General features: G+C 37.8%; 51 protein-coding genes, 3 tRNA genes and 1 riboswitch (2 of these 55 cut by a window edge). Of the genes, 42 read left to right on the forward strand and 12 right to left on the reverse strand.

Annotation, left to right across the window (positions count from 1 at the left end; translation table 11 throughout):
- From IGJ46_RS05195 to IGJ46_RS05255, 13 genes are all read left to right on the forward strand, one after another.
- A protein-coding gene (locus IGJ46_RS05195) for a distal tail protein Dit (protein WP_002365553.1) crosses the window boundary here: on the forward strand, nt 1-512 show its 3' portion. It extends 415 nt beyond the left edge of the window; only the last 512 of its 927 coding nucleotides appear in the window; its start codon lies beyond the left edge, outside the window; it ends in the stop codon at nt 510-512.
- 12 nt (nt 513-524) lie between these two features.
- Entirely contained in the window at nt 525-1982 is a 1458-nt protein-coding gene (locus IGJ46_RS05200) for a phage tail protein (protein WP_218391523.1), read from the forward strand.
- 32 nt (nt 1983-2014) lie between these two features.
- Nucleotides 2015-3784: a hypothetical protein gene (locus tag IGJ46_RS05205; RefSeq protein ID WP_218391524.1), complete on the forward strand. Its 1770-nt coding sequence runs from the start codon at nt 2015-2017 to the stop codon at nt 3782-3784.
- A 23-nt stretch (nt 3785-3807) separates the two neighbouring features.
- Entirely contained in the window at nt 3808-4203 is a 396-nt protein-coding gene (locus IGJ46_RS05210; RefSeq protein ID WP_002357842.1) for a phage holin family protein, read from the forward strand.
- A 118-nt stretch (nt 4204-4321) separates the two neighbouring features.
- Nucleotides 4322-5446: an SH3 domain-containing protein gene (locus tag IGJ46_RS05215; RefSeq protein WP_173961694.1), complete on the forward strand. Its 1125-nt coding sequence runs from the start codon at nt 4322-4324 to the stop codon at nt 5444-5446.
- A gap of 153 nt (nt 5447-5599) precedes the next feature.
- Complete coding sequence (truB, locus tag IGJ46_RS05220; protein WP_002360476.1) at nt 5600-6520, forward strand: tRNA pseudouridine(55) synthase TruB; 921 nt, start codon at nt 5600-5602, stop codon at nt 6518-6520.
- A 25-nt stretch (nt 6521-6545) separates the two neighbouring features.
- Nucleotides 6546-7496 (forward strand): riboflavin biosynthesis protein RibF, encoded by a 951-nt coding sequence (gene ribF, locus IGJ46_RS05225; RefSeq protein WP_002363808.1) that lies wholly within the window; start codon nt 6546-6548, stop codon nt 7494-7496.
- Entirely contained in the window at nt 7496-8092 is a 597-nt protein-coding gene (locus IGJ46_RS05230; RefSeq protein ID WP_002361699.1) for a GNAT family N-acetyltransferase, read from the forward strand. The genes ribF and IGJ46_RS05230 overlap by 1 nt, the downstream gene beginning before the upstream one ends.
- A gap of 149 nt (nt 8093-8241) precedes the next feature.
- Nucleotides 8242-8565: a PadR family transcriptional regulator gene (locus tag IGJ46_RS05235; RefSeq protein ID WP_002357837.1), complete on the forward strand. Its 324-nt coding sequence runs from the start codon at nt 8242-8244 to the stop codon at nt 8563-8565.
- 3 nt (nt 8566-8568) lie between these two features.
- Complete coding sequence (locus IGJ46_RS05240) at nt 8569-8910, forward strand: DUF1048 domain-containing protein (protein ID WP_002361700.1); 342 nt, start codon at nt 8569-8571, stop codon at nt 8908-8910.
- A gap of 24 nt (nt 8911-8934) precedes the next feature.
- Nucleotides 8935-9195, forward strand: coding sequence for a DUF2087 domain-containing protein (locus IGJ46_RS05245; protein ID WP_002360471.1), 261 nt, complete (start codon nt 8935-8937; stop codon nt 9193-9195).
- A 158-nt stretch (nt 9196-9353) separates the two neighbouring features.
- Complete coding sequence (locus IGJ46_RS05250; protein WP_002377695.1) at nt 9354-10529, forward strand: FtsW/RodA/SpoVE family cell cycle protein; 1176 nt, start codon at nt 9354-9356, stop codon at nt 10527-10529.
- On the forward strand, nt 10495-11643 hold the full coding sequence (locus IGJ46_RS05255) for an FtsW/RodA/SpoVE family cell cycle protein (RefSeq protein WP_002357833.1): 1149 nt from the start codon (nt 10495-10497) through the stop codon (nt 11641-11643). The genes IGJ46_RS05250 and IGJ46_RS05255 overlap by 35 nt, the downstream gene beginning before the upstream one ends.
- Nucleotides 11644-11704: 61 nt before the next feature.
- Here the strand turns inward: IGJ46_RS05255 and IGJ46_RS05260 are convergent, their stop codons facing one another.
- On the reverse strand, nt 11705-12592 hold the full coding sequence (locus tag IGJ46_RS05260) for a LysR family transcriptional regulator (RefSeq protein ID WP_002357832.1): 888 nt from the start codon (nt 12590-12592) through the stop codon (nt 11705-11707).
- Between the two features lie 23 nt (nt 12593-12615).
- Nucleotides 12616-13491: a LysR family transcriptional regulator gene (locus IGJ46_RS05265; protein ID WP_002382245.1), complete on the reverse strand. Its 876-nt coding sequence runs from the start codon at nt 13489-13491 to the stop codon at nt 12616-12618.
- A gap of 252 nt (nt 13492-13743) precedes the next feature.
- Nucleotides 13744-13914: riboswitch (M-box (ykoK) riboswitch) on the forward strand.
- A gap of 113 nt (nt 13915-14027) precedes the next feature.
- Here IGJ46_RS05265 and mgtA point away from each other — a divergent pair.
- The 12 genes from mgtA (at nt 14028) to IGJ46_RS05325 (ending at nt 28660) form a co-directional block, all read left to right on the forward strand.
- Nucleotides 14028-16688 (forward strand): magnesium-translocating P-type ATPase, encoded by a 2661-nt coding sequence (gene mgtA, locus IGJ46_RS05270; RefSeq protein WP_002397224.1) that lies wholly within the window; start codon nt 14028-14030, stop codon nt 16686-16688.
- Nucleotides 16689-16931: 243 nt separating this feature from the next.
- Nucleotides 16932-18080 carry a radical SAM family heme chaperone HemW gene (gene hemW / locus IGJ46_RS05275; protein ID WP_002360468.1) on the forward strand — a complete coding sequence of 383 codons (1149 nt, stop codon included), beginning with the start codon at nt 16932-16934 and terminating at the stop codon, nt 18078-18080.
- A gap of 225 nt (nt 18081-18305) precedes the next feature.
- Nucleotides 18306-19349, forward strand: a complete 1044-nt coding sequence (hrcA, locus tag IGJ46_RS05280; RefSeq protein WP_002357828.1) for a heat-inducible transcriptional repressor HrcA — start codon at nt 18306-18308, stop codon at nt 19347-19349.
- A 54-nt stretch (nt 19350-19403) separates the two neighbouring features.
- Nucleotides 19404-19943: a nucleotide exchange factor GrpE gene (gene grpE, locus IGJ46_RS05285; protein ID WP_002357827.1), complete on the forward strand. Its 540-nt coding sequence runs from the start codon at nt 19404-19406 to the stop codon at nt 19941-19943.
- Between the two features lie 59 nt (nt 19944-20002).
- Entirely contained in the window at nt 20003-21832 is a 1830-nt protein-coding gene (gene dnaK, locus IGJ46_RS05290) for a molecular chaperone DnaK (RefSeq protein ID WP_218391526.1), read from the forward strand.
- Nucleotides 21833-21946: 114 nt separating this feature from the next.
- Entirely contained in the window at nt 21947-22069 is a 123-nt protein-coding gene (locus IGJ46_RS05295) for a hypothetical protein (RefSeq protein ID WP_002357824.1), read from the forward strand.
- A gap of 54 nt (nt 22070-22123) precedes the next feature.
- Nucleotides 22124-23293: a molecular chaperone DnaJ gene (dnaJ, locus tag IGJ46_RS05300; RefSeq protein ID WP_002357822.1), complete on the forward strand. Its 1170-nt coding sequence runs from the start codon at nt 22124-22126 to the stop codon at nt 23291-23293.
- A gap of 238 nt (nt 23294-23531) precedes the next feature.
- Nucleotides 23532-24266, forward strand: a complete 735-nt coding sequence (locus IGJ46_RS05305; RefSeq protein ID WP_096397706.1) for a metallophosphoesterase family protein — start codon at nt 23532-23534, stop codon at nt 24264-24266.
- Nucleotides 24267-24363: 97 nt separating this feature from the next.
- Entirely contained in the window at nt 24364-26556 is a 2193-nt protein-coding gene (locus IGJ46_RS05310; RefSeq protein ID WP_002381943.1) for a Tex family protein, read from the forward strand.
- 26 nt (nt 26557-26582) lie between these two features.
- Entirely contained in the window at nt 26583-27044 is a 462-nt protein-coding gene (locus IGJ46_RS05315; RefSeq protein ID WP_002365561.1) for a SprT family protein, read from the forward strand.
- A gap of 68 nt (nt 27045-27112) precedes the next feature.
- Nucleotides 27113-27196: transfer RNA gene (locus IGJ46_RS05320), tRNA-Leu, on the forward strand.
- 246 nt (nt 27197-27442) lie between these two features.
- Nucleotides 27443-28660, forward strand: coding sequence for a pyridoxal phosphate-dependent aminotransferase (locus IGJ46_RS05325; RefSeq protein WP_002357817.1), 1218 nt, complete (start codon nt 27443-27445; stop codon nt 28658-28660).
- A 65-nt stretch (nt 28661-28725) separates the two neighbouring features.
- Here the strand turns inward: IGJ46_RS05325 and IGJ46_RS05330 are convergent, their stop codons facing one another.
- Nucleotides 28726-28902, reverse strand: a complete 177-nt coding sequence (locus tag IGJ46_RS05330) for a hypothetical protein (protein ID WP_002357816.1) — start codon at nt 28900-28902, stop codon at nt 28726-28728.
- Nucleotides 28903-29079: 177 nt separating this feature from the next.
- On the opposite strand from IGJ46_RS05330, the gene IGJ46_RS05335 reads away from it, so the two are divergent.
- Both IGJ46_RS05335 and nagA read left to right on the forward strand, forming a co-directional pair.
- On the forward strand, nt 29080-29907 hold the full coding sequence (locus IGJ46_RS05335) for a helix-turn-helix domain-containing protein (protein WP_002381942.1): 828 nt from the start codon (nt 29080-29082) through the stop codon (nt 29905-29907).
- A gap of 100 nt (nt 29908-30007) precedes the next feature.
- Nucleotides 30008-31156, forward strand: a complete 1149-nt coding sequence (gene nagA / locus IGJ46_RS05340; RefSeq protein ID WP_002357814.1) for an N-acetylglucosamine-6-phosphate deacetylase — start codon at nt 30008-30010, stop codon at nt 31154-31156.
- A gap of 42 nt (nt 31157-31198) precedes the next feature.
- Here the strand turns inward: nagA and IGJ46_RS05345 are convergent, their stop codons facing one another.
- Both IGJ46_RS05345 and IGJ46_RS05350 read right to left on the reverse strand, forming a co-directional pair.
- Nucleotides 31199-31585 (reverse strand): hypothetical protein, encoded by a 387-nt coding sequence (locus IGJ46_RS05345; RefSeq protein ID WP_002357813.1) that lies wholly within the window; start codon nt 31583-31585, stop codon nt 31199-31201.
- A 13-nt stretch (nt 31586-31598) separates the two neighbouring features.
- Nucleotides 31599-32258, reverse strand: a complete 660-nt coding sequence (locus IGJ46_RS05350; RefSeq protein ID WP_002357812.1) for a DNA/RNA non-specific endonuclease — start codon at nt 32256-32258, stop codon at nt 31599-31601.
- 160 nt (nt 32259-32418) lie between these two features.
- Between IGJ46_RS05350 and IGJ46_RS05355 the strand changes: the two genes are divergently transcribed.
- The 8 genes from IGJ46_RS05355 to IGJ46_RS05390 all read left to right on the forward strand — a co-directional run bounded on the left by IGJ46_RS05355 (nt 32419) and on the right by IGJ46_RS05390 (nt 38942).
- The gene (locus IGJ46_RS05355) at nt 32419-33120 is read left to right on the forward strand and encodes an ABC transporter ATP-binding protein (RefSeq protein ID WP_002360463.1); all 702 of its coding nucleotides are present in this window, start codon (nt 32419-32421) and stop codon (nt 33118-33120) included.
- A 9-nt stretch (nt 33121-33129) separates the two neighbouring features.
- The gene (locus IGJ46_RS05360; RefSeq protein WP_305733589.1) at nt 33130-35766 is read left to right on the forward strand and encodes an FtsX-like permease family protein; all 2637 of its coding nucleotides are present in this window, start codon (nt 33130-33132) and stop codon (nt 35764-35766) included.
- A gap of 183 nt (nt 35767-35949) precedes the next feature.
- Nucleotides 35950-36483, forward strand: a complete 534-nt coding sequence (locus tag IGJ46_RS05365) for a hypothetical protein (protein WP_002357809.1) — start codon at nt 35950-35952, stop codon at nt 36481-36483.
- 16 nt (nt 36484-36499) lie between these two features.
- On the forward strand, nt 36500-37969 hold the full coding sequence (locus tag IGJ46_RS05370) for a flotillin family protein (protein ID WP_002357808.1): 1470 nt from the start codon (nt 36500-36502) through the stop codon (nt 37967-37969).
- Nucleotides 37970-38115: 146 nt separating this feature from the next.
- A complete protein-coding gene (locus tag IGJ46_RS05375; RefSeq protein WP_002357806.1) occupies nt 38116-38349 on the forward strand; it encodes a DUF2969 domain-containing protein in 234 nt (77 codons plus the stop codon).
- Between the two features lie 96 nt (nt 38350-38445).
- A tRNA-Tyr gene (locus tag IGJ46_RS05380) sits at nt 38446-38526 on the forward strand.
- A gap of 10 nt (nt 38527-38536) precedes the next feature.
- Nucleotides 38537-38608, forward strand: a tRNA-Gln gene (locus IGJ46_RS05385).
- A 154-nt stretch (nt 38609-38762) separates the two neighbouring features.
- Nucleotides 38763-38942 carry a hypothetical protein gene (locus IGJ46_RS05390; protein WP_002357804.1) on the forward strand — a complete coding sequence of 60 codons (180 nt, stop codon included), beginning with the start codon at nt 38763-38765 and terminating at the stop codon, nt 38940-38942.
- 55 nt (nt 38943-38997) lie between these two features.
- Here IGJ46_RS05390 and IGJ46_RS05395 read toward each other — a convergent pair whose 3' ends face one another.
- The gene (locus IGJ46_RS05395) at nt 38998-39609 is read right to left on the reverse strand and encodes a TetR/AcrR family transcriptional regulator (RefSeq protein WP_002357803.1); all 612 of its coding nucleotides are present in this window, start codon (nt 39607-39609) and stop codon (nt 38998-39000) included.
- A 175-nt stretch (nt 39610-39784) separates the two neighbouring features.
- On the opposite strand from IGJ46_RS05395, the gene IGJ46_RS05400 reads away from it, so the two are divergent.
- The 4 genes from IGJ46_RS05400 to trxB all read left to right on the forward strand — a co-directional run bounded on the left by IGJ46_RS05400 (nt 39785) and on the right by trxB (nt 47281).
- Complete coding sequence (locus IGJ46_RS05400; protein WP_202579008.1) at nt 39785-44032, forward strand: 2-hydroxyacyl-CoA dehydratase; 4248 nt, start codon at nt 39785-39787, stop codon at nt 44030-44032.
- A gap of 206 nt (nt 44033-44238) precedes the next feature.
- On the forward strand, nt 44239-44946 hold the full coding sequence (locus IGJ46_RS05405) for a GntR family transcriptional regulator (protein WP_002357800.1): 708 nt from the start codon (nt 44239-44241) through the stop codon (nt 44944-44946).
- A gap of 820 nt (nt 44947-45766) precedes the next feature.
- Nucleotides 45767-46198 (forward strand): cupin domain-containing protein, encoded by a 432-nt coding sequence (locus tag IGJ46_RS05410; protein WP_218391533.1) that lies wholly within the window; start codon nt 45767-45769, stop codon nt 46196-46198.
- A 168-nt stretch (nt 46199-46366) separates the two neighbouring features.
- Nucleotides 46367-47281: a thioredoxin-disulfide reductase gene (gene trxB / locus IGJ46_RS05415; protein ID WP_002357780.1), complete on the forward strand. Its 915-nt coding sequence runs from the start codon at nt 46367-46369 to the stop codon at nt 47279-47281.
- A 42-nt stretch (nt 47282-47323) separates the two neighbouring features.
- On the opposite strand, the gene IGJ46_RS05420 is transcribed toward trxB, so the two are convergent.
- The 3 genes from IGJ46_RS05420 to IGJ46_RS05430 form a co-directional block, all read right to left on the reverse strand.
- Entirely contained in the window at nt 47324-47785 is a 462-nt protein-coding gene (locus IGJ46_RS05420) for a hypothetical protein (protein ID WP_002355960.1), read from the reverse strand.
- A gap of 196 nt (nt 47786-47981) precedes the next feature.
- The gene (camE, locus tag IGJ46_RS05425; RefSeq protein WP_002358931.1) at nt 47982-48482 is read right to left on the reverse strand and encodes a plasmid sex pheromone cAM373 precursor; all 501 of its coding nucleotides are present in this window, start codon (nt 48480-48482) and stop codon (nt 47982-47984) included.
- Between the two features lie 118 nt (nt 48483-48600).
- Nucleotides 48601-50940: an ATP-binding cassette domain-containing protein gene (locus IGJ46_RS05430; protein ID WP_010712386.1), complete on the reverse strand. Its 2340-nt coding sequence runs from the start codon at nt 50938-50940 to the stop codon at nt 48601-48603.
- A gap of 124 nt (nt 50941-51064) precedes the next feature.
- Here IGJ46_RS05430 and IGJ46_RS05435 point away from each other — a divergent pair, with 124 nt between their 5' ends.
- Nucleotides 51065-51574: a MarR family winged helix-turn-helix transcriptional regulator gene (locus IGJ46_RS05435; RefSeq protein ID WP_002365578.1), complete on the forward strand. Its 510-nt coding sequence runs from the start codon at nt 51065-51067 to the stop codon at nt 51572-51574.
- Nucleotides 51575-51611: 37 nt separating this feature from the next.
- Here the strand turns inward: IGJ46_RS05435 and IGJ46_RS05440 are convergent, their stop codons facing one another.
- The 3 genes from IGJ46_RS05440 to IGJ46_RS05450 all read right to left on the reverse strand — a co-directional run bounded on the left by IGJ46_RS05440 (nt 51612) and on the right by IGJ46_RS05450 (nt 55158).
- Nucleotides 51612-52475 (reverse strand): sugar ABC transporter permease, encoded by an 864-nt coding sequence (locus IGJ46_RS05440; protein ID WP_002360454.1) that lies wholly within the window; start codon nt 52473-52475, stop codon nt 51612-51614.
- Nucleotides 52476-52478: 3 nt separating this feature from the next.
- Nucleotides 52479-53822, reverse strand: coding sequence for a carbohydrate ABC transporter permease (locus IGJ46_RS05445; protein ID WP_218391534.1), 1344 nt, complete (start codon nt 53820-53822; stop codon nt 52479-52481).
- Nucleotides 53823-53907: 85 nt separating this feature from the next.
- The gene (locus IGJ46_RS05450; protein ID WP_218391535.1) at nt 53908-55158 is read right to left on the reverse strand and encodes an extracellular solute-binding protein; all 1251 of its coding nucleotides are present in this window, start codon (nt 55156-55158) and stop codon (nt 53908-53910) included.
- 259 nt (nt 55159-55417) lie between these two features.
- Here IGJ46_RS05450 and IGJ46_RS05455 point away from each other — a divergent pair, with 259 nt between their 5' ends.
- Complete coding sequence (locus IGJ46_RS05455; protein WP_010710421.1) at nt 55418-57184, forward strand: glycoside hydrolase family 13 protein; 1767 nt, start codon at nt 55418-55420, stop codon at nt 57182-57184.
- A gap of 27 nt (nt 57185-57211) precedes the next feature.
- Nucleotides 57212-57671, forward strand: the start of a protein-coding gene (locus tag IGJ46_RS05460; protein ID WP_218391537.1) for a glycoside hydrolase family 13 protein. The gene runs 1166 nt beyond the window's last position; 460 of the gene's 1626 nt are visible here — the first part of the coding sequence; the start codon lies at nt 57212-57214; its stop codon lies off the right edge, out of view.

The raw sequence follows: 57671 nt of genomic DNA on the forward strand, positions 1-57671 counted from the left end.
TATTGCTTTCTGATCCGTATAAATACACACGGAGTGATGCGACTAGTGTGATGTGGGGTTCGCCAACCATTACATTTCAAGCAAATTACTTAATGGGGAATACAGGTTCAGGTGCAGTTGATTTTCCAATTTTAATTGAAGGCGGGGCTTATTGGGGATCAACCATGATTACCTTTCAAAATCGGGCTTACACGATGGGGGATTTAGGCAAAGAAGTTCGGCCAATTGAAATTTATCCTACGGTTGAAGGATTAAAAGTCAAACCGACCATTATTTTAACAGGAACCGGACGTGGTGTTTGGATTAAAACACGGAACGATACAATTAACTTAGGAGATTTTGATCGTTCGGAAATTATCATTGATACTGAAAATTTTTATCTGACAAAAAATGGTGCACCGATGATTCGACCAATGAACGATTTTTATCTATATCCTAATGAACCGCTGTATATTCAAGCCAAAGATAGCGACTTCCGCTTGACGATTCGCTATCCTAACCGATTTGTGTAGGAGGGTGATTAAATGTTAATGGCATTGGATTTGAAAAGAACATATACGGCAATTTTGGACAATGCCTATCAAGTCAGTTATGAAAAAATAGAGAATAAAATTGGCAGTTTAGATTTTACCATGCCACTAGATGATCCTAAAAATGAATTTATTGCAGAAATGCAATGGGTGGAACTGACCGATAATGAGAATGAATATATTGGTTTATATCGCGTGATGCCAACCACAATTAAGAAAGATGCGAACAATAATCAAATTCACTACTCTGCTACAGAAGCATTATGTACCTTAGGCGATACTGTCCTATTTGGTTGTCACGAAATTAAAAACAAAACAACGAAAGAGGCCATTCAATTTCTATTGAATAAACAAAAAACAAAGCATTGGGTCCTAAAAAAATGTGATTTTTCAAGGAAATTAACCTATAAATGGGAGAATGAAAACGGGCTAGTCGAGCCTTTATTTAGCATCCCAGCCGATTTCGAAGAGGAATATCTTTGGCAATGGAATACAGAGATCTATCCTTTTGAAATTTCATTAGTCAAACCGCCAACAGAACCAGTTGCGCGAATTCAAGAAGGTTACAACATGCAAGGATTTGAAATAGAAAGTAATCCCAAGATGCTAATCAATCGGATTTATCCATTAGGTTCAGGCGAAGGTGTTAACAAAGTCAATATTCGCTCGGTCAATCAAGGGGTTCCGTATTTAGAGAACAAGGCCGCAATTGACCGCTATGGTTTATTAGAGTCAATTTGGGTGGAACAGCGTTTTTCTGATCCCAAGGCATTAAAGGAAAATGCTTTGCGAATGTTAGAAGAATGGACCAAGCCACAAGTTTCTTGGGTAGTGACTGCAGCTGATTTAATTAAATTAACAGATCAACCTTTAGCAATCGATCGTTTGCGGTTGGGCACGGTTATCATGATTAATACGAATGAGTTTGGGAGTGTCAACCTTCGTATCAAAAAAGAAAGTAAAAAAGATGTCTTTGGTGCCCCCCAAGACATTCAGCTAGAGTTGGGAAATCTGCAAGAAACAATTCATAGTACCATGACAGCTTTCAGTCGGAAACAAGAGATTAGCGAAACTTACGCACAAGGGGCGACGACACTTTTAAATCGTTCAATACAAGGAGAACTTAGCAAGACACAGCCAGTGGAGCTGAATTTATACTTTGACGAGGACATTCTTTATATAAACACCGCAGAATTAACGTTCAAGGCAACTGCTAAAGGACCTTCGCATTCTGTAACGAACATTGATTTGGTAGTGGATGGCAAAAAATTACCCCAACTATCATTGCAACAACAACGGCTAAACATTTTGAGTTATTTACGAAAAACAACAGATGGAAAAATCGAACGCGGCAATCACACGCTTCAATTTTTCTCTCATCAGCCACTATGGTTGGATGCTTCGGTCATCTGTCGTGTGTATATTCAATCCCAATTGGGTGGCCAGTTTTAATAAAATAATGAAAACTAGAGGAGTGTGACGAAATGTCAGTAGAACATATTGAAGAATTAGATACCCTGAATCAAGGTCGCCTTAAAATCAATGCAATCTTGGATCAGTCGAATGCATCAGCTGAGAAAGTAGATGCTTACCAAGTCCAGTTAACGAATGGAATTTCTGAAGCGAAAAACATCGCAGATGAAGCTGGCAAAGAAGCCGTACAAATTGCCACCGATGCAGGCAATCAAGCAAATGAAACAGCCAACCAAGCGATGAACAATGCTAAAACAGCAATCACGATTGCAGGAAATGCAGTTTCAACGGCAAATAATAATAAACAAGAATTTGATACTTTACGAAATGATTTCGATCAATTAGTAGCAGAAGCGGGTGATAGTAATCCAGAAATTGTCCAAGCACGCACAGATACACAAGGCATCAAACAAGCTACCTTAGCGAATCGTCTTCAAATTGATTTGAATGACCGTATGACAAAAGCAGACAGTATTTCTTTATTGGCTAAGCCAACTACTGTCAAAATGAAGTTAGACTTTAACGGTAAAACGGCCGGCAATACAGCCACCAATGCAAACAGTTATTCCACTGATTTTACGGCAAAAATTCTTAAGAAGCCAACAGACGTTTGGGAGGAAGTTTCCCAAGCGGACTACAATAAAATGGCCAGCCGTGATGATGAGGGTGTGAAAACAGGTTCCACCCAAAGCGGTGTGATTCCGCAACAATTAGCGGCCTTCAATCTCGTTGAAGCCGCAAAAAAATTAATTCCACAAATGTTTGAAACATTCACAACTGACGAGGCGGTGGCATTTATTCGCCAGAACGTTCAATTTTTTACGATTAATCAACGTGTGAAAGCCGCTGCGCCCAATAATCAAACGATTAAAATCGCTACGTATTTACCAACTACGGATAATTGGGTAACTCAAATCCAAGAATCAGCAAAAGAGTTCGGCGATTTTTCAATTCAAATCAATGATCAGAATTTTATCACAGATGAAGGTTTCATTTATTTAATGAGCTATACAGATTCATCGAATGGGGTGACGCCAGCCAGCGTAGAAGTTGATTACGTGGGGCTTCATATTGGTCTGTCTGTTGATGCCCAAGCGGTTTTAGCGAAGAGTGGTTTTGTTCAAGCAGAGCAACTCAAGACCCATGTGGAAAATCAGGATAATCCGCATCAAGTAACCGCTGAACAAGTGGGGCTGGGCAATGTAGAAAATTATGGCTTCGCATCAGACAGCGAAGCAGTCGCGGGAACTTTAACGAGTAAATATATGCACCCGAAAAACGTTGCGGAAGCGATTAAAGGTCAAGCTGTGACACAAACAGGTGATCAAGAGATTGCTGGGGTGAAGAATTTTGTAACTATGCCAACCGTCAATGGTTTGCCTTTGGAATCCTCTAGAATGGCCATTTATGAAGCTAGTGGAGTCGGTGAAGTCGAGGCAAAATATCAGGCGGCCTTTAATAAGGATAATATGAAATTTGTATTAATTAGGGTAGGAAATCGTGTCGATGCATTTGTAAGATGTAATTTGAGTGATCCAACGAAATTGAATAATAATTTGGTTAAAGTGTTTACTGTTCCAACAGGATATACATTATCGACGAAGATTACAAAGGGAATATGGAATTTGGCGTTAACTGCTATGCAATATACATTCCCTCAACCGAATTGTGCTGGTTTATATGAGATGGGAAATCAAGGAATTCTTTTTGGTGCTAACCGTGCTGGAAATATTTACCTACAAGGAAGTTGGTACACGGACGATCCGTTTCCGACAAAATAACAAGCTAGTTTAGGAGACTTTTTATGGAACGTTATCTCAACACAATAACAATGCTTTTAAGCATTTTCGGTGGGATTGTCGTACGTTTATTAGGTGGATTAGATCAATTGTTGGATGTCTTCCTCTTTTTAATTATTGTCGATTTCATCACAGGTTGGATTAAGGCAATCGCCACAAAAGAATTGTCCAGTCGGATTGGTATGCTCGGAATTGCGAAAAAAGTGACGATGTTATTTGTGGTTGCTGTAGCGGTTCGTGTTGAAAAAGTTGTGGGGAACAATTTGCCAATTCGGGAAATGGTTCTGATTTTTTACATTGCGAACGAAGGACTTTCTTTTTTTGAAAACATTGCGACCTTTATTCCTATGCCGAAAAAGTTAAAAGAGTTATTTATTCAGTTAAAAAATAAAGATGATTAAGTAGAAGTGGTCGGGACAAACGTAGAACTTTCGGCTGATTGCCGAAGAAATTACTTCTGTCCCGCCATTTATCTGCAGGTTTAAGCCGTGGAAGGGAAGTTATTTTGACTTTCCTTTCATGGCTTTTTTAAGAAAGGAGCATGCTATGTTTAAAAAATTAATGATTCAACTTGCTTTAGTGATTGGCTTAAGTTTAACGATTCCGATGACGGCTTGCGCTTACACCATCGAAGCGGATCCAATCAACTTTACTTATTTTCCCGGCTCTGCAAGCAATGAATTAATTGTTTTACATGAATCTGGAAACGAGCGGAACCTAGGACCACACAGTTTAGACAATGAAGTGGCCTATATGAAACGAAATTGGTCAAATGCTTATGTCTCATATTTTGTCGGATCTGGTGGACGAGTGAAACAATTAGCTCCTGCTGGCCAAATTCAATATGGCGCAGGTTCTTTAGCTAATCAAAAAGCCTATGCGCAAATCGAATTGGCTCGAACGAATAATGCGGCGACGTTTAAAAAAGATTATGCTGCCTATGTTAATTTGGCCCGTGATTTGGCTCAGAACATTGGTGCTGATTTTTCGCTGGACGATGGAACAGGTTATGGCATAGTCACTCATGATTGGATTACAAAAAATTGGTGGGGAGATCATACAGATCCTTATGGTTATTTAGCGCGTTGGGGGATTAGTAAAGCGCAGTTGGCACAAGATTTACAAACGGGCGTTTCTGAAACAGGTGAGACTGTCATTATTCAGCCAGGTAAACCTAATGCGCCAAAATATCAAGTAGGACAAGCAATTCGTTTCACTTCAATCTATCCAACACCAGATGCTTTAATCAATGAACATCTATCAGCAGAGGCACTTTGGACACAAGTAGGAACAATTACAGCGAAATTACCCGACCGACAAAACCTTTACCGTATTGAAAATAGCGGACATTTGTTAGGCTATGTGAACGATGGCGACATTGCTGAACTTTGGCGCCCGCAAACGAAGAAATCATTTCTAATTGGTGTGGACGAAGGCATTGTTTTAAGAGCGGGCCAACCTAGTCTGTCAGCACCCATTTATGGTATCTGGCCCAAAAATACTCGCTTTTATTACGATGCGTTTTATATTGCAGATGGGTATGTTTTTATTGGTGGAACAGATACAACAGGCGCGAGAATTTATTTGCCAATCGGACCAAACGATGGCAACGCACAGAATACATGGGGATCATTTACTAGCTAAAAAAAGCCACAAACTCTGATAAAAGCAGAGTTTGTGGCTTTTTTTGCATTTAACAGAGATTTTGCCAAAGGGAATAAGCAACGGAGACTGCGAAGCTAGGTACTTTTATGCTATAATGACAAAGTTAGTATTATCGGAACTGGAGGAACTATAATGGACGGCATTTTACCGTTATGGAAAGAACGTGGCATGACAAGTCATGACTGCGTATTTAAATTGAGAAAAATTTTACATACCAAAAAAATTGGTCATGGTGGTACGCTAGATCCAGATGTCGAAGGGGTCTTACCCATCTGCGTTGGCAAAGGAACGAAAGTGATCGAATACATGGTAGATTCTGGCAAAACCTATGAAGGTGAAATTACACTTGGATTTGCTACGACAACCGAAGATGTTAGTGGCGAAATTGTTGAAAAAAAACCAGTTACAACACCTCTATCAACTGAACAAATTGATCAAGCAATGGCCGAAATGACAGGTGAAATCACACAAATCCCACCGATGTTTTCTGCGGTGAAAGTCAATGGTAAACGTTTATATGAATATGCCCGGAACGGGGAAGAAGTTGAACGGCCCCAACGAAAAGCTACGATTTATTCATTTGAACGTACTAGTGAACCAATTTTTAATGAATCTGCTCAAACACAAAGTTGGCGGTTTAAAGTGGTCTGTGGCAAAGGAACCTATGTGCGGACACTATCCGTGGATACTGGCAAAAAATTAGGCTATCCTGCCCATATGTCGGATTTAACGAGAACGGCAAGTGGCGGTTTGCAAGCTGCGCAATGCTTAACGTTAGAAGAAGTAGCCAAACAAATGGCTGCTGAAACAATCGATCAATGCCTGTTGCCCATTGAGACAGCAGTAGAACAATTCCCACGAATTGATTTATCAGATGAATTGTATCAAAAAGTAAAAAATGGCATGCGTTTGCACAAAAAAGAATTAGGAATAAAGGCAATGCCAGAATCCTTAGTTGCCTTATTTTACCAAAATCAAGTGGTTAGTTTATACATGCCACACCCAACGCATGATAAATTATTGAAACCAAGTAAAGTTCTACGGAATAATTAAATAAAAAAGAAGGAAGTTTTTGCACATGCAAGTTATTCAACTACATCATCCCTATGAACCCAATCAAATTCCTAATGAAGAAGTCGTGATGGTCCTAGGCTTCTTTGACGGTGTTCACAAAGGCCACCAAAAAGTAATTGAAACAGGTAAAAAGATTGCTGAGGAAAAAGGCTTGAAGTTAGCTGTGATGACCTTCAACCAACACCCATCAATCGTTTTTCAAAAAGTTTTACCAGAAAATATGAAATATTTAACTAGCTTGGAACAAAAAGAACGCCTAATGGCCAACTTGGGCGTTGATATTTTATATATTGTCGAATTTACTTCAGCGTTTGCTCAATTAAAACCGCAAGATTTTGTCGATCAGTATATCGTTAATTTAAATAGTGCAGTGGCAGTCTCTGGGTTTGATTATACGTATGGTCCTAAAGAAATCGCTGGAGTCAAACAGTTACCAACTTATGCGCAAGGCCGTTTTGAAGTGGTGACAGTACCAAAAGAAGAAATGACTGGTGCCAAAATTAGCTCAACAAGAATTCGCGAAAAAATGGAAGCCGGCGAAATGGAGGAGGTCACGGAGTTGTTAGGATATATTTATGAAACAGAAGGAACAGTTGTCCATGGCGATGCTCGTGGCCGTTTATTGGGTTTCCCGACCGCTAATGTCAAAGTAAAAAGCACCGTGCGCTTACCAAGAATTGGCGTCTATGCTGTGCAAATCGAAGTCGGTGGCAAATGGTATGTCGGCATGGGCTCAATTGGTCATAATGACACCTTTGGAGAAGGACGCGATTTAACCGTGGAAGTCTATATTTTGGACTTCCATCAAGACATCTATGGTGAGCAAGTGGTGGTTCGTTGGAATCATTATTTACGTGACCAAGTGAAATTCAATGGGGCTGAAGCCTTGATCGACCAATTAAAACAAGATGAACGAGATACGGCTGACTATTTCCAACAATCTGAGGACAAATAATGAAGATTCGTCAAGAAAAACCTGCAGAGTATCAAGCTGTAGAGCGTTTAACGTATCAAGCGTTCAAGGAATTAAACTTGACCGAAAACTGGCGTCCCACAGAGCATTTTATCGTGCATTTATTAAGAGAAAGTGCCGACTTTATTCCGGAGTTGTCCTTAGTTTCAGAAACTGATCAAGGAAAATTAACGGGTCATATTATGTCTTCAAAAGCCAAACTACGATTACCTGATCATACAGAAAAGGCTGTTTTGACCGTTGGGCCGCTAAGTGTCCATCCAGAAGCACAGAACACGGGCGTAGGCTCAGCGTTAATTAAGCATTCTGTTCAGAAGGCCAAAGAATTAGGCATCGGCGGATTGATTATCCTGGGCCATCCAACTTACTATACGAAGTTCGGTTTTGTTCCAGCGACTACTTTTCAGATTACGTTACCGGAAAAAGAAACATCAGAAGCATTATTGGCTTTGGAATTACTGCCAGGTTATTTTGGCACAAGTGGTGGGGAGTGGCATTTTTCAACATGCTTTGCTTATCCAGAAACACACCCTGCAGAATTAGAAGCCTTTGAAGCAGAACTCGGAATAAATGAATAAAGAATAATAAGACGCGACAACTACTAGTTAAGTACTGGTGGTTGTCGCGTCTTTACTACTTTTTATTACAAAGTAGTTGACAGAACCGGTACTCAGTATTATTATGTAGTGGTACATAGTACTAAAGAGTAGTTTAGGGAGGAAAAGCAGTGAAGCAGACAGAGTTGCTAAAAGGCATTTTAGAAGGTTTAGTTTTAGCCATCATCCAAAGGAAAGAAACATATGGTTATGAAATTACAAAAATTTTAAATGACCAAGGGTTTACTGAAATTGTTGAAGGAACCGTTTATACGATTTTACTGCGTTTAGAAAAAAATCAATGGGTTATAGCTGAAAAAAAGCCTTCAGAAAAAGGACCAATGCGGAAGTTCTATCGCTTAACCTCATCAGGAGAAGCAGAACTCGCTGATTTTTGGCAGCGGTGGACGTTGCTTTCAAAACAAGTAAACAAGATGAAAAAAATGGAGGGATAGAGCATGTCAGATTTTAAAGCGTTGATCAAAAAAGTTGTGGGGGATAAAAAAGAGTACAAAGAATATAAACGACGGATTGCAGCATTACCAGCAGAGTATCGACAAGTATTTCAAGAAATTGAAAAATATGCATGGCATTTTTCAGATCATAGCGGAGCCAATATGTTCAATGCGTTGACTGATTTACTTGATTTGTTTGAAGAAGGAGCTGCTAACGGAACACCTATCAAAAATATTACGGGAGAAAAAGTAGGCGATTTTGCTGAAACAATTGTCAATGAAGTCGCTGGCAAATGGACTGATAAACAGAAAGAAAAACTGAATCATCAATTTTCTAAACAATAGTCAAAACAAAAAAGGAGAATGAACATGGTTGAAAATTTTTTTAAAGAAGGAAAGTTGCTGGTTATTCCCAAGAAAAATGCGAAAAAAGTCCAAGTGTTTCAACGTGTGGCCAACCAATTTGAATTTGGGAAAGAATATACGGAAAAAGAAGTCAATCAGCGACTTAGAGAAATCTATGAAGATTATGCACTTTTGAGACGGTATTTAGTAGATTATCAGTATTTAGAAAGAGATAAGTTTGGAAAAATTTATCAGAAATGTGAGCAACACACAAAAATTATATAAATGGCTTTTTTTAAAAGTAGCGAAACTAGGTGAAATGAACCAAGTCTAGCTACTTTTTGTTATGTAAGCTTAGTAATAGTTCTATAAAAAACTCTCTATTTGTTTTCTAACTCAGACTGGTAAGATTGATTTAATTAGAAAAAGATAGAGGTGAGAGAATGAATCTACGTACTTTAGGTCTAACAAAAATTCTTTTGACCTTTATTATATTAAGTATTATTGGCGCGTTAATGATTTATAGCGCCAGTAGCTATGACTTGCTGATGCAAGGCGTGAAGCCCACTGCTGTGTTTATTAAACAAGGTATTATTATGTGTCTCAGCTGGGTGCTAATGTTCGTGATCTACAAAGTTCGACTAGAAGTGTTATTTAATAAAAAAATTGCGATTGGACTGCTTTTAGTTTCGGTACTATTACTGTTAATGGTTCGACTACCTTTTTTTGGTGTAGCAGCGAATGGCGCACAACGTTGGATTTCTCTCTTTGGAATCCAATTTCAGCCATCAGAGCTTTGTAATTTTGCGATTATTTATTACTTGAGTTGTTATTTAGGTGAAAAAGAAAATGGCTTGACAACGAAGCAGTTAAGGAAACAATGGCTGTTTGTTTTGGTCGTTGCATTTTTAGTTTTGATCCAACCCAAAGTTGGCGGGGCTATTCTTATTTTAGTTATTGGCAGTGTCTTGATTTTCTCAGCAAGTATCCATGCAAAATTTAGTGTAATTGCTGCGGGGATTGTCGTTGCTAGCGCGGCGCTTCTTTCTAAAATAATTATTTTTCTAGGCGATCACCAGTACTTACCACATTTTTTTGCGCATGTGTATGACCGCTTAGTTGTTTTGAAAAATCCGTTTTTATCCTTTCATGATCGCGGATTTCAGCCTTCAATGGCCTATTTAGCAATGTATAATGGTGGATTTTGGGGCACTGGACTAGCCAATGGTATGGTAAAAAAAGGTGGCTTGCCAGAAGGTCAAACCGATTTTATCTTTGCGGTGATTGTGGAAGAACTTGGTTTGATTGGCGGCTTACTATTGCTATTTCTTTTGTTATTTTTAGCGGCCTCGATTTTGCGGAGTAGTTGTGTAATAAAGAATCATTGTTACGGCTTGTTTTTGTTAGGGGTCGGGACCTTGATTTTAGCTCAAACGGCGATTAACATTGGTGGCGTTTTGGGTTTGATTCCAATGACGGGAATTCCTTTACCGTTTGTTAGTTACGGTGGGACAAGTTATTTAATCTTTTCAGTGGCATTAGGAATCGTCATTAAAATTATTGCAAACGAAAGGCGGCAGTTAAATGGTCAATACAAAAAAATTCAACTTACATCTTAATTATGATTTATTATTGCCCATTTTTTTACTCACACTTTTATCTTCTGGTGTGCAATATTGGATTGCCGTTAATGAAGGAAAAGATGGAACTGTGCCAGCATTAAAACAACTTTTCTTTATTTTTGTTGGCTATGCAGGCATGTTTTTAGCTAGTCGGCTGTCACAGAAATTTATTTGGAAAGTAGCTCCTTTTTTCTATGGGTTTTCATTAATCTTAATGAGTGCTTTGTATTTTTCCTATGACAAAGGAATGTATTTATTGACGGGCACAAAGCGCTGGTTAGATTTAGGGTTTATTAAATTTCAGCCATCAGAAATTGCGAAAATTGCGTTTATTTTAATGTTGGCAAAAATTATTGTCCAACATGAGCAACAAGACTGGTCTGATAAATGGCGTTCAGACAAGCAACTTCTAAAAAAAATCGTTGCGGTTAGTGTCCCTGTTTTTTTCTTGATGGCGGTACAAAAAGATTTTGGGACATCCCTTGTTTTCGTAACGATTATTTTATCTCTTTTAGTTATTTCAGGAATTGATCGCAAAATTTTAATCATTATTTTCAGTGCTTTAGCAACGTTAGGCGTGGTCTTGATTCTGTTAGTCTTTACAGAGTGGGGGCACAAAGTACTCTTCTTTTTACATTTTAAACAATATCAATTGGATCGAATTTTAGCATGGATTCATCCCTATGATTATGTCGATAAAATCTCCTATCAACAAGTACAAGGCTTATTGGCAATTGGTTCGGGTGGTTTATTTGGCAAGGGTGTGCATGGGATTGAAGTGTATGTTCCTGTTCGTGAGTCTGATATGGTTTTTACTTTTATCGGGGAAGCCTGGGGCTTTGTGGGCAGTGCCACTGTTGTTTTTCTCTATTTTTACTTGTTTTATCAAGTTTTAGTAGCTGGCTTGCGGAGCAATTCGCGTTTCTGTATGTACATCTGTGTCGCCCTCATTTTTTCGCTGGTCTTTCAAACGGTGGAGAATATCGGTGCGGTGATTGGACTGTTGCCGTTAAAAGGTATTCCGCTTCCGTTTTTAAGTCAAGGAGGCACTTCGTTAGTGATGGCTATCACTTCTTTAGGATTTGTCAAAGGAAGAGAAGCCGCTACCTGAAAACACAAATAAAAACCAAGACTGGAACTCGCTTGCCGACAAGCTCTAGTCTTGGTTTTTACTATTGAAATTGTTTTTGGCATTCAGCCAAAAGTTGTTGAAGTTGTCGACTCATGTAACGTTCTTTTAAATAATAAACTGCCATGTTCCGTTTAGGTAGTTCTTGGTAAGTTAGTGTATGAATCGAATTGTCTAAAAGTTGAATATTTGTGTATTCGGGGACAATAGCGAAACTATCGGAATGAGACACCAAGTGAGTAATAAGTGAAAGAGTATCCACTTGAATGACTTTCTCTGGAGAAAAATTAGAAAACGTAGTATCTAGCCAATTGGTTAATTTGTTTTGCTCGGAAAATTCGGTATTTAAACGGACGAAGGGGTACATTGTTAGTTCTTTTAAAATTTCTTCCGTCGTAGCTTTGGCCAAAGCTGGATGATCGTTTCTTAAAATGAATTGATAATTTGCTGTAAATAAATCAATTTTACCAATATGTTCAGGTAATGGTAAGTCAGCAAAGGAAATACCAAAATCTGCATCCATTGTTTCCAAGGATTGAAGAATATTTTCTGTAATAATAGTGTGGACTTGTAAGTTGGATGAACGATCCGTTAATGTTGTCATTAGTAAGTCATTCAATTTATATTCTAAATCACAGAGATAAGTGGCTACATAAATATGGTTGGAAGAATGATTAATTTCTTTTAGCTCTTCTTCAATTGAGACCAACTCATTGGTGATGCGCCAACAATATTTTTCTAAAATTAATCCAGCTGGTGTTAAGGTGGTAGTTTGGCCTTGGCGATTAAAAAGTTCCGCGCCTAACGTTGCTTCAAGAATTTTTATTTGCTTACTTAATGCAGCTTGAGAAATTGCTAAATTTTCGGCTGCTTTAGTAAATTGTTTCACTTTGCATAACTCTAAAAAATAATGTAAACGAAATAGTTCCATGGGAATTCCTCCTTTTTCTATTCCTAGAATAAATAACGTAATTGTTCGAATAAATAACGGTGTGCTTCACAATGTCCGTGATGATTATTCTGAACTAAATAGATGGCTCGTTCTGGACTATCTTCCAGAGGAATACCAACTAAGTTACGTCTGTTTAGTTCATCAGTGAGTGAATAGGGAAGGATGCTACAGGCTTTTTCTCGTTGGACCATATCTAAGACTAAATGAAGAGAAGGGAGTTCGATGACGATTTGCCGATTTTCCCAATTGATTTTACGTTCCCAACGTTTAAACACTTTTTTTTCATATACTTGATCGGAATATGCAGCAAAAGGTAAAGAACGAATTTCGTCAATCGTCACGCTATCGGCATGGGCTAAAGGATGATTTTTATTGACACAAAGGAGATAGCTTTCTGTATAAATTAATTCTTTCTCTAATGGAATCGAGGTATCCAAAAATATCCCAATCCCAATGTCAATTAAATCTGTTTCCAAGGCTGTTTCAAGATCGTAATAATACTTAAAATCAATACTTACATACGGATAGGATTGATTAAATAACAACAAGACTTCTCCAAATGCTTTATCTATATCAATTAAGTTTGTTCCAATCCGAATGGTCGTTGTCGATCCTTGGGTCACTAATTCATTAATCTCTTCTTGCGCTTCCTTAATGAGTGCAAAAATCATTTCTGTTCGCTTGGCGACGACTTCGCCTGCTGGAGAAAGCCGACAATGTTTCTTGTCTCTTAAAATTAATGAAGCACCTAATTCACGTTCCAACTCCTTGAGCTGGGTACTTAAATAAGGTTGACTCGTATGGAGCTTTTGAGAAGCTAAAGTAAAACTCGCATACTTTGAAACTGCCATAAAATATTCTAGTTGTTGTAATTTCATTTTCCTCACCGCCGTTTCTTTAACTATACAAAAAATAGCAGAAGAAAAGCTTCTCGACAAGGCTATCTGACGGTCTTTAGATTAATTTAACCAGTTATGATTCTATGAATAAATACGAATCATACCAGAAAACCATAGTAAATAAGCGGATTATTTTTCTTTTTGTTACTGAATGGACAAAAAGTTATCTGCTAAAAACTTTTTCTATATCGTTATTTTTTCAAGGAAGAATTATACTTGCTGTTGTAATTAAATAAGATTTGTTAGGTGAGGCTCCTATACAAACATAGGCTACTGCCCAAAAATGTCGAGAGACGCCAATGGGTAGAACAGGAACTGTCGAATGAAGGCTTTTCTTAAGGTAGCTAAAAGCAATCGCTTTTTACGTTGTATAGTGCTAAAGCTCAACGATAAGAACGATTATTCTTTGACACGTTGAGTTTTCAGCGTGTCTTTTTTTGTGGAAAGGGTGAGGAAAATGGAAGATGAACCGATCGTCAATTCAAGTCAACAACAGATAAATGAGGTGAAAGAAAATGGAAAAGAAAATGCGTCACTTGGGCCATGACTATAGTTACAAAAAGTTTGCCCATTCAGAAGTAGAAAAAGTTTTACAACGTTTCGGCTCAACTTGGGATGGCATTAAACACCAAGATATTGAAGAATTACAAGAACGTTATGGCCGCAACAAAATTATGAATGAAAAAAAAGCTTCACGGCTGCGACTTTTTATAAAATCGTATATCACGCCGTTTACTTTGGTGTTATTAGCACTAGCCACAATTTCATTTTTTACAGAATATGTCTATGCTGCGCCAGAGGAAAAAGATGTTACTGGCGTGTTAATTATGTTAGCAATGGTCATCTTAAGCGGCACGATGAGTTTTGTCCAATCAGTCAAATCAAGCAATGCAGTTGAAAAATTACAAAATATGATTAAAGTTACAGCGACAGTCATTCGTGACAAGAAGCAAATGGAAATTCCTATTGAGGAAGTTGTGTGTGGCGACTTAGTCCAACTATCCGCTGGCGATATGATTCCAGCCGATTTACGTTTAATCCAATCTAAGGACTTATTTGTTTCCCAATCATCCTTGACTGGAGAGAGTTTTCCCATTGAAAAACACGCGACTCATCAAAAAGATAGTGATCAAATTGATACAGAATACGACAATCTTTTGTTTTTAGGAACAAATGTCATTAGTGGCACTGGTTTGGGCATTGTCATTAAAGTTGGTAATCAAACTTTATTCGGACGGATGGCTTCTGATAACGGAGAAGAGCAGCAGCAGACAAGTTTTGAAACAGGAATTAATAAAACAACGTGGGTGCTGATTCGCTTTATGTTGGTCATTACGCCAACTGTTTTTCTAATTAATGGGTTAACAAAAGGCGATTGGGTGGAAGCGTTAATGTTTGCGATTGCCACAGCTGTCGGCTTGACACCAGAAATGTTACCTATGATTGTAACAACCAATTTAGTCAAAGGTTCTCGAGAAATGGCTAAAGAAGGCACGATTATGAAAAATGTCAATGCCATTCAAAATTTTGGCGGGATGGATGTACTTTGTACGGATAAAACAGGTACCTTAACACAAGATAAAGTAATTTTAGAATACCACTATAATATTGGGTGCCAAGAAGATCAAAAAGTCTTGGATTTAGCATTTCTAAACAGTTATTTTCAAACAGGTTTGCGTAATTTAATGGATAACGCCGTTATTCAAGCGGCGACACAAGAAAGTGATATACAATCAGATGATTTTTATAAAGTAGATGAAATTCCTTTCGATTTCAATCGACGTCGAATGAGCGTGATTATCAAAGAGTTTAAAACGCGAGAAACACGCTTAATTACCAAAGGTGCGGTTGAAGAAATGCTCTTGGTCTGCACACAGGTACTTTTAGATGGCGAAATTGTGCCCTTAACAGAGACGCTGCGTCAAAAAATTACCAAAGACGTTGAAGCTTTAAATCGAGATGGTTTGCGCGTTCTAGCAATTGCCGATAAAAAAGTCGAAACGGCTGAATGGGAGTATACAACTAAAGATGAATCAGAGTTGATTTTACAAGGTTATCTTGCCTTCTTGGATCCGCCAAAAGAAACAGCAGCGGCAGCTATTCACGCCTTGCATCAACATAATGTAGCTGTGAAAGTATTAACGGGGGACAATCAGTATGTGACACATTCTGTTTGTAAAGAAGTTGGTCTGGCTGGCGAAAAAATTATTACAGGAAATGAACTTCAACAATTAAACCAAGAAGAATTAAGAAAAACCGTTCAAGCGTATAATATTTTCGCCAAAATTACGCCTGACCAAAAAGTTCGTATTGTAAATGCGTTAACTGAAAATGGTCAAACTGTTGGCTTTTTAGGTGATGGAATAAATGATGCTGGAGCAATGCGTGCTGCTGATGTAGGAATCTCTGTTGATACAGCTGTCGATGTGGCGAAAGAATCGGCGGATGTAATTTTATTGAGAAAAGATTTAATGGTTTTGGAAAAAGGAATTTTATCTGGACGGCGCGTGTTTACGAACACGATGAAGTACGTCAAATTAACAGCAAGTTCTAATTTTGGCAATGTTTTTTCCGTGATCCCAGCAAGTATCTTTTTACCATTTTTACCGATTGCTCCGATTCAATCGCTATTATTAAATCTAATTTACGATACTTCGTGTATGTCAGTTCCTTGGGACAAAGTAGATGAAGAATACGTAGAAAAACCAAAAAAATGGGAACCAAAATCAATTGGTAATTTTATGCGTTGGTTTGGTCCAACGAGTTCTATTTTTGATATTGTTACCTATTTATTTATGTATTTCATTGTGTGTCCGGCTATCCTAGGTGGCTCATTCTTTGAATTAAATGGAGCAGATCAATTGCTCTTTATCGGTATTTTCCATGCAGGATGGTTCATTGAGTCCTTATGGTCCCAAATGCTCGTCTTGCATTTCCTACGAACAGAAAAAATGCCTTTCCTTCAAAGTAGTGCTTCTGGAATTATGACGTTAGTCACTACAGCAGGGATTGTTCTCGGAACTGTTTTACCCTTTACCGCTTTCGGTGCAGAACTAGGATTTGTCGGTTTATCACCAAGCTATTTCTTGTATTTAATCCCGACAATTGTTGCTTATTTAGCACTGGTTGCGTTCATTAAAGTTTTATACGTCAAACGTTACGGTCAATTACTGTAACTGATTTGTACTATTATATATAGAAAAATTTTTTTACTTTTCTTTCAAGGTTGAGGAGGTGTCGGTTTTTATGACAGCTCCTCGTTGTTGTTTAAAGTAACTGTGCGAATTTTTTTATGGATTTATTTGTCATTTACAGTTAGTATGGCTAGTAGAGACTTTCCAAAAAGAACGAGCTTTTTGGTAATAAGGAGATAAAACGAGCTAATGACAAAAACAAACCAACTTTCAACTTCAACGCCGATGTTCGATCGGTCGGCCTATATTCATATTCCATTTTGTGAGCATATTTGTTATTATTGCGATTTTAACAAGGTCTTTTTAGAAGGACAACCAGTTGATGAATATATTCAGAGTTTATTAAAAGAAATTCAACTTACGCAAGCATTGTATCCAGAACAAGAAATGAAAACCATCTATATTGGCGGAGGCACGCCAACTTCATTATCAGCGAAACAGTTAGATGTGCTACTAAAAGGGGTTCGCGAACAGCTAACGTTTGATGACCGAAATGAATTTACGGTGGAAGCAAACCCTGGTGATTTAACCCAAGAAAAATTACAAGTCATGAAAAACTATGGCGTCAATCGTCTTTCGATGGGCGTTCAGACATTTGATGATCGCTTGCTCAAAAAAATCGGTCGCAAGCACACCGCCGCAGATGTTTATGAAACAATGAAATTTTTAGAGAAAGAAAATTTTACCAATGTCAGTATTGACTTAATCTATGCTTTACCTGGACAAACATTGGAAAGTTTTCGCGATACTTTGACAAGAGCCTTAGCATTGGACTTGCCGCACTATTCGCTTTATTCATTAATTCTTGAAAATAAAACAATGTTCATGAACTGGGTTCGTCAAGGACGGTTACAGCTGCCTGAAGAAGAAATCGAAGCACAGATGTTTGACGAAACGATTGAAGCAATGGAGAAAAAAGGACGTCACCAATATGAAGTCAGTAATTTTGCTTTAACAGGAAAAGAAAGCCAGCATAATCTGGCTTATTGGAATAATGACCACTACTATGGATTTGGCGCAGGTGCCAGCGGCTATCTTGGGCAAACTCGTTACAAAAATCACGGTCCAATCCAACATTATTTGAAACCCTTGCGAGAAAATCAATTGCCAATTGTGGAGACTGAAGAATTAACTCGTCTAAATCAAATAGAAGAAGAGCTATTTTTAGGCTTACGTAAAAAAGTAGGCATTTCTAAACAAAAATTCCAACAAAAATTTCAGGAACCAATTGAAGCAATTTATGGAGAGGTCATTCAACGCTTAATCAAAGAAGAATTATTAATTGAAGAAGCAGATATCTTACGTTTAACGAAAAAAGGACTATTTGTGGGGAATAATGTTTTTGAAGCATTTTTGTTAAGTGAAAAAGAGTAAAAAAATAAAAAAATCATCGAAGTGTGACCAAGCATTTCGATGATTTTTTTATTACAAAAGTTGGTATTGATGGTTTTTGAAGGTGGTTTGCAGCGATTAGCACTCTTGCGTTAAGAGTGCTAAAAAGTTGCGTATTTCCCTTGACAAAAAGGTAAGGACTTGTTATATTAGTATATGTAGTTAGCACTTAGATGTTAAGAGTGCTAATGAAGGGTGGTAATAACGATGATTACAGAAAGACAACAAAATATCTTGAGACTTATCATCCAAAATTACACGAACACGGGCTTACCTGTCGGTTCTAAGAAATTGATGGAGGATGGCATTGCCTCTAGTTCTGCCACAATTCGTAATGATATGAAAGCATTAGAAGAATACGGCTTATTAGCTAAGACTCATTCTTCTTCAGGGCGAATTCCCTCAATGGCTGGTTATCGTTACTACGTGGATCATCTTTTACAACCAACACAAGTAGAAGAGAACGAACTTAGAAGAATCCGTCAATCTTTTGGAAAAGAATTTCATGAGATTAATGATATTATTCGACAATCAGCTGAAATTCTATCAGAATTGACAAGTTATACTGCTTTTTCATTAGGACCTGAAGTGAAAGAACGGAAATTAACCGGCTTTCGAATGGTTCCTTTGAATGATCGGCAAGTCCTTGCTATTATAGTGACAGATAAAGGCAATGTTGAAAACCAAGTATTTGCCATTCCTGCCGCTGTTTCTAGCCAAGATCTTGAAAAAATGACACAAATCATCAATGATAAGTTGGTTGGACAACCTTTGTTGACCGTTTATCATCGTTTGCGGACGGAGATTCCGATGATTTTACATCGCTATTTCCAAACGCCAGAAGGAATGATGAACTTATTCGATGAGATGTTAGGACATGCCTTTGAAGAAAAAGTCTTTGTCGGTGGTCGCATGAATTTGTTAGATTTTGGCATCAAACAAGATATTGAACAATTGAAATCTGTCTATTCCTTTATGCAAAATTCTGATGAGCTGACGCATTTATTAAATGGTTCTGCAACAACAGAAAATCCAATTGTTTTTCGTATCGGCTCAGAAATTGGCAACAATCTCTTAGAAGATATGAGCATGATCACTGCTACGTATGAAGTATCAGGACATGGCAAAGGAACAATTGCCCTGCTAGGACCAACCAGTATGCCGTATTCAAAAATATTCGGTTTGGTAGACACGTTTCGACATGAGCTAGCTTCACAACTAGGTGACTATTACCGTTTTTTAGGTAATTAAGCAAACCTTGTTAGGATAAGAAGTAGATGCATAAAGAGAAAGGAAGTTGCTGAAGTGAGTAAAAAAGAAGAGAAGCAAGAAGAATTACAAGAAGAAATGGAAGCTGTTGATGCTGCTGGCGTTTCTGAAGTAGAAGTTGAAGCAACAGAGATTGAAAATCTTAAAGCAGAGCTTTCCGAAATGGAAGACAAGTTCTTGCGGGCAAGAGCCGAAATTGCTAATATGAGCAATCGAAATAAAAACGAACGAGAATTATTAGTTCGTTACCGCTCACAAGATTTAGGTAAAAAGATTTTACCATCCATTGATAATTTAGAACGAGCAATGGCTATTGAAGTATCAGATGAACAAGGCGAAAGCTTGAAAAAAGGTATTTCGATGGTGCTAGAAAGTATTACTGTGGCTTTAAAAGAAGAAGGAATTGAAGAAATCCCAGCAATGGGTGAAACCTTTGACCCAAATTTACATCAAGCCGTTCAAACAGTCCCTGCTTCTGAAGAAACCCCAGCAGATACCATTGTTGAAGTTCTACAAAAAGGGTACAAATTACAAGATCGTGTGTTACGACCATCAATGGTCATTGTTGCACAATAACAAACGTTAATTAAAAATATATTATTATAGAAAACTAATACAGATTGGAGATATTCACTATGAGTAAAATTATTGGTATTGACTTAGGAACAACAAACTCAGCTGTCGCAGTGCTAGAAGGCGGCGAAGCGAAAATTATTGCAAACCCAGAAGGTAACCGCACAACTCCTTCGGTCGTTTCATTCAAAAACGGTGAAATTCAAGTGGGCGAAGTAGCAAAACGTCAAGCTGTTACAAATCCTAACACGATTTCATCTATTAAACGTCACATGGGTGAAGCTGGCTACAAAGTTGATGTTGAAGGGAAATCATATACACCACAAGAAGTTTCTGCAATGATCTTACAATATTTAAAAGGTTTTGCTGAAGACTATTTAGGTGAAAAAGTTGAAAAAGCAGTTATTACAGTTCCTGCATATTTCAACGATGCGCAACGTCAAGCAACAAAAGATGCTGGTAAAATTGCTGGTTTAGAAGTAGAACGGATCGTTAACGAACCAACAGCAGCAGCTTTAGCTTATGGCTTAGATAAAACAGACAAAGATGAAAAAATTCTTGTCTTTGACCTTGGTGGTGGTACATTCGACGTGTCAATCCTTGAATTAGGCGATGGCGTTTTCGATGTATTATCAACAGCCGGTGATAACAACCTAGGTGGGGATGACTTTGATAATAAGATCATTGACTACATGGTTGCAGAATTTAAAAAAGAAAATGGCATTGACTTAGCTAACGATAAAATGGCATTACAACGTTTGAAAGATGCTGCTGAAAAAGCGAAAAAAGACTTATCAGGTGTAACAAGCACACAAATCAGCTTGCCATTTATTACTGCTGGCGAAGCAGGACCATTGCACTTAGAAATGAACTTAACTCGTGCAAAATTTGATAAATTAACAAGTGATTTAGTTGAACGTACAAAAGTACCAGTACGTCAAGCCTTAAAAGATGCTGGATTAAATCCTTCTGAAATCGACGAAGTTATCCTAGTTGGTGGTTCAACACGTATTCCAGCTGTAGTTGAAGCTGTTCGCAAAGAAACAAACAAAGAACCAAACAAATCAGTTAACCCTGACGAAGTAGTAGCAATGGGTGCTGCAATCCAAGGTGGTGTAATCACTGGTGATGTTAAAGACGTTGTCTTATTAGACGTAACACCGTTGTCATTAGGGATTGAAACAATGGGTGGCGTATTTACAAAATTAATTGATCGTAACACTACGATTCCAACAAGTAAATCACAAGTCTTCTCAACTGCTGCTGACAATCAACCAGCTGTTGATATTCACGTTTTACAAGGTGAACGTCCAATGGCCGCTGATAATAAAACATTAGGTCGTTTCCAATTAACAGATATTCCTGCGGCTCCTCGTGGTGTGCCACAAATTGAAGTAAGCTTTGACATTGATAAAAACGGGATTGTAAATGTTCGTGCGAAAGACTTAGGCACTCAAAAAGAACAAACAATCACGATTAAATCTTCTTCAGGTTTATCTGATGATGAAATCGAACGTATGGTGAAAGATGCTGAAGCAAACGCTGAAGCAGATAAACAACGTAAAGAAGAAGTTGACTTACGTAACGATGCAGATGCTTTATTATTCACTGTTGATAAAACATTGAAAGAATTAGAAGGCAAAGTAGACGCTGAAGAAGTGAAAAAAGCAGAAGATGCGCGTGATGAATTAAAAGCAGCCATCGAAGCAAACGATATCGAACAAATGAAAGCAAAACGTGATTCATTGAATGAAATCGTCCAAAACTTAACAGTAAAACTTTACGAACAAGCTGCGCAACAACAAGCACAAGAAAATCCTGAAGCTGCCCAAGGTGGCGCTGATGATGTTGTCGATGCTGATTTTGAAGAAGTAAATGGTGATGACAAATAATCAATAACAATTGATTTTAGGGACTGGATCATTAGTACAATGACTAATGTCCCAGTCCCTTGTCTTTTGTGAGAAAATCAACCACAATCAAGTTAGCAAGAAACTATTTAGGTTTTGAAAGAACTGTGGTATGATTACAACGATGTTAAACAAGCTGAAAATACCTATTCACAGCTAGTAACACTGATTCAAGGTGTGACAGATAATCCAACCAGAGAGACCGAAAGCAATCGATGAATTTGGCTGGTTCTAAACACATTGTAAAGTTTGAAGAAAGTTGGAGGGAAGTCAATGGCGACGAAACGAGATTATTATGAAGTGCTAGGATTAGCAAAAGGTGCTTCAGATGATGAAATTAAAAAAGCATACCGCAAACTTTCCAAAAAGTACCATCCAGATATTAACAAAGAAGCCGATGCGGAAGAAAAATTTAAAGAAGTTTCTGAAGCGTATGAAGTATTAAGTGATCCACAGAAAAAAGCGGCCTATGACCAATATGGCCATGCAGGAACTGATCCTAATTACGGTGGCGGCGCTGGTGGCTTTGGCGGTTTCGGTGGCGGCGGATTTAGCAGTAGTGGTTTTGGTGGATTCGAAGATATTTTCGATTCATTCTTTGGTGGCGGCGGTGGCCGTTCTGTTGATCCAAATGCACCAAGACAAGGCGCCGATTTACAATATACAATTCAATTGAAATTTGAAGAAGCTATTTTCGGTGTCGAAAAAGAGATTAAGTACAATCGAGAAGATACTTGTGCAACCTGTGGCGGTAATGGCGCCAAACCAGGCACACACCCAGAAACTTGTCATAAATGTCATGGCTCTGGAACAATCAATGTTGAACGTCAAACGCCATTAGGTCGTATGATGAGTCGTCAAACTTGTGATGTGTGTCATGGCACAGGGAAAGAAATTAAAGAACCATGTCCAACTTGTCATGGCACAGGTCATGAGAAAAAAGCACATACTGTCAAAGTAAATGTGCCTGCTGGAGTAGAAGACGGCCAACAAATGCGCTTAGCTAACCAAGGAGAAGCGGGTACCAATGGTGGACCATATGGTGATTTATATGTAGTCTTTCGTGTTGAAGATAGTGATATTTTCGATCGAGATGGCGCAGAAATCTACTATGATTTACCAGTAAGTTTTGTCCAAGCGGCTCTAGGGGACGAAGTAACTGTCCCAACTGTTCATGGTGACGTGAAATTAAAAATTCCGGCTGGAACACAAACTGGCACAAACTTCCGCTTAAGAGGCAAAGGTGCGCCACGTTTACGTGGTGGGGGCAATGGTGATCAACACGTGAAAGTGAAATTAATAACACCAAAAAATCTTAATGAAGAACAAAAGGATGCCCTACGAGCTTTTGCAAAAGCTGGCGGACAAAATGTAACTGAACAACAAGAAGAAGGCTTCTTTGATAAAATGAAAGATGCGTTTGGCGGTAAGAAGAAAAAATAAACCAAACGAGTCAGAGACAAAAGCAGTTAGCTCCAAGTGTTCATCACTCTCGAAGGCTAAATTGCAACGAGTAATTGTAGGTGCTGCTTTTGTTCAACTGATTATTTTAAGATTTAGAGAGTGGGACATAAGTCGTTTTGACTTATGTCCTATTTTCGTTTTTTATTTCCAAACATTTTACGAGAATATTTTAAAATTTAGCGTATACTTAATATAAGCAAGTTAGGAGGGCTTATTTATGAAACCATATGTTTATGTAATCAGTGATATTCATGGACAAGCAGATTTGTTTGATGCCTTACTCACAGACTATGATCCAGTCGAGCATCAGCTAGTTTTAATTGGTGATTTAAACGACCGTGGTCCACATTCTAAAGCCTGTTTTCTCAAAGGAAAAGAACTTGTCGAGCAACACGGCGCTGTTTATTTACGAGGCAATCATGAAGAATATTTTTTGCAGTTTCTTCAAAATCCAGAGGACTGGTTTGTAGGATATGTTCGCAATGGTGGCAAGGAAACAATTGAAAGTCTCTTGCATCCAGGAGCTACTGCAGAATACTCACCAACAGAAATGGCCTTAATGATCCGTAGTCGCTATCCAGAGTTAATTGATTTTTTAACAAAACGACCACTTTATTTTGAATGGCAGCATTACTTATTTGTGCATGCTGGGGTTGATTTAACGATGGAAGATTGGCGGCAAACAGCACCTAAGGATTTTTTGTGGATTCGCGAACCCTTTCATCAAGGGAAAAATAATACAGGCAAGACCATTGTTTTTGGTCATACCATTACTCCGATGTTACATGGTGATATGCAGACCACGGACCTTTGGCAAAGTGATGGAAAAATTGGGATAGATGGTGGTGCTATTTTTGGTGGCTCTGTGCATGGTGTGATTTTTAATGAAAAAGGCATTGTCCAAGATATCGAATATCAAAAACGCACCCCTGCGTGGCAACCAGAATTTTGATTCCTTAATCGTATGAATCAGTTACCTCACTTCTATATTTAGAAGCAAAAATATGCTAAAATAGATAAGTATGCATAAGAAAAGAGGTATCTAGTTAATGGCAGAAGCTTATAACGAAGAAGTAGTAGCGCTACTTCAAAAAGAATTGACAACGTATCGTTCAAAACAAATAACAACGGTTTTAACTTTATTAAATGAAGGAAATACAGTTCCTTTTATTGCCCGTTACCGGAAAGAAATGACTGGAAGTTTAGATGAAGTCCAAATCCGTGAAATAGAAGAACGTTATCATTATTTACAAAACTTGAAAAAGCGGAAAGAAGAAGTTCTCCGTTTAATTGAAGAGCAAGGAAAACTAACAAAAGAACTCAAAACAGATATTCAAAAAGCAGTAAAAATGCAACAAGTGGAAGATTTATATCGACCATATAAACAAAAACGTCGGACCAAAGCGACTATCGCGAAAGAAAAAGGGTTGGAACCATTAGCAGATTGGTTGCTCTCTTTACCTGAAAACGCGGATATCTTAGCTAAAGCGGCTACTTTTATTAATGAAGAAAAAGAAGTTGCAACCGCCGAGATAGCCTTGCAAGGTGCTCATGAAATTTTAGCAGAACGTATTAGCGATGAACCAAAATACCGAACATGGTTACGTGATTATATGGTTAAACATGCGCAATACGTTAGCGTAGTTAAGGACGAAGAAAAAGACGAAAAGCGGACCTATGAAATGTATTACGATTTTGCAGAACCAGTTAGCAAAATGGTGCCGCACCGTGTCTTAGCAACGAATCGTGGTGAAAAAGAAGACATTTTAAAGGTTTCCCTTGTCGCTGATGAAACAAAAATTAATGATTATTTCCAACGTCAACTAATCGGCAAACAAGCAACAAGTTTTGCTGCTCCATACATTGAGGCTGCTTATTTAGATAGCTATAAACGATTTATTGGACCAGCGATTGAACGGGAGATCCGCAATGAATTAACAGAAAAAGCTGATGAACAAGCGATTGCAATTTTCGGTGAAAATTTACGTAATTTATTATTACAGTCACCACTTAAAGGAAAAGTTGTTCTAGGATTTGACCCGGCTTATCGGACAGGTTGTAAATTAGCAGTTGTCGATGAAACGGGTAAAGTTTTAGCAATTCAAGTGATTTATCCACATAAACCAGCGACTGCTGCGAAACGTGAAGCCGCTGGTCCAGCCTTTAAAAAGATCATTGAAGACTATCAAGTGGACATGGTAGCTATTGGAAACGGAACGGCAAGTCGTGAATCTGAATTGTTTGTGGCAGAGCAATTAAAAGCGGTGAAACGGGACGTCTTTTACGTGATTGTTAATGAAGCAGGGGCTTCCGTTTACTCTGCGAGTGAAGTGGCTCGTAAAGAGTTTCCTGATTTACAAGTCGAAGAACGAAGTGCGGTCAGCATTGCACGTCGTTTGCAAGATCCGTTGGCAGAATTAGTAAAAATTGATCCCAAAGCAGTCGGGGTCGGTCAATATCAGCATGACGTATCGCAAAAACGTCTTGCCGAGCAATTGGATTTTGTTGTGGAAACTGCAGTAAACCAAGTTGGTGTCGATGTGAATACAGCGAGCGCTCAACTTTTACAACATATTTCTGGCTTAAATAAAACAACGGCGCAAAACTTAGTCACTTATCGTGATGAAAATGGTGTCTTTACAGCACGAAATCAAGTCAAAAAAGTACCTCGTTTAGGACCAAAAGCATTTGAACAAGCAATTGGCTTTTTACGAATTCCTAATGGCAAAAATGTGTTAGATAACACTGGCATTCACCCAGAAAGTTATCCAGTAGCACAAGCAATTTTAGAAAAAGCAGAGATTGCTTCTAAAGAATTAGGGACAGCAGAAGCTATCGAAAAATTGAAACAGTTACCAGTGAATCAATTAGCTACTGAGTTAGAAGTAGGTTCAGAAACACTCACGGATATTATTGCTAGTTTAATCCAACCAGGTCGTGATATGCGCGATGAGATGTCAGCACCACTTTTACGTAAAGACGTGTTGACGATGGAAGATTTGAAACCAGGAATGGAAATGCAAGGGACTGTTCGAAACGTAATTGACTTTGGTGCGTTTGTCGATATTGGTGTGAAGCAAGATGGCTTAGTCCACATTTCTAAGTTAAGTCCTAAATTTGTTAAGCACCCAACGGATGTTGTTGCGGTGGGGGATGTAGTCACAGTTTGGGTAGAAGATGTTGACTTGAAAAAGGGGCGTATTAGTTTAACCATGTTGCCTCGGGCTGATAGAAAAGAGTAACAATGAAAGAGTCTCAACCAGTCTTGATGACAGATCAAGCGCTTCAAACGCTAGTGGAAAAAATTTCAATCGTATTTTTTCAGAAACCTTTTCTGCATCAAGCTACATTTAATCGGCGGTTAAAAACTACGGGCGGTCGCTATCATTTAGCTTCGCATCACCTGGATTTTAATCCAACTGTCTTTTTAAAGTATGGACAAGAGGAACTGGAAAAAGTCATTAAGCATGAGTTATGTCACTATCATTTACATTTAGCTGGCAAAGGCTATCAGCATAAAGATAAGGACTTTAAAGAGTTATTGGCTAAGACTGGCGGTGCCCGTTACGCACCGCCTCTAGTAGAACGGAAAAAAGCAGTTTTCCATCAGTACCAATGTCAGTCTTGTGGAGAAGTCATCCTCAGAAAACGACGAATTGATACGACACGATATGTCTGCGGAAAATGTCATGGGCGTTTGTCCTGGCAAGCGAAAAAAGAACAAATCTAACAATTCTGGTCTTTGTTATCTTGACAAAGACCAGTAATTATTTTAGGATAAATAAGTGCTCTTAAAATGCAGATGTGTTGGAATTGGCAGACAAGCATGATTGAGGGTCATGTGGACAGATGTCCGTGTGGGTTCGAGTCCCATCATCTGCATCAACTAGTATAACAAGAGGTCGGGACAGAAGTGTTTAACTCCGAGAAATAAGAAGGAGTTGCTTCTGTTCCCGCCGTTTATCAGTTTTTGAGCGTGGAGCAAAAATCCAAAGTGATTTTTGTCCCACGCTCTTGTTTATTACGGAAAAACCATCAATTTTTTATTAAATTCTGATATTTATTATTGCTTTTTCATTATAGTTGGCGTAACTTTAGAGTATAAATTTGTGAAGCGAGGGAGTCCGTGTGAGAAATTTTAAAAAATCTGATAAATTAAATAACGTAAGTTACGATGTCCGTGGTCCTGTTTTAGAAGAAGCAGAACGCATGCAAGAAGAGGGCATACGTATTTTGAAATTAAATACAGGGAATCCAGCGCCATTTGGTTTTGATGCCCCAAATGAAATTGTGCGCGACATGATTGTGAATGTTCGCGATTCAGAAGGTTATTCCGATTCAAAAGGTATTTTTTCTGCAAGAAAAGCGATTGAACAATATTGCCAATTAAAAAAATTTCCTAATGTAACGATTAATGATATTTACACTGGTAATGGCGTGAGTGAACTAATTACCATGTGTATGCAAGGCTTGTTAAATAACGGCGATGAAGTACTTGTGCCAATGCCAGACTATCCTTTATGGACTGCTTCTGTTTCTTTGGCGGGCGGTACACCCGTTCATTATATTTGTGATGAGCAAGCAGAATGGTATCCAGACATTGATGATATAAAATCAAAAATAACTTCGAATACAAAAGCAATCGTTATTATAAATCCAAATAATCCGACTGGTGCTTTATATCCGAAAGAGTTATTACTAGAAATTGTCGAAGTGGCACGTCAAAATGATTTAATTATTTACTCCGATGAAATTTATGATCGTTTGGTCATGGACGGTTTGGTTCATGTACCGATTGCTACATTAGCACCTGATTTATTTGTCGTAACATTGAATGGTTTGTCAAAATCACATCGAGTGGCAGGCTTCCGATGTGGTTGGATGGTGTTAAGTGGAGATAAATCACGAGTAAAAGGGTATATCGAAGGGCTAAATATGCTTGCTTCCATGCGGTTATGTTCGAATGTGTTGTCACAACAAATCATTCAAACCGCATTAGGCGGCTATCAAAGTGTCGATGACTTACTTTTACCAGGTGGCAGAATTTACGAACAACGAGAATTTATTTACAATGCGATAAATGATATTCCTGGTTTATCAGCCGTGAAGCCTAAAGCAGCTTTCTATATTTTCCCAAAAATTGATACGGCCAAATTTGACATTTATGATGATGAAAAATTTGTTTTAGATTTCTTACACAAACATCATATTTTATTAGTCCATGGTGGTGGGTTCAACTGGCAACAACCAGATCACTTCCGTATTGTTTATTTACCGAAAATGGAAGACTTAAAAACTACAGCAGATAAAATGCGTGAATTTTTAAGTACCTACAAACAAAAATAAAAGAACTACCAAAAAATAGCCTCTAACGAAGCTATTTTTTGGTAGTTCTTGTTTTATCAACAATACTATTCTGCGGTTTCACATGCTTTTTTACTAATAATCATTCGGTTGGTATATTTTTCTTCCATATCAGGACTAGGATTTGCTACTACGATGAGATAAGAATTTTCATACTCCTTCTCCACAAAGCCTGAATAATTTGTTTTTTCCCAAATGAAGTGAACCTTTTTCTCTTCGGCCATACAATAACACTCCTTTTTAATAAAAATGAACCTATTTATTTTCTAAGAAAACCTTAGATAATGTTCTTGCAGTATATTATGCAATAAAGTACAATAAAAGCATAATGCGAATTCGCATATTTTGACAAAATCCCCATTTTGCAAGGAAAATGGCCGATATAAATAGGAGCTATTGTGATGAATTCTTTAGGTGCAGTTATTAAAGAAATTAGAAAAAATAGAAAATTGACACAGAAAATGTTATCAGAAGACATCTGTTCGCAAAGTGTTTTAAGTCGCATTGAAAACAATGAAGAGTTGCCAAACGTTCTCGTGATGCAACAACTTTGTGATCGTTTAGGTGTGACTGTTGACCAGATTATGCGTTATAAATCTGGTGATGTGCACGTTGTTACGTATTCATTTGAAAAAATGGCTGAATATTTTCGCCATAAAAAATATCAATTATTATTAAATTATTTAAAGGAAAATCGTATTGAAGAACAATTGTATTTAGATACGGACTGGCAAAAATATTATTATTATTTAGGTAGTTGTGAATTGTTTGTTCTAAATGATTATGAAAAAGCTATTGCTAGCTTGCGTAAAGGGTTATCTTTCACCTATAAAGCTGATAAGTTAAATGTTTCTGATTTAGAGATTCAATTAATTAGTTGTCTAGGTGCTACTTATGGTTACATGGGCAATCGAGTAGAAGCAGAACGATTTTTAAGTTTGAGTATTCATTATTTTAATCAATTGCCAAATGAACGCAGTAATGCAGAATTAACGAAAATATTTTTTAATTATGCTGATTTCTTATTTAAAAATTATACAGAAAAAGATGCCGAAATTTATGTGGATCAAGGAATTACTTGGGCCCGCAAAAAAAATAGTTATTATTATTTAAGTGAATTATTAAATCTAAAATATTTAGTTTTAATGAGAAAGAATAAACACGAAGAAGCAGAACGTTATTTAAACTTAGCACAACAAATGAAAAATGTGGAAAGTGGCAATCTTTAAAAAATCCTCAGAATTACTTAAAAGGTCTACACCATTTCTTGACTTTTGTACTGATTAAGAGTACTTTTGAAGTAAGTAAAATAAAGAAAGAAGGATGAAGATGAAAACATTTATCTTTGCAGACAAGTTCTTTTTAAAAAGCGATGTTAAAGGACCTGGTTATTTAGAAATCACGGATGGTATCTTTGGTAATTATACAAAAGATGAACCGCAAGGGGACGTAAAAATTATTCGTGAGGAAGGCAAATGGATTGCCCCAGGTTTAGTCGATACTCATATTCATGGTTACATGAATCATGACGTAATGGATAACGATGCAGAAGGCATTAAAGTGATGTCTGAAGGCTTATTATCTTGTGGTGTAACTTCATTTTTACCAACAACGTTAACTTCAAGTAAAGAACGTTTAACAGACGTTGCACGTACGATTGGTCAAGTCTACCAAGAAGTACCTGGTGCAAAAATTCAAGGGATTTACTTTGAAGGACCTTTCTTTACTGAAGAACATAAAGGCGCACAAAATCCAAGTTATTTTGGAGATCCAGACCTTGATACATTCCACGAATGGCAAGAAGCTTCAGGCGGAATTATTAAGAAAATTGCGTTGGCTCCAGAACGTAATGGTGTGAAAGAATTTGTTGAAACCGTTACAGATGAAGGTGTCGTTGTTGCTTTAGGCCATAGTAATGCGACCTTAGAAGAAGCTGATGTGGCGGTTGAAGCAGGCGCTAGCGTTTTTGTTCATGCATATAATGGGATGCGTGGCTTAAATCACCGTGAACCAGGGATGGTTGGTGCATTGTTAACGTTACAACACGTTTTCTCTGAATTAATTTGTGATGGACACCATGTACATCCGCAAGCGGCTGAAGTATTGATGGAAAAAGCGGGCCATGATCACGTTGCGTTAATTACAGACTGCATGATGGCTGGCGGTATGCCAGATGGCAACTACAATTTAGGTGAATTTCCTGTTGTGGTAGCAGAAGGAACGGCTCGTTTGGATACTGGGAACTTAGCAGGTAGTATTTTAAAACTAAAAGAAGCAATTAAAAATGTAGTTGATTGGGGTATTGCAACACCTGCACAAGCAATTATGATGGCTTCATTAGTTCCTGCGATCAGCTGTAAAATTGATGATCAATGCGGCATGATTGCAAATGGTCGTGATGCTGACTTTATCGTATTAGAACCAACCATGGAATTAGCAGCCACTTATTTAGATGGCGTAGAACGTTATCGAGCATAAGACACAAGAAAAAGCTTGCGGAAATTTATCCGCAAGCTTTTTTTATAATTCTTTGGGTAAAATCGCAGAAGTGATTTCTTTGTTTTCATAGGCAATAAAAAAATCGATTAATTGCTTGTCAAATTGCTCAATATCCTCTTTGTAAAGGGAGCTGGGAATCACAAAGGTTTGCTCTAGAGTGCCTGCTAGATAATCGCCATCTAAACTTTGGGCGACAACTAAAAATTCTTGTTCGCGCCAATGTTCCACATCTGTTTCAGAAATGGTTTCCGGAGAGGCTAAAAATTTACAATTTTCGACAAACTGTTCATCAATTTCTTCACTGAAAGTTAATTCAGCATCCTCTTCTTGAGGTTGAGAGAGGATTGCTTGCAAAAATGTTTGTGGTTTTGCATCGGGTAATGTTTCTTTTAGCTGTTCAAAATCCAATGAAAGTTCCTCCTTATTGTTTGTTTAAAATAGTTACTGAAAAATCAATGGGTGAATTTGTTTTAAGGCTTTTGGCTTCTAAGATGATTTTTTCAGCCAACAAATCGTTTCCGTTATATACAGGTGTCACGCGATAGCGAACGGTTTCGCCGCGATCAAGAGCTGCCCGAATCTGATTTTCATATTTCGTCATATAAGGAGTGTTGACAGGATTCTGATACAAGGTGGTTAAGTTACGTGGATCATCACCACTGCCTCCCATTTGACGGCCGATTAGGTGGCCACGCGAATGATTAGCTTTTCCTGAAATGAAACCAGCTGGTCGAATATCTTTATTAGCGGAAGTTCCTGTATTGACCATTGCGGGTTTTAATAGCGCATCAGCGCCTGTCGCTCGTTTTAGACGATCTAGTGAATGATAAGTAATCCAGCCGTTTGAGTTATCCTTTAATTCCTCTGCTGAAAATGTGGCTTTACCATTTTCAATTGGTCCTGGATTATCTCCTTTTGGTGCTGGTGTGCTTGAAGGGGTAGTTGTTTGTGGTTGAACATTAAATAAATCTTGTAAAGCATCAGGAACTTTAACGCCAACCGCGCCTAAAATTAAAATGATTAATGCGCCAATCAGCATGATGGTTGAATTAAATGGTGGTTTCTTCTTTCTGTTTGCCATAACGTGCTCCTCTAATTTTATACTTGCAATAGTCCAAATTTAAGTGGACCATCTTTTCTATTATACGTAAATTTGCTAAAAAATCAAAAAAGGCTTTTCTTTGAAAGACTTGTTTTCTCAGATATGTTACTATTTTAATGTAGAAGGGAAGGGATAGTGGATGGCCTATATTGAAGTCAAAAATGAATACAAGCGTTACCAAATGGGAGAGACAACTATTACTGCGAATGACGGCATTTCTTTTGAAGTGGAAAAAGGAGAAGTAGCGGTTATTTTAGGCCCCAGCGGTGCTGGAAAATCAACTGTTTTAAATATTCTTGGTGGAATGGACAGCTGTGATGAAGGGGAAATTATTATTGATGGCACAGATATCGCTCAGTTTTCAGAGAAACAATTAACCACTTATCGACGAAATGATGTCGGGTTTGTTTTCCAATTTTACAATTTAGTCCCAAATTTAACGGCAAAAGAAAATGTCGAATTGGCTTCGCAAATCGTTGCGGATGCGTTGGATTCGACCACTGTTTTACAATCGGTGGGTTTAGGGGAACGTTTAGATAATTTTCCAGCGCAACTTTCTGGTGGTGAACAACAACGAGTGACCATCGCCCGTGCGATTGCTAAAAAGCCCAAGTTACTTTTATGTGATGAACCGACAGGAGCACTGGATTATGAAACAGGGAAACAAATTTTAACTATTTTGCAAAATACTGCTCGTGAAACTGGAACGACCGTCTTAATTATTACCCACAATTCAGCCATTGCAGAAATGGCCGATCGGGTAATTCGAATTAATGATGCGAAAGTTCGCGAAATGACTGTGAATGATCAGCCTAAATTGGTTGCTGAAATTGAATGGTAGGTGCCTAAAATGAAGAAAACAGCGCTAATTAAAACAAGCTTACGTGAAATTAGACAATCTACTACACGATTTTTATCGATTATGGGGATTATTTTCCTTGGTGTAATGGTCTTTGTTGGTTTGAAAGCTACTGGACCAGATATGATTAAAACCGCGAATAATTATTACCAGAAAGAGCAGCTTCCAGATGCGCGAATAATTTCTACAATGGGACTGGAAAAGAAAGATTTAACAACACTACAGTCTTTAAAAGATGTCGAAACAGTTGTGCCGCGGTATACAATAGATGCCACGATTGGGCCGCAAAATAATGCAGTAAAATTGTTTGGCTATCGAAAAAATCAAGCAGGATCGGTTAACTATCAAGTAGTTGACGGTCGGTTACCTAAACAAACAAATGAAATTGCATTAGATACATTAGCGAAAACTAGATATGACTATAAAATGGGTGATAAAATCACTTTAAACGATGCAGCGATTAAAGAAAAAGGGCTGAAACAAACTCATTTTACTGTTGTTGGATTTATCAATTCACCAGAATATATTGATAATACATCCAGGGGAACCACAACGGTCGGGTCTGGAACGTTAAACTTTTTTGGCGTGGTTTCGGAAAAAGCCTTTGACAGTCAACGGTATCCAGAATTGCTAATCTCATTTCGTTCATTAAAACATCAAAATACGTATTCCTCTGATTATGAAAAGAAAAGAGAGCAGGCCTTAAATCAAGTAAAAGAGGCACTGAAAAATCGGCCAGAAGAACAGGTTGCGGCTCTGCGTGATTCGGCTCAGCCGGACATTAACCAAGGTCGGCAAGCGCTGGAAACGGGAAAACAAGCACTTGCGCAGTTGGAGCAACAACCAGGAATTCCAGCTGAGATGCTTGAAAAGCAAAAAGACGAATTGGCTAAACAAGAACAACTGTTGGCTGAAAAAGAAACAGAGCTAGCCAATTTGAAAGCCCCAACGTATTATTATTTTACTAGGGAAGACAATCCAGGATTTTCTGAATATCAAGATAACGCTGATCGGATTTCTTCTTTAGCCACGCTGTTCCCGTTGTTCTTTTTCCTAATTGCGGCATTAGTCAGCTTAACTACCATGACACGTATGGTTGAAGAAAAAAGAATGGAAATTGGTAGTTTGAAAGCTTTAGGTTATCGTAATCGTGAAATTGCTTCGATTTTTATTACCTATGCAACGGTTGCCAGCCTAACAGGTGCATTATTAGGATTGGCAGTTGGCTATTATCTATTCCCTAAAATAATTTTTGATGCCTACGGTCAAATGTACAATATTCCTGATTTAGTTACACCGTGGTACTTAAATTACAGTTTATGGGGCATCATTGTAGCCTTAGCTTGTACTGTGGGAGCGGCCTTAGTGACATTAAGAATCGATTTATTAAGTACCCCAGCTACCTTGCTAAGACCCAAAGCGCCGAAAGCAGGACAACGGATTTTACTAGAACGAATCCGCCCTTTATGGCAACGCATGAGCTTTATTCAGAAAGTGACCGCTAGAAATCTGTTCCGCTATAAACGACGGATGCTGATGACCGTTATCGGAATAGCTGGTTGTATGGGGCTGTTAATTGTTGGTTTTGGTTTACGCGATTCAATTGTGGATGTCGCTACAATTCAATTTAATAAAATCTGGCATTACCAAGCAGTCGTGACTTTTAAAGAGCAAACAACACCTGAAGAGACAAAAGAGTATCAAGAAACGTTGCGCAAACTGGATGGTTTGAATAAAACAATTCCGTTATATTCAGAAATCTTTAAAACGAAGGGCCAAGGTGCACCAACTCAAAATATTACTCTTTATGTGCCACAAGATCCTTCGAAAATGGCTGATTTTCAGTTATTTAATGATCGAGTCACTGGAGAAAAATATTCCCTCAACGATGACGGTGTAATCATTAATGAAAAATTAGCTAAATTATTTGGCTATAAAGTCGGAGATCAATTAAATTTAGAAAATAGTGATAATCAAACCTATCACGTGAAAATTGCCGCGATTGCAGAGAACTACACGGGTCATTTTGTCTATATGACGCCGAAACTCTACCAGACGATGACGAAACAGAAGCCGGAGTATAATACAGAATTCCTACTTTTTGACAAAAAGTTATCCTCAAAACAAGAAACCTCAATCGGAGAGGCGTTGACAAAACAGCCGAAAGTGTTGAACATTACGTTTTTAACTGCGATGAAAGGTTCGTTTGATGATATGCTGAAAAGCCTTGATATTGTCATTTGGGTACTAATTGCTGTTTCTGGCTCTTTAGCGTTAATTGTGTTATATAATTTAACCAACATTAATGTTTCTGAACGGATTCGAGAACTTTCCACGATTAAGGTTTTAGGGTTTTACGATCGTGAAGTCACCACCTATGTTTACCGTGAAAACATTATTTTAACGTTCATTGGTATTATTGTTGGCTGCTTCTTTGGGAAAATTTTGCATCAGTATATTTTAGCAACCGTTGAAGTTGATTTAATTATGTTTTCGCCAATTATTCATTGGCCAAGTTATCTGTATTCCGCAGTCATCACCATGTGTTTCACGTTGTTTGTGATGGTCATTATGCATCGGAAATTGAAGAAAATCAATATGATTGAAGCGTTAAAATCAAATGAATAGCACATTTTAAAAAACGAGGAGTCCATAGAAGTTCGATAATTCTAGGGCTGCTCGTTTATTGCTGCTTCTTTTATTAAGAAAAAATAGGTCTTAAGATGTATCTTTTGAGATTTATTTGGAAATTACTACTCTTTTTATTTAAAAATTGGTACACTATTACTAGGTTATAGCACAGAAAGGAGTGTGGGAAAAGTGTTAGAAGGTCTACCATTGGAAACGGTTTATTTTTATGCATTAGTGGGGAGCGCGGTCCTCGCTTTTTTACTAATTATTTTTGGGGATGTTTTTAATTTTGATGGACCGGTTGACCCAATGCTGATTATTCCATGGATTGCTTTTACCTCGCTGTTTGGGTACCTTGGGGAAGAATTAACAGCGGTGAATAGTTGGCTTATTTTAATTGTCAGTGGTATTCTTTCAACCATTATTGTTTTCTTCCTAAATTTTTATGTGTTGGTCCCTTTGAAAAATTCGGAGGCCACAATTTCTATTTCGGAAAAAGACATGGAGGGTCGTGTTGCTACTGTGATTACCCCAATTCCTGTCCGGGGAATGGGCGAGATTCAATTGAAGAGTGTCACAGGTTCGTTAAGTCGACCAGCAGCATTTTATGTGCCACAAGAAGTGGCTGCGCCAAGAGGTAGTGAGGTATTGATTATTGAATTGAAAGAACGGGTTTGTTATGTCATTCCTTACGAAGGCAGTCTAAAAATATAGAGTAGGAGAGAAGAAAATGGGGATTTTGTTACCGATTATTATTGCAGTTTTAGTATTATTAATGTTATTAATTGTGTTTGTTTCTAAATATCAGACAGCCAAACCTGATGAAGCGTTAATTATCAGCGGGAGCTATCTAGGCTCTAAAAATGTTCATGTAGACGAAGGTGGCAACAAAATTAAAATCGTTCGTGGCGGTGGTGCGTTTGTCTTACCAGTGTTCCAACGTTCAAATCGAATTAGTTTGCTTTCAAGCAAATTAGATGTTTCTACACCAGAAGTGTACACAGAACAAGGGGTTCCTGTGATGTGTGATGGGACATCAATCATTAAAATTGGTTCGTCAGTTGAAGAAATTGCGACAGCAGCGGAACAATTTTTAGGAAAAACAACGGAAGAATTAGAAAATGAAGCACGTGAAGTATTAGAAGGACATTTACGTTCGATTTTAGGTTCAATGACAGTGGAGGAAATTTACCAAAACCGTGATAAATTTAGCCAAAGTGTACAAGAAGTTGCCAGTGTTGACTTAGCTAAAATGGGCTTAGTTATTGTGTCGTTCACAATTAAAGAAGTTCGTGATAAAAATGGATACTTGGATTCATTAGGGAAACCAAGAATCGCTCAAGTTAAACGTGATGCAGATATTGCTGAAGCAGAAGCTTTGAAAGAAACTCGCATCAAAAAAGCGGAAGCAGAAAAAGAATCACAACAAGCGGAATTGCAACGTCAAACAGAAATTGCAGAAGCTTCAAAAGAAAAAGAATTGAAATTAGCGTTATACAAACAAGAACAAGATATTGCCAAAGCCAAAGCAGACCAAGCCTATAACTTGGAAAGCGCGCGTGCACAACAACACGTGGTGGAACAAGAAATGGAAGTCAAAGTCGTTGAACGTCAAAAACAAATTGAGTTAGAAGAAAAAGAAATTACGCGTCGTGAAAAACAATACGACTCAGAAGTGAAGAAAAAAGCCGATGCAGATCGTTACGCACGCGAACAAGAAGCTCTTGCTCAAAAAGCACGCGAAGTAGCAGAAGCTGAAGCAGAACGCTTCAAAGTTGAAGCATTAGCCGAAGCGGAAGCCAATAAAACGCGTTTAACAGGTCAAGCGCAAGCCGAAGCTATTTTAGCTCGTGGTGCAGCGGAAGCCGAAGCCAAACAAAAGATTGCTGATGCCTTCAAAGAATATGGTGAAGCAGCTGTGTTAAGTATGGTGATGGAAATGTTGCCACAATTAATGAAAGAAGCAGCACAACCACTGGGCAACATCGACAAGATTTCAGTGGTAGATACAGGCGCAGGTGGCGAAAATTCTGGCGCCAACCGTATTACCAATTATGCAACAAACTTGTTGGCTGGTACACAAGAAACACTAAAAGAAACAACGGGCCTCGACGTGAAAGAGCTAATTGAAAACTTTTCTAAAAAAGGTACCTCAAATAGCGTGAACTATCATGCAACAGAAGGTTCAGAAAAAGAATAGAAATCAGCCTTTAAGGAGTAGCGAATCGCATTTCGTTACTCCTTAATGCTGTATTGAAACGATAAACGAACAATCTGACAGAGAAATAGCGAGTGCTTGTTTTGTTTTAAAGATTCTGATAACATAGAGTTCTTGGAGGGATAGAGATGTCAAAAAAGAATAAAGATATTGAAGTACGTGTTGAAGAAGAAAAAGCCCAATACAATGGAGCAAATGTTTTAATGAACAAATTATTTATTGGTAAAAAAGAAATCGGTCGTGTCATTCCGCAAAATGATAAAAAATTCATCATTGAAATTGATGGCAAGCAAGAAGGTACAGCAAAAAATCTGGACGAAGCCTTTGAAACAATTATTCGTCAATGGAATTTAAGTGAATAAAAAATAAATAACAATTTTTTTAAAAAAAGGGTTGCTTTTTTCTGGAAAAGATTGTATTATAACTAAGTCAGGTCGTTACAGCGACAATGACTTTTTGGAGGAATAGCGAAGTGGCTAAACGCGACGGACTGTAAATCCGTTCCTTAGGGTTCAGTGGTTCGAATCCACTTTCCTCCATTTTCTTTTTTGGGGTATAGCCAAGCGGTAAGGCAACGGACTTTGACTCCGTCATGCGTTGGTTCGAATCCAGCTACCCCAGTTTTCAGAACATTTCTGGTAGAGAGATGTTCTTTTTTTGTATAATTATATAACAAAAATGAGGTAAGATTTTCCTCATGTACAGGCTAGAAAAGTTTTCATTTATATAAGAATATGCTAAAGTATTAAGAAAGAATAGTCTGGAGTTGATAAGAATGAACTTTAAAGAAAAAATTACAGAAATGGTTGAAAATGTTTACGATTTAGCACGCGATGGTAAGTATGATGTCAAAGTTGACTTAATTCCTCGTAAAAAAGGCAACATCAAAAGTGGTGTTAAAGTCACTTCTTCAAGAAATACAGCCCACAATATCAAATGGCGTTCAAAAAACTAATTCGTCTTTAACAGAAACACCGGAGCAGACAAAATTATTGTCTACTCCGGTGTTTTTATTTTTCTAATTCGATGCCTAAGACAGTTAAATGACCATTACCAACTAATTTGATAACTAATTGGGCTAAGTGGTTGGGTGTCATATCCGTTTCGCTAGTAATCCACCAATGAAGGGTACCGATGAAGATAGAGGTCATATATTCAATAACAAAATCTATCGGTACATCAATATCATTTTCGGTAATACGCAACTGCGAAAAAATCGTCGCATATTTTTCTTCGATAATTTCAGCTAAGCGTTTTCGAAAGTGTTCGTTGAAATTATTGTCCATGATAGTTAAGAAGAAAGATTTGTTCTCTTGAATATTAATATAGAGTTGCGTCAGAAGTTCTTCAATGTGCTTCACGCGGACACGGTTGCCATTAACCAGTTGTTGCGAATCAAGAATAGCGGTAAAAGCACTAAGCGTAAAGGTGAAGATTGCATCATATAAATGCTGTTTGTCTTTAAAATGAGCATAAAAAGTCGCACGATTAATCATAGCTTCATCAGCAATATCCTGAATCGTCACCGCTTCGTAGCCTTTCGTTTCTACAAGTTTAAAAAAAGCTTCAATAATCATTTTTCTGGTTCGTTGTACTCTAAGGTCTGTTTTCTTTGCCATCATAAATTCCTTTCGAGATAGTCAACATTCGCGGAAACTTTGTTGTTTATCTCACAAAATAGGGTAAATTGCTTGTTGCAAATCATTTAGAACCTTTCTAAAATAGGTATATCTATTATAACAAACAGTTTGTATAATAATCAACAAACTGTTGAAAAATGAAGGGGTATTTTAATTGATGGTTATGAGAGCAGGGATTGATGTTGGGTCAACGACAGTAAAATTAGTATTTTTAAATAAACAAAATCAGCCTATTTTTACAAAATATGAACGCCATTTTTCAGATGTCAAAGCAGCAACGGAACGCATTTTAAAAGAAGGGCTAGCAAGGATCGGTGCAGACCAACCTGTGACAATGAGCATAACTGGCTCTGGTGGTATGGGGCTGGCTGAGGTATTAGGGATTCCCTTTGTTCAAGAGGTTATCGCGTGTACACGAACTGTTGAAACAATAATCCCAGAAACGGATGTTGCTATTGAACTTGGCGGAGAAGATGCAAAAATCACTTTTTTTGATGGTGCTTTAGAGCAACGAATGAATGGTAGTTGTGCAGGTGGGACAGGCGCCTTCATCGATCAAATGGCTGTTTTACTTAAAACGGATGCCAATGGAGTGAATGAATTGGCGAAGAATTATCAAACTATTTATCCGATTGCTTCCCGCTGTGGGGTTTTTGCCAAAACGGATGTTCAACCTTTAATCAATGAAGGAGCAGCGAAAGAAGATATCGCGGCAAGTATTTTTCAAGCGGTAGTTAATCAAACAATCGCCGGGTTAGCTGCTGGTCGCAAAATTAAAGGTAAAGTAGCGTTTTTAGGGGGACCCTTATTTTTCATGTCAGAATTGAGAAAACGGTTTGTTGAAACCTTAGCAATTCAGCCAGAAGATGTTATTTTTCCAGAACAACCGCAACTGTTTGTAGCAATGGGTGCAGCACTTTATTCAGAAGATGCAGCCGAATGTACATTGGAAGAATTAATTCAGCGCTTAGTGAACAGCCAGGCTACTGATTTACAGCCGAGCGACACGTTACCACCGTTATTTAACAGCGCAGAAGATTTGGCAGATTTTCGAGAAAGACACGCGCAAGCTCAAGCAACGGAGAAACCTTTATCTCAACATACTGGCGTGACCTTTTTAGGGATTGATGCAGGCTCTACAACGACAAAAGTCACATTGATTGATGAAGATGGTCATTTGTTGTTTTCTTTTTATGGTAATAACCAAGGGCAACCTTTAGAAACCACCATGACAGTACTGAAATCACTTTATCAACAACTGCCTGAAGAAGTTTTTATCGGAAAAGCGGCTGTTACAGGATATGGAGAACAGCTAATAAAAAATGCGTTAAAAGTCGATATTGGTGAAGTTGAAACGATGGCCCATTACAAAGCAGCCAACCATTTTCAGCCAGGTGTGGATTTTATTTTGGATATCGGAGGACAAGATATGAAAGCGATGACCATTAAAAATGGCGTGCTTTCCTCGATCCAATTAAATGAAGCTTGTTCTTCTGGGTGCGGTTCTTTTATCGAAACCTTTGCGCAATCTTTAAAATATAATGTGAAGGATTTTGCTTTGGCCGCTTTAGAATCGCAAGCGCCTGTTGATTTAGGTTCTCGGTGTACTGTTTTTATGAACTCAAAAGTGAAACAGGTTCAAAAAGAAGGGGCCTCTGTCGGCGATATTTCTGCTGGACTATCTTATTCAGTCATCAAAAATGCCATTTATAAAGTTATTAAGGTTCGCCGACCTGAAGAGTTGGGAGAAAAGATTGTCTGCCAAGGAGGAACATTTTACAATGAAGCGGTCTTGAGAGCTTTTGAAAAAATTAGCGGTCGTGAAGTGGTTCGTCCTTCTATTGCTGGTTTGATGGGGGCCTATGGGGCAGCGCTGATTGCTTTGGACGCTTATGAAATTGGGGAAGAAACCACGCTTCTTTCTTTAGAAGAGTTAGCGGCATTTACCTCTGAAAAGGAATTTACTCATTGCGGCTTGTGTGAAAACAATTGTCAATTAACGGTCACAGTGTTTTCAGATGGGCGCCAATTTATTACGGGAAATCGCTGTGAACGTGGTGCACGAATTAAAATTAAACGAGAAGAACGCAAAGTGAATTTGGTTGATTATAAGTACCGCAAGTTATTTAAGTACCGACCTTTGCGGGAAAATAAAGCGTTTCGTGGGCGCGTGGGTATCCCTAGAGTCCTAAACATGTATGAAAATTATCCTTTGTGGCATACATTTTTTACTGACTTAGGCTTTCGGGTCGAATTATCGCCACGTTCTAATAAACAAATCTATGAACAAGGCCTTGAAACGATTCCCAGTGATACGGTTTGTTACCCAGCGAAAATGGCGCATGGACATATTCAAGCATTAATTGATGCGCAAGTGCCAATTATCTTTTATCCTGGTGTCGTTTTTGAACAGCAAGAAACAGTGGAAGCAGATAATCATTTTAATTGTCCAATTGTGCAAAGCTACCCAGATGTTATTCGAAATAATGTGGATGCCATCAGAGAGGGCCAAGTGGATTATCGAAATCCCTATCTTAATTTAGCGAATGAAACTGCAGTTGCCAAAGTTTTAGCTGAAAATTTTGCTGATTTAGGGATTTCCCTAGAAGAAATTCAAACAGCGCTGCATCATGGTTATCAAGAATTAGCAGCCTTTAAAAAAGAAATTCAAGAAAAAGGCGAAGAAACGTTAGCCATGTTAACTGAAAAAGGCCAGAGAGGAATTGTCTTATCGGGACGACCGTATCACTTGGATCCAGAAATTAATCACGGCATTGCCGAAGTCATTACACAGGAAGGATTCCATGTCTTGACAGAAGACAGTATCTCGCATCTTGGAGACGTGCAGAATTTACGTGTGGTGAATCAATGGGTCTATCATTCTCGCTTATATGCGGCGGCTAAAGTAGTGGCTAAGACGAAAAATTTAGAACTTGTCCAACTGAATTCCTTTGGTTGCGGCTTAGATGCTGTGACAACCGATCAAGTAGAAGAAATCATGGATCGGTCTGGCAAAATTTATACAGTCCTCAAAATCGATGAAGGCGCGAATTTGGGCGCAATTCGTATTCGGTTGCGCTCCTTGAAGGCGGCTGTCAATGAGCGGGAGAAGCAACAGTTTGTTCCGCATATGCAAATGGAAGAGCCAGAGAAAATTGTGTTTACAAAACAAATGAAAAAAACACATACCTTACTGTTACCAATGCTTAGCCCGATTCATCAATCTGGATTAGTCGATGTAGCATTACAAGCTTCTGGCTATCATGTCGTCTGTTTGCCTGCGCAAGACAAAGAAGCTGTGAATGTCGGGTTAAAATATGTCAATAATGATGCGTGTTACCCAGCAATTATTTCCATCGGACAACTAGTTGAAGCTTTGGAAAGTGGTCAATATGATTTGGATAATGTCAGTGTCTTAATGACGCAAACAGGGGGCGGTTGCCGCGCAACGAATTACATTCCATTATTACGAAAAGCCTTAAATGATGCTGGTTTTTCTCAAGTTCCTGTAGTTTCAGTTTCGATGGGCAATAAAGGAGTCGAATCCAATCCAGGATTTAAATTTACGTTGCCAATGATCAAGCGCTTAGTAGTTGCCTTTTTATATGGTGACTTATTCGAACGAGTAGTTTATCGAACAAGACCTTATGAAACAGAAAAAGGAATGGTGGATCAACTGCACCAAGATTGGCTAAAAAGAGTGGAAGCCAATGTCCGGAATGGTTCGCTGACACAATTTAATCACTTCATGAAAAAAATTATTCGGACGTTTGATGAAATTCCTTTACAAGAGATAAAAAAACCAAAAGTCGGTGTGGTCGGGGAAATTTTAGTGAAATATTCGCCGACAGCGAATAATGATATTGTGCGTTTGCTAGAAGAAGAAGGTGCTGAAGCAGTTGTGCCAGATATTGTTGGCTTTATGAACTATTCTTTGTACAATCAAATTTGGAAATACGAAAATATGGGCATGTCAAAACAAAGCAAACGTTTAGCAGAATTTGCGATAAAAATCATTGAATTGGTAGAAAAACCAATGGATAAGGCATTGAGAAAATCGGTCCGTTTTGATGGTATTCATTCCATTTATGATATGGCAGCAGATGCAAGTAAAATTTTATCAATTGGCAATCATACGGGTGAAGGTTGGTTTTTAACAGCTGAAATGATTGAGCTCTTAAAACACGAGGTGAATAACATCGTTTGTATGCAGCCGTTTGGATGTTTACCAAACCATATTGTTGGAAAAGGGGTCGTGAAAGAGCTACGACGCCAATATCCGCAAGCAAACATTGCGGCGGTGGATTATGATCCAGGGGTATCTTTGGTCAATCAGTTGAACCGAATCCGTTTGATGATGGCCACAGCGAACAAGTTGTTGAAAGAAGAAAATGTAAAAAGATAATAACTAATAGAAATTCGTTTAAAAACATTTGACTTGGTCACTTTTTACTGACTAAGCCAAATGTTTTTGTTATAAAAAGAAAGCATGCAACTAGACCAACTTTGATAAAAATTCCAATTCCTCTTTTATTTATCATTTTTTGGTTGTTTACACGGTCTATACCAGTTATAATAGAAGAGGAGATGAACGAAGAGGAGGAAGCGTAAATGGTTCAAAATATACCAATTTATATTCAAATTCACGATAAAATCAAAGAAGATATTGAAAAAGGTGTCTGGAGTATCGGGGATCGTTTGCCCTCTGAGCGAGAATTAGCCTTGAAATTTGATGTTAGTCGAATGACCTTACGCCAAGCCATTCAGACTTTAGCAGACGAAGGGATTTTAGAACGAAAAATTGGTTCAGGAACGTATGTAGCACGTAAGAAAGTTCAAGAAACAATGACAGGTACCACTAGTTTTACAGAAATTACCTTGTCTCAAAATCGCGTTCCTTCTAGTCGGACGGTGTCTTATTTTGTAGCGAAACCTAGTTCTAGTGAGATGGAAAAATTACAACTAGGTCCAGAAGATTCAATTTTACGAATGGAAAGAATTCGTTTTGCGGATGACATTCCGATTTGTTTTGAGGTGGCGAGCATTCCTTATTCATTGGTCTCGCAATATGGCAAATCTGAAATCACGAACTCCTTTTATAAAACACTTGAAGCCAAATCTGGCCACAAAATTGGCCATTCTAACCAAACAATCTCTGCTGTTCAAGCATCGGAACAGATCGCAGAATATTTAGAGATTAAACGAGGCGATGCGATTCTGCGTGTGCGCCAAGTATCCTATTTTGAAAACGGACTACCTTTTGAATATGTTCGTACGCAGTATGCAGGAAGTCGATTTGAGTTTTATTTAGAGAAGTAGAGAAATGATAAGTATGGAAAAATGCCAAGAAATAGGCTGAGGTAAGATATTTTAACCTCCAAAAGTTGTATCTGAAAAATACAATTTTTGGAGGTTATTTTTTATGAACTTATCAGGTAGAATTCAAATTAAAATTAGTGAAAGCATCTCAATTCAAATAAATATTGAATAGAGTAGCAAGTCTGAATACCAGAAAAGTGAGATGGTTTGTCCCGCTATAAATATTGTTAAAAAATAAACTTATAATAGCTGCTAGTTTATTTGCTTTTATTCTTTTTTTGGCTGTAGTTCATTTTTGTCCATTTTTTACATTTCTTTTTTAAACTGATAAACCGACATAAGTAATCTGGATAAAAATATCAAAAATTCAGGTTACTGACAAACATTTAATTAGCATCTAAAAAATAATCATGTAAATTAAATGAGCAACGAAAACATCTGTTAGGGTGCTATCAATTTTTTTAAAATCTACATATGATTAAAACTTGATGCTATAATGTTACTAGTAAGGTTAATGTATACCATAGCAGTATTTGAGAAAAGTAGAAGTGTTTCTGATGTTAGATATGTGGGCTGTGTGTTGACTGATTTTCCTTTGAAGTTGAATAATAAGTTCGTGAATAATCGGAAATACTATATTTTTTCTGGTGAACAGATGGATTAGTGAAGATTGATACTGAACAGTCAATTGTTTTAAAAAAAGTGATTTTCAAATGGTAATAAAAGTATATTTAAAGGAACTCGAATTTTCAGAAAGTAGCTTCAAACTTAGTTTGAAAGAATAGCTTTCGGCTATAAAAAAAGTTAAAAGGAGCCTGCCATGTTACAGAAATATATAGAAATTTTAACAAGAGACGAGGTCATCTTTCGTAAAAAGCCAGATAGAACAGAAGTAAATTATTTTCTATTTCCAGAGTTTGAAATACATATAAATAGCTTGCCAGGAAAAACTGTGCAAGGTTGGCATAAGCATCACAAAATCGAGGAAGTTTTACTTGTGCAGTCTGGAAAAGTGAAAATAGAAGAGGTAGAAAATCAGCAAATTGTTTCAAGAATTTGTGCAGAAGGAGAACTTATTCGGATGCATAATAGTCTTCATCGGATTAGTAATCCTGATACGTTATCTGCATCATTTACAGTATTTCGTTTTGTTCCACAAGGGCAAAATCAACAAGAATGCATAAAAAATGATAAAGAAGAATTCTCTGATGCGGCAGTACAACGGCTTCTAAAAATCAATGATTCGTTGTGATCGTTATTTTTAAACTTTTCTTTTCCCCCTCCTAGAAAACACAAAACCGTGGTACAATAACTTACGTAATAGACACACCTACTCCGAATGTCAAAAAAGGGCAGAAAAGTAGACAAGAAATTGTTTAAGGAGTAAAGTAAACTTACTTAAAATTTTGGGGGAAATAAAATGTATGATGTAATTATCATTGGTGCCGGTCCTGCTGGGATGACGGCAGCACTTTATGCATCACGGTCCAATCTTTCTGTATTGATGATTGAACGCGGTGCGCCTGGTGGGCAAATGAACAACACTGCTGAGGTAGAGAATTACCCAGGCTTTGATTCTATTATGGGTCCAGAATTGGCCTATAAAATGTATGAAAATGTAGAAAAATTTGGTACGGAAAATGCGTATGGTATTGTGATGGGCATCGAAGACCACGGATCCTATAAAGAAGTGATTTGTGATGACAAATCTTATGAAGCTAAAGCGGTAATTATTGCAACAGGCTGTGAACACCGAAAATTGGGTGTAAAAGGCGAAGAAGAATTTGCTGGCCGTGGTGTTTCTTATTGTGCTGTTTGTGACGGTGCTTTCTTTAAAAATAAACGCTTAGTAGTCGTTGGCGGCGGCGATTCTGCAGTTGAAGAAGCAATCTATTTAACGCAATTTGCTTCTGAAGTAGTGATTGTTCACCGTCGTGATGAATTGCGTGCGCAAAAAATCATTCAAGATCGTGCCTTTGCAAATGAAAAGATTTCCTTTGTTTGGGATACAGTTGTCGAAGAAATTGTTGGCAATGAAATGGTCGTGACAGGTGTGAAAGCACGGAATGTCAAAACAGATGAAGTTTCTGAAATTGAAGCAAACGGCGTGTTCATTTACGTGGGGCTAGATCCATTAACAGAACCATTTAAAAAAGCTGGTATTACGAATGAGGCTGGTTGGATTGAAACAGACCAAGAAATGAGAACAAAAATTCCTGGTGTTTATGCCATTGGTGATGTCCGTGAAAAAACATTGCGTCAAATCACGACAGCGGTCGGTGAAGGCGGTATTGCTGGACAACAAGTATTTAACTATATTGAAGAATTAAAATAAAAAAATGCTTTTGCCTTTAATAATAAGGGCAAAAGCATTTTTTTAATAGGTTCCTTTAATGACAAAATAAGAGCCGCGAATGGTTCCAGCTAATTTTGATTTTTGACGAGCAAATTTGAATTTTCCTTCAAATTCTGCAGGGATTGCCATACCATCTGAAAGTTTAAACCCAACGGCGCGTTTGCCTTCCTCAGCTAATGTGTACATCACGTTAACTGCTAAGCCGTTTTCATAAAATACATAGGCCATTTTTATGCCATCTAAAGTGAAAGAAGAAATTTCAAGTGGCTTGTAAGGGAAATGTAATTCTCGTTCTAATAAAATTTTTTCAATCCAGGCCAATGTTTCTGGAGCTTCAGAGGCAGGGACGGTCGTAAAGCGATGTTTGTATTTATTCCAAAAATAGCGAGCTTCATTCGCTCTTAGTCCAGCAAGGGCAGGTGCCACTGGTGAACTTTCTAAACCAATAGTGGCTACTTCTTTAAAATCAACTGTATAAACCATGAATTGATACTCCCATCTTTTCTTTTAAACTAAGTATAACGGTAGCAGGGGTAACGAACAATTATTATTACTTAAAAGAATGAAATTGGGACAGAACGATCGGCTTCGGAAAATGTTAAGGTTTCCTAATGCGTAGTTTCTGTCCCAAAGAGTATTTTAAGATTTGGTTATTTCGTGATAAGTTATACGCTTGTGCTTATTTATTGGCATCTAAGGTAACTTTTTCATCTGCCGTAGTCGTTTTAACATCTACTGTATAAACAAGTTTATTGTTATTTTTGGTTAACTTCCAAGTCAAAATACGTGGAGAAAGTCCTCCAACTTCTTTTTTTGCTTTGGCTAAAACGTCGTTAACAGCGCCTAATTCTTTGACTTCAGCAGCTGAAAAGGCTGTCTCGTTTTCGCCAAGTTGATTTGCTTCAGTATTTTTGGTGACTTTTCCTGTTTCAGGATTCACGTAAAGTGTTTCTGTATCGTTGGTAAAGATATAGCTGTAGTCACTTGCTGGTTCTGTATCAAATTGGACATTTACTAATGGTTTGCTGTTGCCAGCTTCTTTTTCATAGATTTCAGCAGCTTGCTGCAAACTAACTTTGTACTTAGTATCTGTGACAGCATCTTTTCCTATGCCACAACTAGCTAAAATAAAAATAGCTCCTAAAAGTGAAAAAAATAGTAAAAATGGTTTTTTTAACATGAAATTACCTCGTTTCTTTTTATTAAGCATTCACAATCATTTAGTATACGGTGGTTTTATAAAAATTACAAACAAAAAATAATCCTTTAAGAGAAATTAAAGGATTATTTTTTGTTATTTATTCTGCACGTAAAGCAACTGCCGCATCTTTTTTGGCTGCCATTCGGGCAGGAATATGGCCACCAATCATGGTTAAGATTGTGCTAATTACAATCAAAATAATCCCGTGAATTGGATTTAAGGTGGCAACATTTTCTAAATCAGTCAGGTTATAGAGCACTGCATTGATCGGAAATGTTGCGAGAAAGGCGATCACAACACCAAGAATGCCAGAGGCAACGCCTAAAATAGCAGTTTCGGCATCGAACACCCGGGTAATATCTTTTTTACGAGCTCCTAACGCTTTCAGGATACCGATTTCTTTGGTCCGCTCAATGACAGAAGTATAGGTGATAATCCCAATCATAATCATACTTGTAACAAGGGAAATCCCAGCAAATGCAATCAGCACATAGGTGATGGCATCCATTAAACCACCTGTTAAGCGGGTCATTGTTCCAGCTAAATCAGAATAGATGATTTGGTCTTTTTTATCTTTTCCTTTGTTATAAGCATCTAAATAATCAAGAATTTTATCTTTTGATTTGAAGTCGTTTGGATAAATCATAATACTTGAAGGGATTTCATTCGCTCCTAAATAAGACAACAGGTTTTCTTTCGCGGAAGCATCTAATGTTTCGTTAGTCATAACGTTAGTGTTGCTGGCTTCTTGCGCTTTAACAATGTCAGAGGTTTTGTTTTTGGCAATCATATTAGTTGAAAGTGCATCGCTATAAGCAATTCCAGGTGCTAATAGATTCATTGTTGAAGAATCTTTAATTCGCAAAATCCCTGAAATTGTTAATTCAGTATTTTCTGGGTTATCGTAAACAGCTTGCAAATCTTGGTTAGGAATGAAGTTGCCTGTCGATAATTTGGTGTAAAATGCATTATTATTGGCTAATTTCATTTTTGTGCCAACAATGTCTGAAAAGGCAATCTTTTGATTATCTTTCACGTCAAAGCCAAGATTTTTTAAAGCATTAATATTGGTGGTATTGTTACTATCGACGATTAAAACGACATCGGTTTCTTTTTCTGGATAATTTCCTTCAAGCAACGAGTAATTGTCTTTTAAGAAATTGTTTTTTCCATTTTCTAGTTGTTTAGGAAAAGCAGAAACGCCGACGCCAGTTTGGGCAGCCATCATAGAAGCCATCGCGTTTGATTGGCCGTCGGGTGCATCGTTTGAAAATTTGACAGCTTGTGCTTTCCCGTTGATTTCTCTTAATAAGTTCATATTGACTAGACGAGTATAGCCGATATTATTACTTAATTCAGGATCAATGTGATTGACATAGTCAATAAACTTTTGATCAATTAAATTCGTGTGTTGCGCACGGTCCGCATCGCTAATTTTAGCAGTCACTTCTTTTTCTTTCGGGAAGGTGCCTTTTTTGTCCTGATTGTTGAAACTTTCTGGATCTTGATCTGTCGCTATTTTAGAAATGGTAATCGGAAATTGCGCTAACGTTTCCGACTGAGTTTTATCAATTTGTTTCTGGAATCCTGTTGAAAGAGAAAGGACAATCGCGATACTGATAATTCCGATACTTGAAGCAAAGGCGGTTAAAAAAGTTCGCCCTTTTTTAGTGCGGATATTATTAAAAGATAAACGCAGCGCAGTCGTGAATTTCATTTTGGTGCGTTTCAATTCGAAAGGTTCTTTTTTTTCATGTTCAATATGAGGACGTGAGTCATGACGAATTTGGCCATCTGAAAATTCAATAATTCGATCAGCGTATTCGTGAGCTAATTCAGGATTGTGGGTCACCATAATAACTAATTTTTCTTTCGAAAGTTCTTGGATAAGTGCCATAATTTGCAGGCTAGTTTCTGAATCCAATGCACCAGTTGGTTCATCACAAAGTAAAATATCGGGATCATTAGCTAAAGCGCGAGCAATGGCAACCCGTTGCATTTGACCGCCAGATAATTGGGAAGGTTTTTTATGGATATGGTCCTTCAAACCGACACGGATGAGTGCATCTTCGGCTTTTTGGCGTCTTTCTGCTTTTGAAATACCACTTAGTGTCATACCAAGCTCGACATTATCCAAAATCCCTTGATGACTAATTAAGTTGTAACTTTGAAAAATAAAACCAATTGAGTTATTCCGATAAGCATCCCAGTCGGCTTCTTTAAAATTTTTTGTTGATTTGCCGTTAATGATTAAGTCACCAGAATCGTAATTGTCCAATCCGCCAATCACATTCAACATCGTCGTTTTACCAGAGCCGCTGGGACCCAGAATGGCTACAAATTCTTGTTTTCGAAAAGCGACAGAGACGCCATCTAAAGCTTTAGTGGTCGTTCCGCCGACAGTATAATATTTTTTTATCTCTTTGAGTTCTAGCATATTTTTCGCATCCTTCTTCCAATTTATCAACAACACAACCTTAAGTTAGTGTATAACGTAACATAATAGTTAACAAAAATCAATCATTACCATTTGATAATCAAGTGAATTTAGTATACACTAGGTGGGAAACGAGGGAGAACATATGGATAAAGAGAAGCATTCATCAAATTTAGATATTAGTGTCTTTACTGAAATTTTTTCATATATGAGCCAATTGCTTTTTAAAGACCTAGACTTGGAGGATCTAAAATTAACCAAGTTAGACATGTTAATTTTATTAATTGTGGCAACGAATGAAGGAATCAGTATGACAGAGTTAGCCAACCAAGTAGGAACGTCGAAAGTTCAAGTGAGTCGCTCTATTGCGGGGTTAGAAGAACGAGCGATTGTTCAACGTCGCCATAATCAAGAAAATCGCCGCGTGGTTAATGTTTATACAACAAAAGAAGGCGAGAAGCTCTTTAAGCAAAAAGAAAATCAAGTAAAACAGCAACTATCTGAAACGCTTAGTGTTCTTTCCTTAGAGGATTATCAAGAGGTCAATCAACACTTTTTGGCGGTCATGAAAATTTTGTCCAATTATCAAGCGCTACGAAGAAAAACGTGTAAGGAAAACAACGCCAAAAAATAAAAAACATCGTTTGGCTATAAACCAAACGATGTTTTTTCTAGCCTTTGACAGAGCCAGAAGTCACGCCTTCTACATAGAAACGTTGCATTAATATAAATAAAATAGTAATTGGAATGGCAATTAGCACACATCCTGCTGTAAAAGCCATGAATAGTGAATTGGCTGTTGATTTGGTCATCATCGAAAAGAGACCAATCGCAACGGTGTAATTTTCAACTTTATCACCCATAATAACTTTTGCGAAAATAAAATCCATCCAAGGGCCCATGAAGGCGGTTAAAGAAGTATAGACAATAATTGGTTTCGACAATGGCAACGTAATTTTTGTGAAAATTTGCCACTTGTTGGCACCGTCAATCATAGCCGATTCGTCTAAAGCCATCGGAATGGTATCGAAGAACCCTTTGGCGATGTAAAAACCTAGCGCCGAGCCTGCAGAGTAAACCAGAATTAAAGCGAATAAACTTTCAGTTAAATTTAAGGCTTTTAAAATATAGTAAACGGCAATCATGCTCATAAAACCAGGGAACATATTTAAAACGAGCGCCACTTTTAAAAATGGTTTTCTTAAGCGGAAACGCAACCGTGACAGCGCATAAGCCATTGCGATTGTAATGAAAGTTGATAACAGACAGCTTGCGATGGAGACGAACAAGGTGTTCAAAAACCAACGGACAAAGGGGAAGTTGCCAGTCTGATTTGTTAATAATACTTTATAGTTTTCTAAAGTGAATGTTTTGGGAATGATATAGGGAACAAATGCACCGCCTTCGCCACGAAAACTTGTTAAGATAATCCACACAATGGGGAACATCCAAAAAACTGCTAAAATGGTTAGAATGATGTAAACGCTGGTAAGTGCAGTGCGTTGTTTTTTCTGGTAACTTTTTGCTTTAGCCATAAGTTACGCCTCCTTAAATGAATTCGTCCGTGTATAGGCAATTAAACTGAAGACTGCGGAAAGAATGAAGATTAAAATACCAATCACAGAGGCTAAATTGTAATCCATTGTATCGACAGTCAATTTGTATAACCAGGTAACTAAAAGGTCAGTTGAGCCTGCACCGTAGAAGTTAGAATTGGCTGGCCCACCACCTGTTAATAGATAAATGACATTAAAGTTATTGATGTTGCCAATAAACTGTTGAATCAGCGCCGGGGTCATCACAAATAGAATTTGTGGAAACGTAATACTTTTAAAAATTTGCCATTTATTGGCGCCGTCAATTCTAGCAGCTTCGATTTGATCTTCAGGGAGATTTTGGATAATCCCTGTAGAAATTAACATCGTAGCAGGAATACCAATCCACATATTGACAACAATAATGGTTAATTTTGCCCAATTCGGATCTGTTAAGAAGGGGATAGAAGAATCGATTAAGCCCCAGTTTAACAACAGAGCATTGATAGGTCCGGAACCATTTAAGAGGTTTCGCATAATTAAAAGTGAAACAAACGGAGGTACGGCCATCGTGATGACAAAAATAGTCCGCCAAAACGCTTTATATTTTAAGCCTTTTGTATTGATAAGCAAGGCTAAAATGATTCCAAAAAAGAAACAAGTTGCGGTTGCGAAAACAGCCCAAATCAAGGTCCAGCCAAGTACTGGAAAGAACGTTGAAGCCATATCGCCTGTGATTACATTGCCTAGATTTGCCAATCCAACCCAAGTAAAAAGGTTTTTCGGTGGCAAATGGTTATGGTCGTAGTTGGTAAAGGCAATTGAAATCATATATAACAACGGCAAGATTGTAAAGAAAAGAACGCCTAGTAAGGGGATCGTCATTAAAGTTGCATGGAAACGTTCGTTTAACAAGCTACGTAAATCATCCATAGTTGTTGGAATTTTTTTGCCGGCTGTCTTTAATTCATATAGGTGACGGGCGCTTTTTAAATTGATTACATATAAAATGATTAGCGATAAACAGACTAAAATTGCTGCAATTCCGAATAATAATAAGAGCATTGAATTATCGCCTTCTTTTAGAACTTCAATCCCTAAAGAATCATCATATACTAATCCTTGCTGTTGGGTCCCTAGTGTTCCTAGCATCATTAATGCGTGGAAACCATTACGGATTAACCAATAGATAAAGCCAATTTCAGCTGCTAAAAAGATGATTCCCTTTAACCACTGCTTGTTGGCGAAGTTTGCAGCACCCATAACTAAAAAAGATAGTTTTGTAGCGAAGTCGCCTTTTTTAAAGACCTCTCGAAATGACGTCTGGGCTTTCTTTTTCTTGAACATCTTCGTTCACTCACTTTCTACTTAAATAAAAAAGATAGAGGAAATGGGACAGCAGATTGAAGCTCGTCCCATTTCTTTACTCTTTTTATTCTTTTGCTTCTTTTGATGTGTCTTGGACTAATTTATCTAATTTTGCTTGATAGTCCGCAGGTTTGATATTGCCTTTGTACGTATCATTGATCACTGCATCCATTGCAGGCCAGAATGAAACGATTTCTGGGATTTTTGGCATTACCACAGAGTGGGTTGGTTGTGCCATTTCTAAGATAGCTTTTGCAACAGTATCTTGTGTAATTTCTTCGTTTGTTTGTAATTTTTTGTTTGAAGGGACAAAGCCAATTTCTTTAAAGTAAGTCATTTGTGCTTTTTCGCTGGTTAAATAGTTTGCTAATGTCATTGCGGCCAATGGTGCTTGTGTTTGTTGGTTGACAGCAAAACTACGAACGCCCAAGAAAGCTTTCATTTGTTTTTCTCCATTGCCAAAATCAATGGTTGGATAGGCAGCAGCCCCCATTTTGTCGCCAAGAGCTTTTTCTACATCGTTTTTAGACCAAGGACCAGAAAGGAAGGCATCCGTTTTGCCAGAACCTAGATTAGACAATGCTTCTGTATTTGATTGGATCACACCAGGATTATTTTTTTGATCGGCAATCCATTGTAATACTTCTATACCTTGTTGGTTATTAAAGTTGGTACCTTTTGGATCTTCGCCGTTTTCACCATATAAGTAATCGCCGTTACTCATAAATAGAGGACCGAAGATATAATTTGCGCCATCTTCGCCAAAATTGGTACCGATTTTTCCTTTTTCAGTTAAAGACTTCCAAGTTTTGATTTCCTCTGGAGAATACGTATCTTTGTTATAATAAAGAACTTGTGACTCTACGGCATAAGGGTAGGCATAGACTTTGTCTTTCCAAGTGACTCCTGCGACTGCCGAGTCGATATTGTTTTCTTTGACTTCTTTTTCATATTTTGTGTTAGGGTAAATCAGACCAGCTTCTGCCATTTGACCAATTTGATCATGTGGCATCATGAAAACATCTGCGGCAGCTTTAGGATCTTTTGCAATGTCTTTTTTAGCATCTGCCGAATTTCCAGCAGTTAAGTTAACTTTAATATCGGGGTTTTCTTTTTCAAAATCGGCGACAACTTTTTTAAAGACGCCCATATATTCAGTATCAACCCATAATTTTACGTCACCAGCTGCTTTATTTGCTGAACCGCTTTCATTTTCAGCTTTCGTTTTTTCTGCGCCACCACAGGCAGTAAGTAAAACCGCGGAAGCACTTAAAAGGATACCGCCTATTAAAATCTTTTTCCAATTCGCTTTCATTTTTGAACCCTCCAAAAATTATTTTTTACAAGTCTTATTATGCAACCGATTGCGGAAATAATCAAGTGTTTTTCATCGAGAAAGTTAAAAAAGTTTTTTTGTTATAAATAACATACTGTTTATTTAAAGTGGTGTATACCACTAATTAAGCATTTTAAATAAAAAAATAAAAAAGGGTATACAAATGCAATCGTTTGCGCTAAAATGTGTTCGAGTATTAGAAAATACACGAAAAGCGACAATTAAAGGAGAGAATTAAATGAACACTGCTGCAATCTACCATCGTCCAGAAAGTGAATTTGCTTATCTTTATACAGAAGAAACAATGCATATTCGTTTGCGTACGGCAAAAGGCGACATTGCCTCTGTCCAATTAGTGCAAGGAGATCCTTATCTTTTAGGAAAAGAAAAGTGGTACCAACAGTCGTTAACCATGGAGAAGTTAGTATCTACGGAGTTATATGATTACTGGTTTATTGCATTAAGTGCAAAATTTAAACGCCTTTCATATGCTTTTACTTTAGTAGGGACGGATGGTTTGAGGGCGTTTTATGGCGAACACGGCATTTATCCTTTAGAAGAAAAGTATTTAGCGATGGCGAATAATTATTTTCGGATGCCGTATTTTCATGAAATCGATCGTTTTAAAGCACCTGAATGGGTAAAAGAAACGGTTTGGTATCAAATATTTCCAGAGCGTTTTGCAAATGGTGATCCCGCCAATGATCCTGAAGGGACGTTGCCGTGGGGATCTAAAAGACCAGATCGACAAGATTTTTTTGGTGGGGATTTGCAAGGGGTGCTAGATCATCTTGATTACATTGAAGATTTAGGTGTTAATGGCTTATATTTTTGCCCGATTTTTGAAGCGTTTTCTAATCACAAATATGATACGATTGATTATTTAAAAATTGACCCAGCTTTTGGTGATGGCGCTACCTTTAAGCGTTTAGTCGAAGAGTGTCATCGACGGGGCATTAAGATTATGTTGGACGCCGTTTTTAATCATATGGGGGACACTTCGCCTCAATGGCAAGATGTGTTAAAAAATGGCCAGGACTCAATTTATGCCGATTGGTTCCACGTAAATGAGTTTCCAGCTAGCTATGAAGAAAGTGCTGATTTTGAAGAAGCAAGCAACATTACCTATGATACTTTTGCATTCACTCCGCATATGCCTAAATTAAATACAGCAAATCCAGAAGTGCAAGCCTATCTTTTAGAAATTGCTCGTTATTGGATTGAGGAATATGATATTGACGCCTGGCGTTTAGATGTGGCAAACGAAGTGGATCATGCGTTCTGGAAAAAATTCCGGCAAACATGTGATGACGCAAAAGAAGATTTTTATATTTTAGGAGAAATTTGGCACTCGTCGCAAAGCTGGCTCCAAGGAGACGAATTTCATGCAGTGATGAATTATGCATACACAGATGCGATTATGGGATACTTTGTCAAGCAAGAACTGTCCTTGGAAAAGATGCTTTCTGAAATGAACAACCAGTTAATGCTTTATCGACAACAAACGAATCAAATGCAGTTTAATGTTTTAGATTCCCACGATACACCACGCTTATTGCATGAAACGAAAGAGGATAAAGAGTTGATGCGCCAAGTATTAGCGTTTACGTATATTCAACCAGGTGTCCCTTGTCTTTACTATGGTGATGAAATTGGTATGACAGGTGATATGGATCCTGATTGTCGTCGTTGTATGGTTTGGGAGGAAAATCAGCAAGATTTGGATTTGAAGGAATTTGTAAAATCATTGATTGCCCTTCGCAAAAAGTATGCGGCTGTTTTTTCTGGTGGAACAATCGATTGGACAGGAACTTCTTTTGAAACGGGGTTGATTAGACTCGCTTGTCGTTTGGAGGAACAGACGATTTATGGGATTTTTAATACTGGCCAAGAGACACAATTTGTCGATAGAACTGATCGAGAAGTTTTGCTAAGTTCTTCTATCGAAATTGCTTCAGAACAGATAATGGTTTTACCAAAAGGTTTTCTTTTATATCAAGCATAATAATTAAGCAAAGGAATGTGAAGAAGAATGGAAAAACATTGGTGGCAAGAAGTCGTGGTTTATCAGATTTATCCTCGCAGTTTTAAGGATAGCAATGGAGATGGCATTGGAGATTTACCAGGAATTATTGAAAAATTGGATTATTTGGAAACGTTAGGCATTGGGGCTATTTGGTTATCACCAGTTTATCAATCACCCAATGATGACAATGGTTATGACATTTCTGATTATGAAGCGATTATGACAGAGTTTGGGACGATGGCGGATATGGATCGTCTAATTGAGGAAGCGAAAAAGCGAAAGATTGAAATTATTATGGATTTAGTGGTTAACCATACGTCAGATGAACATCGTTGGTTTATTGAAGCGAAAAAAAGCAAGGAGAACCCCTACCGAGACTATTATGTATGGGCTGATCCTGCTTCAGATGGCGGTGCGCCTAACCGATTGAAATCTGCCTTTTCGGGTTCGGCGTGGACGTTTGATG

The sequence above is a fragment of the Enterococcus sp. AZ120 genome, assembly GCF_050546165.1.
Taxonomy (GTDB): Bacteria; Bacillota; Bacilli; order Lactobacillales; family Enterococcaceae; genus Enterococcus; species Enterococcus faecalis.

Excerpts from the sequence above, each read along its gene's own strand:
- IGJ46_RS05200 (WP_218391523.1), top strand. The coding sequence starts at position 525 with ATGTTAATGGCATTGGATTTGAAAAGAACATATACGGCAATTTTGGAC.
- IGJ46_RS05205 (WP_218391524.1), top strand. The coding sequence starts at position 2,015 with ATGTCAGTAGAACATATTGAAGAATTAGATACCCTGAATCAAGGTCGC.
- IGJ46_RS05210 (WP_002357842.1), top strand. The coding sequence starts at position 3,808 with ATGGAACGTTATCTCAACACAATAACAATGCTTTTAAGCATTTTCGGT.
- IGJ46_RS05215 (WP_173961694.1), top strand. The coding sequence starts at position 4,322 with ATGGCTTTTTTAAGAAAGGAGCATGCTATGTTTAAAAAATTAATGATT.
- truB (WP_002360476.1), top strand. The coding sequence starts at position 5,600 with ATGGACGGCATTTTACCGTTATGGAAAGAACGTGGCATGACAAGTCAT.
- ribF (WP_002363808.1), top strand. The coding sequence starts at position 6,546 with ATGCAAGTTATTCAACTACATCATCCCTATGAACCCAATCAAATTCCT.
- IGJ46_RS05230 (WP_002361699.1), top strand. The coding sequence starts at position 7,496 with ATGAAGATTCGTCAAGAAAAACCTGCAGAGTATCAAGCTGTAGAGCGT.
- IGJ46_RS05240 (WP_002361700.1), top strand. The coding sequence starts at position 8,569 with ATGTCAGATTTTAAAGCGTTGATCAAAAAAGTTGTGGGGGATAAAAAA.
- IGJ46_RS05245 (WP_002360471.1), top strand. The coding sequence starts at position 8,935 with ATGGTTGAAAATTTTTTTAAAGAAGGAAAGTTGCTGGTTATTCCCAAG.
- IGJ46_RS05250 (WP_002377695.1), top strand. The coding sequence starts at position 9,354 with ATGAATCTACGTACTTTAGGTCTAACAAAAATTCTTTTGACCTTTATT.
- IGJ46_RS05255 (WP_002357833.1), top strand. The coding sequence starts at position 10,495 with ATGGTCAATACAAAAAAATTCAACTTACATCTTAATTATGATTTATTA.
- IGJ46_RS05260 (WP_002357832.1), bottom strand. The coding sequence starts at position 12,592 with ATGGAACTATTTCGTTTACATTATTTTTTAGAGTTATGCAAAGTGAAA.
- IGJ46_RS05265 (WP_002382245.1), bottom strand. The coding sequence starts at position 13,491 with ATGAAATTACAACAACTAGAATATTTTATGGCAGTTTCAAAGTATGCG.
- mgtA (WP_002397224.1), top strand. The coding sequence starts at position 14,028 with ATGGAAAAGAAAATGCGTCACTTGGGCCATGACTATAGTTACAAAAAG.
- hemW (WP_002360468.1), top strand. The coding sequence starts at position 16,932 with ATGTTCGATCGGTCGGCCTATATTCATATTCCATTTTGTGAGCATATT.
- hrcA (WP_002357828.1), top strand. The coding sequence starts at position 18,306 with ATGATTACAGAAAGACAACAAAATATCTTGAGACTTATCATCCAAAAT.
- dnaK (WP_218391526.1), top strand. The coding sequence starts at position 20,003 with ATGAGTAAAATTATTGGTATTGACTTAGGAACAACAAACTCAGCTGTC.
- dnaJ (WP_002357822.1), top strand. The coding sequence starts at position 22,124 with ATGGCGACGAAACGAGATTATTATGAAGTGCTAGGATTAGCAAAAGGT.
- IGJ46_RS05305 (WP_096397706.1), top strand. The coding sequence starts at position 23,532 with ATGAAACCATATGTTTATGTAATCAGTGATATTCATGGACAAGCAGAT.
- IGJ46_RS05310 (WP_002381943.1), top strand. The coding sequence starts at position 24,364 with ATGGCAGAAGCTTATAACGAAGAAGTAGTAGCGCTACTTCAAAAAGAA.
- IGJ46_RS05315 (WP_002365561.1), top strand. The coding sequence starts at position 26,583 with ATGACAGATCAAGCGCTTCAAACGCTAGTGGAAAAAATTTCAATCGTA.
- IGJ46_RS05330 (WP_002357816.1), bottom strand. The coding sequence starts at position 28,902 with ATGGCCGAAGAGAAAAAGGTTCACTTCATTTGGGAAAAAACAAATTAT.
- IGJ46_RS05335 (WP_002381942.1), top strand. The coding sequence starts at position 29,080 with ATGAATTCTTTAGGTGCAGTTATTAAAGAAATTAGAAAAAATAGAAAA.
- nagA (WP_002357814.1), top strand. The coding sequence starts at position 30,008 with ATGAAAACATTTATCTTTGCAGACAAGTTCTTTTTAAAAAGCGATGTT.
- IGJ46_RS05350 (WP_002357812.1), bottom strand. The coding sequence starts at position 32,258 with ATGGCAAACAGAAAGAAGAAACCACCATTTAATTCAACCATCATGCTG.
- IGJ46_RS05355 (WP_002360463.1), top strand. The coding sequence starts at position 32,419 with ATGGCCTATATTGAAGTCAAAAATGAATACAAGCGTTACCAAATGGGA.
- IGJ46_RS05360 (WP_305733589.1), top strand. The coding sequence starts at position 33,130 with ATGAAGAAAACAGCGCTAATTAAAACAAGCTTACGTGAAATTAGACAA.
- IGJ46_RS05370 (WP_002357808.1), top strand. The coding sequence starts at position 36,500 with ATGGGGATTTTGTTACCGATTATTATTGCAGTTTTAGTATTATTAATG.
- IGJ46_RS05375 (WP_002357806.1), top strand. The coding sequence starts at position 38,116 with ATGTCAAAAAAGAATAAAGATATTGAAGTACGTGTTGAAGAAGAAAAA.
- IGJ46_RS05390 (WP_002357804.1), top strand. The coding sequence starts at position 38,763 with ATGAACTTTAAAGAAAAAATTACAGAAATGGTTGAAAATGTTTACGAT.
- IGJ46_RS05395 (WP_002357803.1), bottom strand. The coding sequence starts at position 39,609 with ATGATGGCAAAGAAAACAGACCTTAGAGTACAACGAACCAGAAAAATG.
- IGJ46_RS05400 (WP_202579008.1), top strand. The coding sequence starts at position 39,785 with ATGGTTATGAGAGCAGGGATTGATGTTGGGTCAACGACAGTAAAATTA.
- IGJ46_RS05405 (WP_002357800.1), top strand. The coding sequence starts at position 44,239 with ATGGTTCAAAATATACCAATTTATATTCAAATTCACGATAAAATCAAA.
- IGJ46_RS05410 (WP_218391533.1), top strand. The coding sequence starts at position 45,767 with ATGTTACAGAAATATATAGAAATTTTAACAAGAGACGAGGTCATCTTT.
- trxB (WP_002357780.1), top strand. The coding sequence starts at position 46,367 with ATGTATGATGTAATTATCATTGGTGCCGGTCCTGCTGGGATGACGGCA.
- IGJ46_RS05420 (WP_002355960.1), bottom strand. The coding sequence starts at position 47,785 with ATGGTTTATACAGTTGATTTTAAAGAAGTAGCCACTATTGGTTTAGAA.
- camE (WP_002358931.1), bottom strand. The coding sequence starts at position 48,482 with ATGTTAAAAAAACCATTTTTACTATTTTTTTCACTTTTAGGAGCTATT.
- IGJ46_RS05430 (WP_010712386.1), bottom strand. The coding sequence starts at position 50,940 with ATGCTAGAACTCAAAGAGATAAAAAAATATTATACTGTCGGCGGAACG.
- IGJ46_RS05440 (WP_002360454.1), bottom strand. The coding sequence starts at position 52,475 with ATGGCTAAAGCAAAAAGTTACCAGAAAAAACAACGCACTGCACTTACC.
- IGJ46_RS05445 (WP_218391534.1), bottom strand. The coding sequence starts at position 53,822 with ATGTTCAAGAAAAAGAAAGCCCAGACGTCATTTCGAGAGGTCTTTAAA.
- IGJ46_RS05450 (WP_218391535.1), bottom strand. The coding sequence starts at position 55,158 with ATGAAAGCGAATTGGAAAAAGATTTTAATAGGCGGTATCCTTTTAAGT.
- IGJ46_RS05455 (WP_010710421.1), top strand. The coding sequence starts at position 55,418 with ATGAACACTGCTGCAATCTACCATCGTCCAGAAAGTGAATTTGCTTAT.